Raw genomic sequence first — 51,635 nt, 5'->3', positions numbered from 1 at the left:
TGTTTCTCATAGAAACCTTCGCGTACCAGCGACAGTTCTTCCGCAGTGTGATGGGAGAAATAAGACGACAGGTGGACGCGGTCGTAGGCGATACGCGGTTCTTCACAGAACACGGTAATGTCGAACTGTCCGGCAGGCGCCTTATCGAGAAGCTCTTCGATAAAGCGATGGCCAACCATGCCGTTACCGATAATAGCGATTCTGACTTTGCTCATTTTTGCCTCGATTTCTTTTCTATTACCGCCTACCTTAACGATTCAGCCATCAGGCTTATTGATGCAAATCAATGACAACTTCACCTACCACTTAATGGGTATGCGTTTGATTTGTCAGTATTTTTATAAGTCATGGAAAACGCTGACTTTTCCTTTTTGCTGATTTTGTGTACAAGAATTGGGTAAGCCGCGATTGGGGTTAGACAGAAAACAAGCCGTATTGAATAGAGAGGGTGATATGACAGCAGCGCCGCTTTGGTTGATTCAGAACGTACGCCTGGCAGACCGCGACAGCCTGTGGCAAATAGCCATTGATAAGGGCCGCTTTGGCGCGATCACGCCGATGGGGGAGGCGCACGATGAAAGCTACGAGGTATTGAACGCTCGCGGCGGGCTAGCGATCCCGCCTTTTATCGAGCCGCATATCCATCTGGACACCACCCAGACGGCCGGCGAGCCGAACTGGAATCAGTCCGGTACTCTGTTCGAGGGGATTGAGCGCTGGGCGGAGCGGAAAGCGCTGCTCAGCCATGAGGACGTCAAAGCCCGGGCGTGGAAAACCCTGAAGTGGCAGATCGCCAATGGCGTGCAGTTTGTCCGCACTCATGTCGATGTTTCCGATCCCACGTTAACGGCGCTGAAGGCGATGCTGGAGGTCAAACAGGAGGTGGCGCCATGGGTTGAGTTACAGATTGTCGCTTTTCCACAGGAGGGGATCCTCTCTTACCCCAACGGCGAGGCGCTGCTGGAGGAGGCCCTCAAGCTGGGGGCGGACGTCGTCGGGGCGATCCCGCATTTTGAGTTCACCCGTGAATATGGTGTGGAATCGCTGCATATCGCCTTCCGTCTGGCGCAGCAATATGACCGCCCACTGGATATTCACTGCGATGAAATTGACGATGAGCAGTCGCGCTTTGTTGAAACCGTTGCCGCGCTGGCGCTGAAAGCGGGGATAGGGCCGCGGGTAACGGCCAGCCATACCACCGCTATGCACTCCTATAATGGCGCTTATACCTCGCGTCTGTTCCGCTTGCTTAAGCTCTCCGGCATCAACTTTGTCGCCAATCCGCTGGTGAATATTCATCTGCAGGGCCGGTTTGACGACTACCCGAAGCGACGGGGCATTACCCGGGTGAAGGAGCTGTTGGCGGCGGGGATCAACGTTTGCTTTGGTCATGATGACGTCTTTGACCCGTGGTACCCGCTGGGAACCGGCAATATGCTGCAGGTCCTGCATATGGGGCTCCATGTTTGCCAGCTGATGGGCTACCAGCAGATCAACGACGGCCTGCAGCTTATCACCGACAACAGCGCCCGCACGTTTGGCCTCGAGGATTACGGCATTGTCAGCGGCAATCCGGCTAACCTGATCATTCTCCCGGCGGAGAATGGCTTTGAGGCCGTCCGCTGCCAGGTGCCGGTGCGCTGGTCAATTCGCCAGGGAAGGGTGATCGCGACCACCCAGCCGGCGCAAAGCTGGATCCAAACTGACCGCGGTGGCGAGGAGCTTTCTTTTATGAGGAACAGCCCCCTTGCGGATGCAAAGGGGCCGAAGGCTTAGTGAGACGCCGCCTGAGCGTTGTTCTGGCGATGACGGGAGACGAAGCCGAGGATAAAGCACATTACGAATACCACGGCATAGAGGCCGTTAGCGGTGTGCAGCGCGGCCAGGGGACCGCTGGCCGCCACAATCGGGCCGGTGACCACGAAAGTGAGCATGGTGCCGATGGTGCCGCAGGTGAGGATAAAGTTCACCAGCTTCGGCGAAGCGACCCGCGTCTGCTGCGAACCGAGCGTAATGATTGAGGTGTAAATGGCGCTGGAGAAGAAGCCCAGGGTCAGAATAAACCACGGCATATGCTCCGGCGAACCATTGATAAACAGGTACATCAGCACCGTCGCGAGCCCGGCGAGGACGGTTAAGATACGCTGCAGGTCGAAGAAGCGCAGGATGAAGCTGAATGACCACATGCCGATCATGTAGGACATCCAGAAATCGCTCACCAGTTTACCGGCGTCGCCGAGGCTCATGCCCAGGCTCTTCGCATATTCCGGTACCCAGGAGATAAAGCCCAGCTGACCGAGGATGTAGCACAGCGCCGCAACGGAGAGGAACAGTACGCCAATGCCCCACTTCTCTTTCACCACCGGCTGGCTGTTTTCGCTCTGGGCTTTTTTGCCCAGCACCGGAAAATCACAGCCGAAAGTCAGGACGAAAATGGCGACATACACCAGACCAATACAGGCGTAGACCCAGTACCACTCGATGCTGCGCGCCAGCAGGACGGCGGCGACCATCGGGAAAATCATGCCCGCCATGCTAAAGAAGGAGTCGGTAAACAGCAGACGCGCCCCGCGCTGACGGCCTTCATACATATGGGTGATCAGGAAGGTCCCGATCGACATGGTGATCCCGCTCACCAGGCCAAGAACGAACATTGACGCGGAGAACAGCGCCAGGCTGTGGCTGAGCATCAGGCCGGCCACCGCCAGCACCATCAAAATAAAGCCAAAGCGCAGCTGAGTTTTCAGCGGCACGATTTCCATCAGCCAGGCATTGAGGAAGATGGAGATAAGAATACCGGCGTTCAGAAAGGTAAAGGTGTTGCTCATACTGGAAACGGGCAGATGGAAATAATCCGCAATGTTACCCATCACCATCCCGGTGACGATCACCAACGCGCCGGTCAGGGCGTAGGAGAAGAAGCTGATCCATGTGAGCTTAATACGGTTGCTGTTAGTCATGACTGGCCTGTGAATAGAAAGGTAAAGCGCGTTGACGCTGCGCCGGGCGGACAGATTTTATTCGTTCAGGTGATGTAATTAAATGTTTATTGTGAAATAGGTTATCTTTTGCATGTTTTAATGTGATCTGCATCACGCTTGTTCGCTGCAAAGGAGATCGTTTGCGCGGTTACAATTATTACAGCTAAGTAAAATTTGGTAAAAGGCTGGCCCAGGATGCAAAGGCTCTTTAGAATCAAGGCACTCGCTTTTATTCTGCTCCGTTAAGGAATTTCCATGCTCAAATCAACACTGGCGGCGATGGCTGCCGTTTTCGCTATTTCAGCGTTCTCCCCGGCCATGGCGGCAAAGGGCGATCCGCATGTGCTGCTGACCACTTCGGCAGGTAACATTGAGCTTGAGTTAAACAGCCAGAAAGCCCCGATTTCCGTGGATAACTTCCTGAAGTACGTCAACAGCGGCTTCTACAACAACACCACCTTTCACCGCGTGATCCCGGGATTCATGGTGCAAGGCGGCGGCTTTAACGAACAGATGCAGCAGAAGCAGCCTAACCCGCCGATCAAGAATGAAGCAGACAACGGCCTGCGCAACACCCGCGGCACCATCGCGATGGCGCGCACCGCCGATCAGGATAGCGCCACCAGTCAGTTCTTCATCAACGTGGCGGATAACGCCTTCCTCGACCATGGCCAGCGCGACTTTGGCTATGCGGTATTCGGCAAAGTGGTGAAGGGGATGGATGTTGCGGATAAGATCTCCCAGGTCCAGACCCATAACGTTGGTCCGTACCAGAATGTGCCGACCAAACCGGTCGTTATCCTCTCTGCGAAAGTGCTGCCCTAATCCTCCCGCGGCGCGGTGGTCTATCGCCGCGCCCGGTCGCCTCCCGGCATAACCTGAAATTGCTGCTTATACTTGTGGCACACAGGGGACGATAAGGGGGGCGACGATGCGTCCACTCACCGATAAGCAAAAATCCCGACTCTGGGAACAGACACGCAATACCAATTTTCAGGCCAGCCGTCGCCTTGAAGGCGTGACGGTGCCGCTGGTTACGCTGACTGCCGAAGAGGCGCTGGCGCGTCTGGCGACGTTGCGGAGGGAGTATGAGCGATAAATTCGGCGATGAACGCGATCCTTACCTTTATCCGGCGCTGAACGTGCTGCGCAACCGTCTCGGCATCCGCCAGGCTAAAAATCTGCAGCAGGCCGCCTTTGAGATGACAGCGCTGCGGGCGGCCACTCTGCCGCTGGGCCCGCGGGTGCGCGGCTTACCCTATTTGTGCGCTATTCATCATCAGTTGTATCAGGATCTGTTTGACTGGGCGGGCCGCTTGCGTGAAGTGAACCTCTACCTGGGCGATACGCCGTTCTGCCACTTTGCCCGGATCGAGGAGGAGGGGAATGCCCTGATGCAGGCCCTTGAGCAGGAGGATTATCTCAATGGCCTGCCGCGCGATACCTTCATCGAACGCCTGAGCTGGTTCTATGGTGAAATTAATGTGCTGCACCCTTTTCGTCTTGGCAATGGCCTGACCCAGCGTATTTTCTTTGAACAGCTGGCGATACATGCCGGCTACCTTCTTAACTGGCGTGACGTTGACCCCGCCGGCTGGAGTGCGGCCTGCCAGCAGAGCGCGATGGGCGATCTGGCCCCGCTGGTGGCGATCTTTCGCAAAGTGGTAAGCGAAGCGCGGGAATCTGAGTAGAATAGCCCGGTTTTGATTGTTCCGGAGCCGCTATGATCCTGCTTATCGATAACTATGACTCTTTCACCTGGAATCTGTATCAGTACTTCTGCGAACTGGGGGCGGAAGTGCTGGTCAGGCGCAACGATGCGTTGACGCTAGAGGAGATAGCGGCGCTGGCGCCGGAGAAAATCGTGATCTCGCCAGGCCCCTGCACGCCGGATGAGGCGGGGATTTCCCTCGCGGTTATCCGCCACTATGCGGGGAAAACGCCGCTGCTGGGCGTCTGTCTCGGGCACCAGGCGATCGCCCAGGCGTTTGGCGCGACTATCGTGCGGGCGGCCCAGGTGATGCATGGCAAAACCTCGCTTATCGAGCATAACGGCGAAGGGGTGTTTCAGGGGCTGAATAATCCCCTGACGGTGACCCGCTATCACTCGCTGGTGATTGACCCGCCGACGCTCCCGTCCGAGTTTAACGTCACTGCCCGCAGCGCCAGCGGTGAGATTATGGGGATCCGTCACCGCGAATGGGATCTCGAGGGCGTGCAGTTTCATCCGGAAAGCATCCTCAGCGAGCAGGGCCATCAATTGCTGGCCAACTTTTTGAAACGGTGATTTTCAGTTGCTATTGACTGATTTTTTATGCATATTTTGTGATTAGATTATCATAATCGCATCTGCGTAACGAAGAGGGATGGGTAAGACATGGCAACTGAACAACCGGCAATCACCCGCGCCACATTCGATGAAGTTATTTTGCCAATTTATGCACCGGCAGAATTCATCCCGGTGAAGGGGAAGGGCAGCCGCGTCTGGGATCAGCAGGGGAAAGAGTATATCGATTTCGCCGGCGGTATCGCGGTGACGGCGCTTGGCCATTGCCATCCGGCGCTGGTGGCGGCGCTGCATCAGCAGGGCGAAACGCTGTGGCACACCAGCAACGTCTTTACCAATGAGCCGGCGCTGCGTCTGGGACGTAAACTTGTCGAGGCTACCTTCGCCGAGCGCGTGGTGTTTATGAACTCCGGCACCGAAGCCAATGAAACGGCCTTTAAGCTGGCGCGTCACTATGCGGTGACCCGCCATAGCCCGTATAAAACCAAAATCATCGCCTTCCATAATGCCTTTCATGGCCGCTCCCTGTTTACCGTTTCCGTCGGCGGTCAGCCGAAGTATTCCGATGGTTTCGGCCCAAAACCGGCGGATATTGTCCATGTTCCCTTCAACGATCTGCAGGCGGTAAAAGCGGTGATGGATGACCACACCTGCGCGGTGGTGGTGGAGCCGATTCAGGGCGAAGGCGGCGTGACGGCGGCCACGCCGGCTTTCCTGCAGGGACTGCGCGAGCTGTGCGATCAGCACCAGGCGCTGCTCGTCTTTGATGAAGTACAGTGTGGTATGGGGCGTACCGGATCGCTGTTCGCCTATATGCACTACGGCGTGACCCCGGATATTCTGACCAGCGCCAAAGCGCTGGGCGGCGGCTTCCCGGTCAGCGCCATGCTGACCACCCACGAGATCGCCAGCGCCTTCCATGCGGGCTCCCATGGCTCAACCTACGGCGGCAACCCGCTGGCCTGCGCGGTCGCCAACGCCGCCTTCGATCTGATCAATACCCCGGCGGTGCTGGATGGCGTGAGCGCGAAGCGCGAACTGTTCGTCAAACACCTGCAGCGGCTGGATGCCGAGTTTGATCTGTTCAGTGATATACGCGGGATGGGCCTGCTGATCGGCGCGGAACTCAAGCCGCAGCACAAAGGCCGCGCGCGTGATTTCCTCTATGCCGCGGCCGACGCCGGCGTCATGGTGCTCAACGCCGGGCCGGACGTGATGCGTTTTGTTCCCTCGCTGATCATCGACGAGCAGGATATTACTGAAGGGATGGCGCGCTTTGCCCAGGCGGTGGCAAAGGTGATTAACGGTTGATCTTCCGCAGCCAGATGCCATGGTGCGGCCGCTGACGCCATGCCACTGACGAAATGGTGTGCATGGTGTTCAGATGGCCCAGAATGCGTTGCAGATGCTGCTCCAGGGTGCTTAACGGACCGATCGGCACCTCGCTTTCCGGCGACTCCATAATATTGGCATCCCCTGCGCTGCCGGGACCATCGCTGTCCAGCCGCTGCTGGCAGCGCTGCAGCGCAATCTCACAGGATTCGAGATAGCGCTGGGCAAGATCCGGGGTCAGCATCGTATGCTCCCGGGCCAGGGTGGTCATAGCGTTGATGTGTTCGACGATAAACTGGCTGTGCGTCACCCACAGCTTCATATCTTCCAGATAGTGGGTATTAAACCCGGGTTCCTGCATCGCCTGATTCAGGGAGTTGTAGAGCGCGTTGTGCGCCTGGTTGACGCGCATGCGTTGATAGGCCAGCGCGGGGGCTTTTGGATCGGCGCTGAGGATCAGGCGAATTGCCTGCTGGTCGGCCTCCAGCGCATCGTGGGCGTTTTTTTTCAGCAGGCCGCTTTGCCACTGCGGCCACAGCCAGACCATCCCGCCGAAGGCAATCAGGCAGCCGATAAGGGTGTCGATCAGCCGGGCGATAATAAACTGTTCGCCGTTAAGCGTCAGCAGCTGCAGGGTATATACCGCCGTCACCGTAAACCCAACCATCGCCCAGCCATAGTGTTTGCGAATGATCAGATAGCTGAGCAGGGTAATCAGCAGCATCCCGCTCAGGGTGTAGCTCTCCGGAACGTGAAAATGCAAGGTCAGCCCGGCGATCGTCAGGCCGGCGAGCGTCCCCGCCGCCCGGTGAACAATACGCACCCGGGTGGCGCCATAGCCGTTCTGGGTGACGAAAAGCACCGTCATCAGGATCCAGTAGGGCTTAGGCAAGTGCAGGGCGTTGCCCATCAGGCTGGCGACGCTCAGCATCACGCTGATGCGGGCGGCATTGCGCAGCGCGGGCGATTTTAGCGACAGGTAGTTCTTTAGCGCGGGCAATAGCGGTAAACGACGCTCTTTGTCGGCCATCAGGTCCCGGGCATACAGCGGGCGCTGGGTATGCAGCACCCGGGCGATGCGGCTGAAGTGCCAGGCGCAGAAGTGGCCGACCGGGTTATCCGGATGTTGTCTGGCGATCTTTTCCAGAGCCTCGATCTGTTTATCCATCTGAAAGCGCTTTGGAAAGCGATGATAGAGCATGTCATCCGCCAGCACGCGCAGGCGGGCGGCGACGGTCTGCGCGTTCCAGCGGATCACCGCTTCGGCATGGCTGCGTTCCACCAGCTTTTGCACCTCTTCCGGCTGATGCAGGCTGACCGAAATATGCTCCTGCAGATCCAGCCCCATCTGAAACGCCCGCAGCAGGCGCTTATGATCGTTGCGTTGGTTAGCGGCCAGCATATGCATCTGCTGATAGCACTGGGTAATCAGATCGACCACTTTCTGCTGGCGGGTGAGCAGCGGCGGCAGGGCGGTCGAGGGATCGGTATGCTGGGTCAGCAGGCTGTATTTGGCTTCACAGTAGTCCGCCAGCTCCCGGTAAAGCAGGCTAAGCGACTCCCGTAGCGGCTGTTCGCGCCACAGCCAGAACCAGAACCAGTTAAACACGCCGTACCACAGCGTGCCGAAGGCGTAGATCAGCAGCGGCTCCCAGATGGGCATATTGCCCGCCAGGCTCAGGGTAAAGATGGCGGCGATCAGCGACGCGGGCAGCAGCCGCGCGTGCAGCGAACTGATCTCCGCGGTAACGCCGAGCAAGAGCGCCAGGCCGCTGAGAATAAACGGCAGGGGTATCGCCTGGGCAAGCAGCAACTGCACCACCAGACTGCATCCGGCAAACAGGCAGCCGCCGATAATCAGGCGTTTGAAAAAGCGCTTATGCGGGGTATCAAGACCGGCAATGTTGCAGCAGGCGGGGACTAAGGAAAATAACAGCCCCTGCTGGAGATGGCCGAGCAGAAGACCGATGGCCACGGGCAGACACAGCACCAGCGTTTGCCGCAGTGCATAGTTGACTTCCGGGTGGTAAATCAGCCTGCGCCACATTAGGGAAAAACAAAAACGGCGTACTGCGGGAGCAATACGCCGCTTAGCAACTTAACGGGTGCCGTAGACGACGATGGTTTTACCGTGCGCGGAAATCAGGTTCTGATCTTCCAGCATTTTCAAAATACGACCAACGGTTTCACGAGAGCAGCCGACGATCTGACCAATTTCCTGGCGGGTAATTTTAATTTGCATACCGTCCGGGTGGGTCATGGCATCCGGTTGCTTCGCCAGGTTCAGCAGCGTCTGGGCGATACGGCCCGTCACGTCGAGGAAGGCGAGGTTGCCCACTTTCTCAGACGTGACCTGCAGACGGCGAGCCATTTGCGAAGAGAGACGCATCAGAATGTCCGGGTTCACCTGGATCAGCTGACGGAATTTCTTATAAGAGATTTCGGCCACTTCACATGCGGTTTTCGCCCGTACCCAGGCGCTACGCTCCTGACCCTCTTCAAACAGGCCTAATTCACCGATGAAATCGCCCTGGTTGAGGTAGGAGAGGATCATCTCTTTACCTTCTTCATCCTTGATGAGTACAGCCACGGAGCCTTTAACGATGTAGTACAGCGTTTCTGCTTTTTCACCCTGGTGGATCAGCGTGCTCTTTGATGGGTACTTATGAATGTGGCAATGAGACAAGAACCATTCAAGGGTAGGGTCTGTTTGCGGTTTGCCAAGCACCATGCGCGGTTATCCTCTGTTATAAGCTATCTCCGGGCGCCGACACTACACGGCGTCCGGGCATGCAATCGTATTGTTTCCCTATACCTGGGAAGCTGGCTGATGATTTTTCGACAGCCCGTAATGTGAACTCCTCTGCATACATGCAGTACATCAATGTATTACTGTAGCATCCAGACTGTTTTAGCATAGCTTTCGCCGCATGTCTCCTGGTGTCTCGCTTCAGCATGACGCAGGTCGCCTTCCGTTGCGAGAATTGTTATGTGCGCGTAATCTGACAGGAATATTGCGATACTGGAGTTAAATTTTATGCAAGCGCGTGTGAAATGGGTAGAAGGGTTAACCTTTATCGGGGAGTCCGCATCGGGACACCAGATTCTGATGGATGGCAACTCCGGGGATAAGGCTCCCAGCCCGATGGAGATGGTGCTGATGGCGGCGGGCGGTTGCAGTGCGATCGATGTGGTCTCCATTCTGCAAAAAGGTCGTCACGACGTGACCAATTGCGAAGTGAAGCTGACCTCCGAGCGTCGCGAAGAGGCTCCGCGTCTGTTCACGCATATTAATCTGCATTTTATCGTCACCGGCAAGGCGCTGAAAGATGCCGCGGTCTCCCGGGCGGTGGACCTGTCGGCAGAGAAATACTGCTCGGTGGCGCTGATGCTGGAAAAAGCGGTGAACATCACCCACTCCTATGAAGTGATCGAGGTGTAGTCTTCGCCTGCCGTTGTATCGAATCTCAACCCCGGCCAGGCCGGGGTTTTTTGGTTAGCCTATCTTACGGCCTTCCATCAGGCGCTCGACCAGCGGCGTCATGATAAGCTCCATCGCCAGCCCCATTTTACCGCCCGGCACCACCAGGGTGTTCATGTGCGAGATAAACGAGCCCTGCAGCATCGCCAACAGCCAGGGGAAATCGATATTCTGCAGATTGCGGAAATGGATCACCACAAAGCTCTCGTCCAGCGAGGGGATCGCTTTGGCGGCAAACGGGTTGGAGGTGTCCACCGTCGGCACGCGCTGAAAGTTGATATGGGTGCGGGAAAATTGCGGCGTAATGAAGTTGATGTAATCTTCCATCGAGCGGACGACCGAGTCCATCACCGCCTCCCGGGAGTGGCCGCGTTCGCTGGTGTCGCGAATAAGCTTTTGGATCCACTCGAGGTTAACGATAGGCACCACCCCGACCAGCAGGTCGACATGGCTGGCGACATCATGTTGCGGCGTTACAACCCCGCCGTGCAGCCCCTCATAGAACAGCACGTCTGTCGGCTCCGGCAGCGGCTGCCAGGGGGTAAAGGTCCCCGGCACCTGATTCCACGGCACGGCTTCGTCATAGGTGTGGAGGTATTTCCGCGACTGACCTTTGCCGTGGCGACCATAGTCGACAAAGGTCTGCTCCAGCAGGCCGAAGTCGTTCGCCTCCGGGCCAAAGTAGCTGATATGTTTACCCTGATCCCGCGCCTTACGGATCGCCATGTCCATTTCCGGGCGGGTGTAGCGATGAAAGCTATCGCCTTCCACCTCCGCGGCGTGCAGGTTTAGCTGCGCGAAGATTTTGCGAAAGGCAAGGCTGGTGGTGGTAGTGCCCGCGCCGCTGGAGCCCGTGACGGCGATCACCGGATGTTTGGCAGACATAACAACTCCCTGGTTAAACGATGTAGTGGCGTCGCCTTAGCCGTTAAACAGCGCGCGCGGCATAATATTGACCGTCTCATGCAGTTCCGACCACACAAGGACCGCCTCTCCGCGTTTCAGCTGCTGTTTTACATCGGCGACTTTATCGGCAAGTGAACGTTCATGTTCACCATAATCGGTGCCTTCACGTAACACAAAGCTTTCAATCAGGTTATCCAGCGTTTCGGGATCCAGATCCTGCCAGGGAATAATCATACGGGAACCTCCAGCCAGCGGTTTAACCAGTCGGGAATGCGTCTTTCCAGCCACATCTCCGGTTTACGCAGAGTGCCGCTGACAAAGCCAACGTGGCCGCCTTGCTCGGTCAATTGATACTCTACGTTCGCGGGCAGTTGCTCCTGCGGCGGAATCGAGTGGTGATCCATAAACGGATCGTCTTTCGCGTGAATGATGAGCGTCGGCTTAGTGATATCGCTGAGCCGCGGCATGGCGCTGCATTGCCGGTAATAATCCAGCGCATCGGCAAAGCCATGGATTTTGGCGGTGATCATATCGTCAAATTCCCGGATGCGGCGCATCCCTTTGAGCTGGCGTAAATCGACGGGCAGCGAGCCCGGGTACGCTTTCAGCTTGCGTGAAGCGTTGGCTTTTAACAGATTGAGCAGATAGCGCTGATAAACCCGCGAGAAGCCCTTATCCATATGATAGCTGCAGGCTTCGAGCATGAAAGGCGCGGAGACGATCACCGCCGCATCCAGCGGGCAGCGGTCGCCTTCCTCTGCCAGCAGGCAGCCCAGCATATTGCCGCCCAGCGAATAGCCGACGGCCGCGGTCGGCGCGGGACCAAACTCGCGCTTCAGCCAGTGCAAAAACCAGGTGCCATCTTCCGTTTCGCCGGAGTGATAGATGCGGTGATTGCGGTTAGGTTCGCCGCTGCAGCCGCGGAAATGCATCACCACGCCCAGCCAGCCGCGCTGCATCGCCGCGTGGATCAGACCATGGGCGTACGGGCTGTGCAGACTGCCTTCCAGGCCGTGAAAAACGACGAGGCGCGGCTTATGGCGCGCCTGGTGCGGGTCTTCGCTCCAGGCCAGATCGACAAAATCGCCGTCCGGCAGCTCAAGGCGCTGCCAGTGCGGGGTAAAGCGCAATTTACGGCGAATCAGCCGCGGCAGCATGGTTTGCAGATGACGATTGCCCACGCCGCGCATCGGATGGAACTCACGCGAATCGTTTTCGGGGGACGTCATGTCTGTGGGGATGATTTCAACCATAGCACCAGAACAATTAATAAACGTGATGATGACTATACCGCGCAGGGCATGCAGGGGGTTAGCCAATATGTGGTCTTGCGGCCAGTGACGCCAGCTTACAGCAAAAACAAATCATTGATGTCGCTGATGGCCAGGCCATGAAGAGGGCAGAAACCCACCCTGCCGGCGGCAGCGTACGCGCAGGCAGGATGAAGAGGAAGAGTTTAGCCTTCCTGAAGCATGCGCTCCAGCTGCTCCTGGGCCTCCAGCCAGGCCATCTCGCACTCCTCCAGCCCGGACTTCGCGCTGGCCTGCTGCTGCAGGCATTCGGTCAGCTCGGCTTTACGTGAGGCGTCATAAAGCTCACTGTCGCCAAGTTTTTCTTCCGCACTGGCCAACTGCGCGTTGAGCTTGTCCATCTCTTTTTCCAGACGGGCGATCTCTTTGCGCAGCGGTTGGGTCTGGCTGCGCAGCTCCGCTTCCCGACGCTTCTGGTCTTTGCGCGCCTGGGCGCTATTGCCGCTCTCTTTTGGCGCCTCGCCGCTCTGGGACTCCTGTTTTTGCGAGTCGCTGAGCCACTGCTGATAATCTTCCAGATCGCCGTCGAACGGCTCGACTTTACCATCGTGGACGAGGTACAGATCGTCAGTGGTGGAACGGATCAGGTGCCGATCGTGCGATACGACCACCAGCGCCCCTTCAAAGTCGATCAGCGCTTCGGTTAAGGCCTGACGCATATCGAGGTCAAGGTGGTTGGTCGGTTCATCGAGCAGCAGCAGGTTAGGGCGCTGCCAGACGATCAGGGCCAGTACCAGGCGCGCCTTTTCTCCACCGGAGAAGCGGCGGGTTTCTTCGCTCACCTTATCGCCCTGGAAACCAAAGCCGCCGAGATAATCACGCAGCTTCTGCTCCAGCTCCTGCGGCGCCAGACGCGCCAGGTGCTGCAGCGGCGACTCATCGGCGCGCAGGAATTCCAGCTGATGCTGGGCGAAGTAGCCGAGCTTGATGCCTTTCGCGAGGCCGATCTCGCCGCTTACGGGCTGGAGCTCGCCTGCCAGCAGCTTAATCAGCGTCGACTTCCCGGCGCCGTTGCGGCCCAGCAGGCCGATACGCGAGCCCGGCACCAGGTTAAGCTTGATGGAGTCGAGAATAATACGCTCGCCGTAGCCGGCGCTGACTTTCTCCATCTTCAGCAGCGGGTTAGGCAAGCTCTCCGGCTGGCGGAAGCTGAAGTGGAACGGGTTATCCACGTGCGCCGGAGCGATAAGCTCCATCCGCTCCAGCATTTTGATCCGGCTTTGCGCCTGCTTGGCCTTGGTGGCTTTGGCACGGAAGCGATCGATATAGCTTTGCAGGTGCGCGACGCGCTGCTGCTGGCTTTCGTACATCGCCTGCTGCTGAGCGAGGCGGGTGGCGCGCTGCACTTCAAACGAACTGTAGTTGCCGGTGTACTCAAACATTGTCTGCTGTTCGATATGGATAATTTTGTCGACGATAGGATCGAGAAAATCGCGATCGTGGGAGATGAGGATCAGCGTTCCCGTATAGCCCTTCAGCCACTTCTCCAGCCAAATCACCGCATCGAGATCGAGGTGGTTAGTCGGTTCATCGAGCAGCAGCAGATCGGAGCGGCAGATCAGCGCCTGGGCGAGGTTAAGGCGCATACGCCAGCCGCCGGAAAAATCGCTGACCGGCCGCTCAAGCTGTTCATTGCTGAAACCCAGACCGTGCAGCAGGCTGGCGGCGCGCGAACGGATCGTCCAGGCGTCGATGGCGTCCAGCTTACCGTGGACGGTGGCGATAGCATGACCGTCGTTGCGTTCGTTAGCCTGCTGGAGCGCGGCCTCCAGCTGGCGATACTCTCGATCGCCGTCAATGACATAATCGATTGCCGGCTGCGGTAGCGCCGGGGTTTCCTGATTCACCCAGGCCAGCTGCCAGTTGCCGGGAAAGGTCATACTGCCGCCGTCAGCGCTTATCTCGTTTTTCAAAAGCGATAGCAGCGTCGATTTCCCGCAGCCGTTTTTCCCCACCAGACCGACCTTTTGGCCAGGATTGATGGTAGCGGTGGCGTTGTCCAGCAGGACGCGTACGCCGCGACGAATTTGTAACGAGGAGAAAACAATCATAAGGCGCCGTATGTTCAGACTATGTTAATTTGTCATTATGATAATGTAGTGTGGAAGCGAATCGCTTCACCGGGCCGCCATGGTAGCCCAAAACGAAGACGATACACAAAGTCATTCTGGCTGTGTCAAAACGCCGGGGCTGTGCAGGCCGCCAGAAGACCTACGGGAGGGGAATGATGTCTCAGACAGCGAAAGTGTTGCTGCTGTATGCCCACCCAGAATCTCAGGATTCCGTGGCCAACCGGGTTTTATTAGAGCCGGCCTTACAGTTGCCGAACGTCACCGTGCACGATCTCTACGCGCACTATCCGGATTTTTTTATCGATATTGCTTACGAACAGGACCTGCTGCGCCAGCATGAGGTGATTGTTTTCCAGCACCCTTTATATACCTGGAGCTGTCCGGCGCTGCTTAAGGAGTGGCTGGATCGTGTGTTAAGCCGCGGCTTCGCCAGCGGCGCCGGAGGGAACGAACTGGCGGGAAAGTACTGGCGCAGCGTGATCACCACCGGCGAGCCTGAGAGCGCCTACCGTCGCGATGCTAATCGCTATCCGATGAACGATATTTTACGTCCTTTTGAACTGACCGCCGGCATGTGCCGTATGCACTGGATGAGCCCCATTATCGTCTACTGGGCCCGGAGGCAGCAGCCAGAGGAGCTGCGCAGCCGCGCCCTGGCCTACCGGGACTGGTTGGCCAACCCCATCGCCGCCGGAGGTGTCCATGGCGGGATCTGATTTGCTGCTGGCGGGGGTGTTGTTTTTGTTCGCGGCCGTCATCGCCGTCCCTCTGGCTTCAAGACTGGGGATTGGCGCGGTGCTGGGCTATCTGCTGGCCGGGATCGCCATTGGTCCGTGGGGGCTCGCGTTTATCAGCGATGTGGATGAAATTCTCCATTTCTCTGAGCTCGGCGTAGTGTTTCTGATGTTTATCATCGGCCTGGAGCTCAATCCCGCCAAGCTATGGCGACTGCGGAGCTCCATCTTCGGCGTTGGCGCGGCGCAGGTGATGCTCAGCGCGGCGATCCTCGGTGGGTTGCTGATGACGACCGGGTTTTCATGGCAGGCGGCGGTGGTCGGCGGGATCGGCCTGGCGATGTCTTCCACCGCCATGGCGCTGCAGCTGATGCGTGAGAAGGGAATGAGCCGCAGCGAAGCGGGACAGCTAGGCTTTTCGGTGCTGCTGTTTCAGGATCTGGCGGTGATCCCGGCGCTGGCGCTGGTGCCCCTGCTGGCCGGTTCAGCGGATGAGCATGTGAACTGGTTGACGGTCGGCATGAAGGTCCTGGCCTTTGCCGGGATGCTGATTGGCGGACGCTATCTGCTGCGGCCGGTGTTCCGTTTTATCGCCAGCTCGGGGGTCAGGGAGGTGTTCACTGCCGCCACGCTGCTGTTGGTCCTCGGATCTGCCCTGTTTATGGAGGCGCTGGGGCTGTCGATGGCGCTGGGCACCTTTATTGCCGGCGTGCTGCTGGCGGAAAGTGAGTATCGCCACGAACTGGAGATCGCTATCGATCCGTTCAAGGGGCTGCTGCTCGGGTTGTTCTTTATTTCCGTCGGCATGGCGCTGAACCTTGGCGTACTGTATACCCATCTGCTGTGGGTGGCGGTGAGCGTGGCGGTGCTGGTGGCGGTAAAAATGCTGGTGCTCTATCTGCTGGCCCGTCTCTATGGCCTGCGAAGTTCCGAGCGGATGCAGTTCGCGGGCGTATTAAGCCAGGGCGGCGAGTTCGCGTTTGTCCTCTTTTCGCTGCCCGCCTCTCAGCGGTTGTTTCAGCACGACCAGATGGCGCTGCTGCTGGTGGCGGTAACGTTGTCGATGATGACGACGCCGCTGCTGATGAAGGGGATAGATAAGCTATTGTCGCGACGGCTGAACCCGGCGGACGATACCGGTGAGGCGCCGTGGGTGGAGGATGACAAGCCGCAGGTGATTATTGTCGGGTTTGGTCGCTTTGGTCAGGTCATTGGTCGCCTGCTGATGGCCAATAAGATGCGTATTACGGTACTGGAGCGGGACATCAGCGCGGTAAATCTGATGCGCAACTATGGCTATAAAGTCTATTTTGGCGATGCCACCCAGCTGGAGCTGCTGCGCTCGGCGGGAGCGGAAGAGGCGCAGTCGATCGTCATCACCTGTAATGAGCCAGAAGATACCATGCGGCTGGTGGAAATGTGTCAACAACACTTTCCACATCTGCATATTCTGGCCCGCGCTCGCGGGCGCGTTGAGGCGCATGAGCTGCTGCAGGCCGGCGTGACGCAGTTTTCTCGCGAAACTTTCTCCAGTGCGTTGGAGCTGGGGCGCAAAGCGCTCATCACCCTCGGGATGCATCCTCACCAGGCCCAGCGCGCGCAGCTGCACTTCCGACGCCTCGATATGCGAATGCTGCGCGAGCTAATGCCAGTGCATACTGATACGGTACAGATATCACGCGTGCGGGAGGCCCGGCGCGAACTGGAAGAGATTTTCCAGCGCGAAATGCAGAAAGAGAGCCGGCAGCTGGACGGCTGGGACGAGTTTGAATAAAGGTAAATCTTATGGCAGTGCGTAAACGTTTTATTGCCGGGGCGAAATGTCCGGCGTGCCAGGCGCAGGATTCGCTGGCAATGTGGCGTGAGAATAATGTCGATGTTGTTGAGTGCGTTAAGTGCGGTCATCAGATGCGTGAGGCAGATAAAGAGGCCCGTGAGCATGTACGCAAAGAGGAGCAGGTGATTGGCATTTTTCATCCCGACTAGCGTTATCCGTCGGCTTTTTTTAAGCTAAAGGGTACACGGCAGCAGAATTCCGCTACAATCTGCGCCACTATTCTTCCCATCTCAGGAGATATCATGAAAGTAGCAAAAGACCTGGTGGTCAGCCTGGCCTATCAGGTACGTACAGAAGACGGTGTGTTGGTTGATGAGTCTCCGGTAAGCGCGCCGCTGGATTACCTGCACGGTCACGGCTCCCTGATTTCCGGCCTGGAAAACGCGCTGGATGGCCACGAAGTGGGCGACAAATTTGACGTTGCCGTCGGCGCTAACGACGCTTACGGTCAGTATGACGAAAACCTGGTGCAGCGTGTACCGAAAGACGTCTTCATGGGCGTTGATGAACTGCAGGTTGGCATGCGCTTCCTGGCGGAAACCGATCAGGGTCCGGTACCAGTAGAAATCACTGAAGTTGAAGACGACCACGTTGTGGTTGATGGCAACCACATGCTGGCTGGCCAGAACCTGAAGTTTAATGTGGAAGTCGTCGCCATCCGCGAAGCGACTGCGGAAGAGCTGGAGCACGGTCACGTGCACGGCGCGCATGGCCACGATCACGATCATGACCATGGTCATGACGGTTGCTGCGGCGGCCACGGCCACGATCATGGTCACGACCATGGTAAAGGCGGCTGCGGCGGCCACGGTGGCTGCGGCTGCCACTAATCTTTGCGCTTCGGCACGAAGACGACAAAAAAGCGGGGAAACCCGCTTTTTTTACGCCTCAATAGTGCGGCGGTGGCGTCTCTTCCGCCTGGGAGGCGATATGGGAGGGGAGGGTCGCCTTCAGCTTCTCGATCATCAGACGCATATGCTCCCGCATCTTCGCCATCTCGATCTCGTGGGCGGTCACGGTTTTGTTGAGGTCTTCGATGGTGATTTCCTGAAACGCCAGCCGGCTTTCCAGCTCCGCAAGGCGCGTTTCTAATGTGCTATCGTGCATGGGTAACCTCTTTAGTCTGATCCTGCGGGCGGATTCTACTTAAGTTTCCCCTGGCGCGCAGCATCGCTGCGCCGTACAGGAAACTTATTCATACAAAAATAGTCCTAAAAGAGGCGATATTCAGGAACGTCCGTATGTAGATTTTAACGGCAACGTTCTATAGTACGTTTTTTGCTTTTTACGATAACCCTGGGGCGAGAGGCCCCGGCCCTGGAGAAATGGATGAAATCACTGTTTAAAGTAACGCTGCTGGCGACCACAATGGCCGTAGCCCTGAATGCACCGCTGACCTTCGCTGCAGATACGGCAACGAAGGCAGCCCCGGCGGCTGAGAGTAAATCGGCATTTAAAAATGACGATCAGAAATCGGCCTATGCGCTGGGCGCGTCCCTGGGGCGTTACATGGAAAACTCCCTGAAAGAACAAGAGAAGCTGGGCATTAAGCTGGATAAAGCCCAGCTGATCGCCGGCGTACAGGACGCGTTTGCCGATAAGAGCAAACTGTCCGACCAGGAGATCGAACAGACTCTGCAGGCCTTTGAAACGCGCGTGAAGACCGCGGCTCAGCAGAAAATGGAAAAAGACGCCACTGAGAACGAAGCCAAAGGCAAAGCGTTCCGTGACAACTTTGCCAAAGAGAAGGGCGTGAAAACCTCAAAAACTGGCCTGCTGTATAAAGTCGAGAAAGAAGGCGCTGGCGATGCGCCGAAAGACAGCGATACCGTGGTGGTAAACTACAAAGGTACCCTGATCGACGGTAAAGAGTTTGATAACTCTTATACTCGCGGCGAGCCGCTCTCTTTCCGTCTCGACGGCGTGATCCCGGGCTGGACTGAAGGCCTGAAGAACATCAAGAAAGGCGGCAAAATCAAGCTGGTTATTCCGCCGGACCTGGCCTACGGTAAAACTGGCGTCCCGGGCATCCCGGCCAACTCTACGCTGGTCTTTGATGTAGAACTGCTGGATATCAAACCGGCGCCGAAGGCAGATGCACAGCCGGAAGCCGCAGGCGATGCGAAAGCCGCGGACGCGAAAGCTGACGCTAAGAAGTAATCAGGTTCAGGCCGCCGTCTCGTCAGAGGCGGCGGCTTTTTTATTGAGCGCAGATATAATTAAAACTGGAAAGATCCTCAGGCGCTGTATTACTTTAGATAGCTTAATAATGATGATGAGCCTGCCCTGACAATAACGACAGGCTCCTGAAAAGGAGTGCTTTTTTTCATGTCCAGGTCGCTTTTAACCAATGAAACCAGCGAGCTTGACCTGCTGGATCAACGTCCCTTTGACCAGACCGATTTCGATATTCTCAAATCTTATGAAGCGGTAGTGGACGGGTTGGCGATGCTCATCGGTTCGCACTGTGAAATCGTGCTGCATTCTTTGCAGGATCTGAAATGCTCTGCCATCCGTATCGCCAATGGTGAACATACCGGCCGCCAAATTGGTTCACCGATTACCGATCTTGCGCTGCGCATGCTGCACGATATGACGGGCGCCGATAGCAGCGTTTCCAAATGCTACTTTACCCGTGCTAAAAGCGGCGTACTGATGAAGTCGGTGACGATTGCCATTCGCAACCGCGATCACCGGGTGATTGGTCTGCTGTGTATCAACATGAATCTGGATGTGCCGTTTTCCCAGATCATGAGCACCTTTATTCCGCCAGAAACGCCTGAAGTGAACTCGCCGGTGAACTTTGCTTCTTCGGTAGACGATCTGGTCGCCCAGACGCTGGAGTTCACCATTGAAGAGGTGAATGCCGATCGCAGCGTGTCTAACAATGCGAAAAACCGTCAAATCGTGCTGAATCTCTACGAGAAAGGGATCTTCGATATTAAAGACGCTATTAACCAGGTAGCCGATCGTCTGAACATCTCCAAGCACACCGTCTACCTCTATATTCGCCAGTTCAAAAGCGGCGATTTCCAGGGGCTGGATAAGTAATGCGTTTTGCCCTCACGGTGACCGGCCCAGCCTATGGCACGCAGCAGGCGAGCAGCGCCTGGCAATTTGCCCAGGCCGTGCTGCAGGAAGGCCATGAGCTGGCGTGCGTTTTTTTCTATCGCGAAGGCGTGCTTAACGCTAACCAGTTGACGGCGCCCGCCAGCGATGAGTTCGATCTGGTGCGCGGGTGGCAATCCCTCCACGATGAGCACGGCGTCGCGCTGCATATCTGCGTGGCGGCCGCCCTGCGTCGTGGCGTAACGGACGAACGCGAAGCGCAACAGCTCGCTCTGCCTGGCCACAATTTGCAGCCGGGTTTTACCTTGAGCGGGCTCGGCGCGCTAGCGGAAGCGGCGCTTACTTGCGATCGGATGGTGCAGTTCTGATGAAACGTGTGGCTTTTGTATTTTCCTCTGCGCCGCACGGCAGCGCCGCTGGCAGGGAAGGCCTCGATGCCTTATTAGCAACCTCCGCGCTCACCGACGATATTGGCGTGTTTTTTGTGGGCGACGGCGTGTTTCAGCTGTTACCCGAACAGCGGCCTGGCGCTGTGCTGGCCCGCGACTACATCGCTACCTTTAAATTGCTGTCGCTATATGATATCGACCAGTGCTGGCTGTGCGCCGACTCAGCGCGAGAGCGCGGCCTGGATCCCACGACCCCGTGGGTGGTGGATGTCGAATGCCTGGCGCCGGATGCCCTGCGCGCCCGTCTGCATGAATTTGATGTGATTTTGCGTTTCTGAGGCCCCCATGCTCCATACGCTCAGTGTTTCCCCCTGGCATGCCGACATCGCAGCGATGCTTCGTTTGATGGAGCACGGCGACGATCTGGTACTACTGTCTGACGGCGTCACCGCGGCCATCGCCGATGGTCGCTTCCTTGAGATCCTGCAATCCGCCCCCATAACCTTATACGTGCTGCAAGACGACGTTGACGCCCGCGGGCTGGCTGGTCAAATTGCGGACAGTGTCGGCAGGGTTAGCTATACTGATTTCGTCAGACTCACAGTCAAACATGCCGGTCAGTTGGCCTGGTGATGGCGGGATCGTTGTATATTTCTTGACACCTTTTCGGCACCGCCCTAAAATTCTGCGTCCTCATAATATATGAGGCGATTTATTACGTGTTTACGAAGCAAAAGCTAAAACCAGGAGCTATTTAATGGCAACAATTAACCAGCTGGTACGCAAACCACGCGCGCGCAAAGTTGCAAAGAGCAACGTGCCAGCGCTGGAAGCCTGCCCGCAGAAACGTGGCGTATGTACTCGCGTATATACCACCACTCCTAAGAAACCGAACTCCGCACTGCGTAAAGTTTGCCGTGTGCGTCTGACTAACGGTTTCGAAGTCACCTCCTACATCGGTGGTGAAGGTCACAACCTGCAGGAGCACTCCGTGATCCTGATCCGTGGCGGTCGTGTTAAAGACCTTCCGGGTGTTCGTTACCACACCGTTCGTGGTGCGCTTGACTGCTCCGGCGTTAAAGACCGTAAGCAGGCTCGCTCCAAGTACGGCGTGAAGCGTCCTAAGGCTTAATGGTTCTCCGTTAAGTAAGGCCAAACTGATTTATCTTAATGTCATACTAAACTCTTAGAGTTTTGGACAATCCTGAATTAACAACGGAGTATTTCCATGCCACGTCGTCGCGTCATTGGTCAGCGTAAAATTCTGCCGGATCCGAAGTTCGGATCAGAACTGCTGGCTAAATTTGTCAATATCCTGATGGTAGATGGTAAAAAATCTACTGCAGAAACTATCGTATACAGCGCGCTGGAGACCCTGGCTCAGCGTTCTGGTAAATCTGAACTGGAAGCCTTCGAAGTTGCGCTCGAAAACGTGCGCCCGACTGTCGAAGTTAAGTCCCGCCGCGTAGGTGGTTCTACTTATCAGGTTCCAGTTGAAGTTCGTCCGGTCCGTCGTAATGCCCTGGCAATGCGTTGGATCGTTGAAGCTGCTCGTAAACGCGGTGATAAATCCATGGCTCTGCGCCTGGCGAACGAACTCACTGATGCTGCAGACAACAAAGGTACTGCAGTTAAGAAACGTGAAGACGTTCACCGTATGGCCGAAGCCAACAAGGCGTTCGCTCACTACCGTTGGTAATCCCTTCGGAGTCATAGTCACCAGGCGGGCGCTTCAGATGAGTCGCCCGCTCTGGATAACTTAACTGAACGCCTAAAGAAATAAACGAGGAATCAAATGGCTCGTACAACACCCATCGCACGCTACCGTAACATCGGTATCAGTGCGCACATCGACGCCGGTAAAACCACTACTACCGAACGTATTCTGTTCTACACCGGTGTAAACCACAAAATCGGTGAAGTTCATGACGGCGCCGCTACCATGGACTGGATGGAGCAGGAGCAGGAACGTGGTATCACCATCACTTCCGCTGCGACTACTGCATTCTGGTCTGGTATGGCCAAACAGTATGAACCGCACCGCGTAAACATCATCGACACCCCGGGGCACGTTGACTTCACTATCGAAGTAGAACGTTCCATGCGTGTTCTTGATGGTGCGGTAATGGTTTACTGCGCAGTTGGTGGTGTTCAGCCGCAGTCTGAAACCGTATGGCGTCAGGCAAACAAATATAAAGTTCCGCGCATCGCGTTCGTTAACAAAATGGACCGCATGGGCGCTAACTTCCTGAAAGTTGTTGGTCAGATCAAAACCCGTCTGGGCGCGAACCCGGTTCCGCTGCAGCTGGCAATTGGTGCTGAAGAAGGTTTCACCGGCGTTGTTGACCTGGTGAAAATGAAAGCCATCAACTGGAACGATGCAGACCAGGGCGTAACCTTCGAATACGAAGATATCCCGGCTGACATGCAGGACCTGGCTGATGAATGGCACCAGAACCTGATCGAATCCGCAGCTGAAGCTTCTGAAGAGCTGATGGAAAAATACCTGGGTGGTGAAGAACTGACTGAAGAAGAGATCAAAAAAGCTCTGCGTCAGCGCGTTCTGAACAACGAAATCATCCTGGTAACCTGTGGTTCTGCGTTCAAGAACAAAGGCGTTCAGGCGATGCTGGATGCGGTAATTGATTACCTGCCATCCCCGGTTGACGTACCTGCGATCAACGGTATCCTGGACGACGGTAAAGATACCCCGGCTGAGCGTCACGCAAGCGACGACGAGCCGTTCTCTGCACTGGCGTTCAAAATCGCTACCGACCCGTTCGTGGGTAACCTGACCTTCTTCCGCGTGTACTCCGGTGTGGTTAACTCTGGTGATACCGTACTGAACTCCGTGAAAGCTGCACGTGAGCGTTTCGGTCGTATCGTTCAGATGCACGCTAACAAACGTGAAGAGATCAAAGAAGTTCGCGCGGGCGACATCGCTGCTGCTATCGGTCTGAAAGACGTAACCACTGGTGACACCCTGTGTGACCCGGATGCGCCGATCATTCTGGAGCGTATGGAATTCCCTGAGCCGGTAATCTCCATCGCCGTTGAGCCGAAAACCAAAGCTGACCAGGAAAAAATGGGTCTGGCTCTGGGTCGTCTGGCTAAAGAAGACCCGTCTTTCCGCGTATGGACTGACGAAGAGTCTAACCAGACCATTATCGCCGGTATGGGTGAGCTGCACCTCGACATCATCGTTGACCGTATGAAGCGTGAATTCAACGTTGAAGCGAACGTCGGTAAACCTCAGGTTGCTTACCGTGAAGCGATTCGCGCGAAAGTTACCGATATCGAAGGTAAACACGCCAAGCAGTCTGGTGGTCGTGGTCAGTACGGTCACGTTGTGATCGACATGTACCCGCTGGAGCCGGGCTCTAACCCGAAAGGTTACGAGTTCATCAACGACATCAAAGGTGGTGTAATTCCTGGCGAATACATCCCGGCCGTTGATAAAGGCATCCAGGAACAGCTGAAAGCTGGTCCGCTGGCAGGTTACCCGGTAGTTGATATGGGTATCCGTCTGCACTTCGGTTCTTACCACGACGTTGACTCCTCTGAGCTGGCGTTTAAACTGGCTGCGTCTATTGCCTTTAAAGAAGGCTTTAAGAAAGCAAAACCAGTTCTGCTTGAGCCGATCATGAAGGTTGAAGTAGAAACTCCGGAAGAGAACACTGGTGACGTTATCGGTGACTTGAGCCGTCGTCGCGGTATGCTGCGCGGTCAGGAATCCGAAGTAACCGGCGTTAAGATCCACGCTGAAGTACCGCTGTCCGAAATGTTCGGTTATGCAACTCAGCTGCGTTCTCTGACCAAAGGTCGTGCATCATACACCATGGAATTCCTGAAGTATGATGATGCGCCGAACAACGTTGCTCAGGCCGTTATTGAAGCCCGTGGTAAATAATCCACAGGATTAAAACCTAAGTCCCGTGCTCTCTCCGAAGGGGAGAGCACTATAGTAAGGAATATAGCCGTGTCTAAAGAAAAATTTGAACGTACAAAACCGCACGTCAACGTTGGTACTATCGGCCACGTTGACCATGGTAAAACTACCCTGACTGCTGCCATCACTACCGTTCTGGCTAAAACCTACGGTGGTTCCGCTCGCGCATTCGACCAGATCGATAACGCGCCGGAAGAAAAAGCTCGTGGTATCACCATCAACACCTCTCACGTTGAATATGACACCCCGACTCGCCACTACGCGCACGTAGACTGCCCGGGCCACGCCGACTATGTTAAAAACATGATCACCGGTGCTGCGCAGATGGACGGCGCGATCCTGGTTGTTGCTGCGACTGACGGCCCGATGCCGCAGACTCGTGAGCACATCCTGCTGGGTCGTCAGGTAGGCGTTCCGTACATCATCGTGTTCCTGAACAAATGCGACATGGTTGATGACGAAGAGCTGCTGGAACTGGTTGAGATGGAAGTTCGTGAACTGCTGTCTCAGTACGATTTCCCGGGCGACGACACTCCGATCGTTCGTGGTTCTGCTCTGAAAGCGCTGGAAGGCGACGCAGAGTGGGAAGCGAAAATCATCGAACTGGCTGGCCACCTGGATACCTATATCCCGGAACCAGAGCGTGCGATTGACAAGCCGTTCCTGCTGCCGATCGAAGACGTATTCTCCATCTCTGGTCGTGGTACCGTTGTTACCGGTCGTGTAGAGCGCGGTATCATCAAAGTAGGTGAAGAAGTTGAAATCGTTGGTATCAAAGAAACCGCGAAAACCACCTGTACTGGCGTTGAAATGTTCCGCAAACTGCTGGACGAAGGCCGTGCTGGTGAGAACGTAGGTGTTCTGCTGCGTGGTATCAAACGTGAAGAAATCGAACGTGGTCAGGTACTGGCTAAGCCGGGCACCATCAACCCGCACACCAAGTTCGAATCTGAAGTGTACATCCTGTCCAAAGACGAAGGCGGCCGTCACACTCCGTTCTTCAAAGGCTACCGTCCGCAGTTCTACTTCCGTACTACTGACGTGACTGGCACCATCGAACTGCCGGAAGGCGTAGAGATGGTAATGCCGGGCGACAACATCAAAATGGTTGTTACCCTGATCCACCCGATCGCGATGGACGACGGTCTGCGTTTCGCAATCCGTGAAGGCGGCCGTACCGTTGGCGCGGGCGTTGTAGCTAAAGTTCTGGGCTAATTCGTTAGCTTTGAATTAAAAAGGGCGCTTCGGCGCCCTTTTTGCTGTCTGTCATTCAGCGAAAAACGGATTTTTGCTGGCTATTCATATCGTGCGTTGCGGCGGATAATGAGCAAATGGTCTATTGTAATCATAACCATTCTCATTTAATATTTGTGCATAAATTGAACGGGAGTTTCTATGTACGTTTGTTTGTGCAATGGCGTCAGCGATAAAAAAATTCGTCAGGTTGTGCGCCAGTTTCAACCGCAATCTTTTCAGCAATTACGTAAGTTTGTTCCCGTGGGAAATCAATGCGGTAAGTGTGTTCGTGCCGCGCGTGAAGTGATGGAAGATGAATTAACCACCATGCCGGAATTCAAAGAAATCGCCTGAAGTCCACGCTTCTCTTTTGACATCCCTATAGGCCGGACTACGCTTCAATGAGTGGAAGCGGAGGGACTATATAATGAAAGGTGATGTCAAAATCATAAGTTATCTCAATAAATTATTGGGAAATGAGCTAGTCGCAATTAATCAGTACTTTCTTCATGCGAGAATGTTTAAAAATTGGGGCCTGATGCGCCTCAACGATATTGAGTACCACGAATCCATCGACGAAATGAAGCACGCCGATAAGTATATCGAGCGTATTCTTTTTCTCGAAGGTATCCCTAATCTGCAGGATCTCGGCAAACTTGGCATCGGTGAAGATGTGGAAGAGATGCTGCGGTCCGATTTGAGGCTGGAGCTGGAAGGGGCGCAAAATTTGCGTGAGGCTATTGCCTATGCCGACAGCGTCCATGACTACGTCAGCCGCGATATGATGATTGAGATCCTGGCGGATGAAGAAGGCCATATCGACTGGCTGGAAACCGAACTCGATTTGATTGGCAAAATCGGTCTGCAAAATTACCTGCAGTCGCAGATCAAAGTGTCAGACTAGCCAGCGTCTGCCACCCGCACCAAAAACCCGCGGCCGCCAGGAATGGCCCAAACGGCAGCGGGTTGCTTCTTCCCCATTTGCTCTTCCTGCCGCAACTGGCGTATAAACCTGCTCCTGCCCACGCTATGCCGGCGAGTAGCGAGGCAACCAGGACTAACTGCGGCAGCAATCGCCAGCCATGCCAGGCGCCGAGGGCGGCAAGATATTTTATATCTCCATAACCCAACCCTTCATAGCCGCGGATACCGCGGTATAGCCAGTAAATCGCAGCCAAAGAGAGATAGCCCGCTATCGCCCCCCAGACGGCATCATGCAGCTGGTGCGGCGCCAGACAGAGATAAAAAAGTAAACCACTCCACAGCAGGGGACAGGTGTAACGGTCGGGCAACAGACCGTGGCGCAGATCCTGGTGGCATAATGCCACGGTCAAACCGCTATAGCACAGCAAGAAGGGGAGGGCGGCGAGCATAGTTGACCCCGCAATGATCGATGAACATTGCGTCACTATGCTCATCCTCTCCCGTTCAGCACAAAAGGCATTTTCCGGGAATGGAGCCCACAATCCGCACTCTTACTCCGCATTGCAGCCCCGTACAGTGCGCTAATGCGAAGGCGCGCAAATCCTGGTGATGATTTTCTAAACAGCACTTGCGTCGCGCCAGAATTTGCGTATAATGCGCGGGCCTGTCAAAGTTGACGGCCGGTTCAATATGAACCCTGGTAATCGCATTTGGGTTATCAAACAATGTCCCCAATCGGGGGACTATGTAAGAACGGTTACACTCTCCCATCAATCGTAATGGGTATGAGGAGTAATCATTTCGTCTATAAAATAATTGGAGCTCTGGTCTCATGCAGAACCAAAGAATCCGTATCCGCCTGAAAGCGTTTGATCATCGTCTGATCGATCAATCAACCGCGGAAATCGTCGAGACTGCTAAGCGCACTGGTGCGCAAGTCCGTGGTCCGATCCCGCTGCCGACCCGCAAAGAGCGCTTTACCGTTCTGATCTCCCCGCACGTCAACAAAGACGCGCGTGACCAGTACGAAATTCGCACTCACAAGCGTCTGGTTGACATCGTTGAGCCAACTGAAAAAACCGTTGATGCTCTGATGCGTCTGGATCTGGCTGCCGGTGTAGACGTGCAGATCAGCCTGGGTTAATCAGGTCATCGAGCGATTGAGAGGTTGAAACAATGATTGGTTTAGTCGGTAAAAAAGTGGGCATGACCCGCATCTTCACTGAAGATGGCGTTTCTATCCCAGTAACCGTAATCGAAGTTGAAGCAAACCGTGTTACTCAGGTTAAAGACCTGGCTAACGATGGCTACCGCGCAATCCAGGTTACCACCGGTGCTAAAAAAGCTAACCGTGTAACCAAGCCGGAAGCGGGTCACTTCGCTAAAGCTGGCGTTGAAGCTGGCCGTGGTCTGTGGGAATTCCGTCTGGCTGACGGCGAAGAATTCACCGTAGGTCAGAACATTAGCGTTGAACTGTTTGCTGACGTTAAAAAAGTTGACGTAACCGGTACCTCTAAAGGTAAAGGTTTTGCTGGTACCGTTAAGCGCTGGAACTTCCGTACCCAGGACGCTACTCACGGTAACTCCTTGTCCCACCGCGTTCCGGGTTCTATCGGTCAGAACCAGACTCCGGGCAAAGTGTTCAAAGGCAAGAAAATGGCAGGTCAGCTGGGTAATGAGCGTGTAACCGTTCAGAGCCTGGACGTAGTACGTGTTGACGCTGAGCGCAACCTGCTGCTGGTTAAAGGTGCTGTCCCGGGTGCGACCGGTAGCGACCTGATCGTTAAACCAGCTGTGAAGGCGTGAGGAGATAGCAATGGAATTAGTATTGAAAGACGCGCAGAGCGCGCTGACTGTTTCCGAAACTACCTTCGGTCGTGATTTCAACGAAGCGCTGGTTCACCAGGTTGTTGTTGCTTATGCAGCCGGTGCGCGTCAGGGCACTCGTGCTCAGAAGACTCGTGCTGAAATCACTGGCTCCGGTAAAAAACCGTGGCGCCAGAAAGGTACCGGCCGTGCGCGTTCTGGTTCTATCAAGAGCCCGATCTGGCGTTCCGGTGGCGTGACCTTCGCTGCTCGTCCGCAGGACCACAGTCAAAAAGTTAACAAGAAGATGTACCGCGGCGCGCTGAAAAGCATTCTGTCCGAACTGGTACGTCAGGATCGTCTGATCGTTGTCGAGAAGTTCTCTGTTGAAGCGCCGAAAACTAAGCTGCTGGCACAGAAACTGAAAGACATGGCTCTGGAAGATGTGCTGATCATCACCGGTGAGCTGGACGAGAACCTGTTCCTGGCCGCACGTAACCTGCATAAGGTTGACGTACGTGATGCGAACGGTATCGACCCGGTTAGCCTGATCGCCTTCGACAAAGTCGTAATGACTGCTGATGCTGTTAAGCAAGTTGAGGAGATGCTGGCATGATTCGTGAAGAACGTCTGCTGAAGGTGCTGCGCGCACCGCACGTTTCTGAAAAAGCGTCTACTGCGATGGAAAAAACAAACACCATCGTTCTCAAAGTTGCTAAAGACGCGACCAAAGCAGAAATCAAAGCTGCTGTGCAGAAACTGTTTGAAGTCGAAGTCGAAGTCGTTAACACCCTGGTTGTTAAAGGGAAAGTTAAACGTCACGGACAGCGTATCGGTCGTCGTAGCGACTGGAAAAAAGCTTACGTCACCCTGAAAGAAGGCCAGAATCTGGACTTCGTTGGCGGCGCTGAGTAAGTCGGAGGAGTAATACAATGGCAGTTGTTAAATGTAAACCGACATCTCCGGGTCGTCGCCACGTCGTTAAAGTGGTTAACCCAGAGCTGCACAAGGGCAAACCTTTTGCTCCGTTGCTGGAAAAAAACAGCAAATCCGGTGGTCGTAACAACAATGGCCGTATCACCACCCGTCATATCGGTGGTGGCCACAAGCAGGCTTACCGTATTGTTGACTTCAAACGCAACAAAGATGGTATCCCGGCAGTTGTTGAACGTCTTGAGTACGATCCGAACCGCTCCGCGAACATCGCGCTGGTTCTGTACAAAGACGGCGAGCGCCGTTACATCCTGGCCCCGAAAGGCCTGAAAGCTGGCGACCAGATTCAGTCTGGCGTTGATGCTGCAATCAAAGCAGGCAACACCCTGCCGATGCGCAATATCCCGGTTGGTTCTACCGTTCATAACGTAGAAATGAAACCAGGTAAAGGCGGTCAGCTGGCTCGTTCCGCTGGTACTTACGTTCAGATCGTTGCTCGTGACGGTGCTTATGTCACCCTGCGTCTGCGTTCTGGTGAAATGCGTAAAGTCGAAGCAGACTGCCGCGCGACTCTGGGCGAAGTTGGCAATGCTGAGCATATGCTGCGCGTTCTGGGTAAAGCAGGTGCTGCACGCTGGCGTGGTGTTCGTCCTACCGTTCGCGGTACTGCGATGAACCCAGTAGACCACCCACATGGTGGTGGTGAAGGTCGTAACTTTGGTAAGCACCCGGTATCCCCGTGGGGCCTGCAGACCAAAGGTAAGAAGACCCGCAGCAACAAGCGTACTGATAAATTCATCGTACGTCGCCGTAGCAAATAATTTTAGAGGATAAGCCATGCCACGTTCTCTCAAGAAAGGTCCTTTTATTGACCTGCACTTGCTGAAGAAGGTAGAGAAAGCGGTGGAAAGCGGAGACAAGAAGCCCCTGCGCACTTGGTCCCGTCGTTCAACGATCTTTCCTAACATGATCGGTTTGACCATCGCTGTCCATAATGGTCGTCAGCACGTTCCAGTATTTGTTTCCGACGAAATGGTCGGTCACAAACTGGGTGAATTCGCACCGACTCGTACTTATCGCGGCCACGCTGCTGATAAAAAAGCGAAGAAGAAATAAGGTAGGAGGAAGAGATGGAAACTTTAGCTCAACATCGCCATGCTCGTTCTTCTGCTCAGAAGGTTCGCCTTGTAGCTGACCTGATTCGCGGTAAGAAAGTGTCGCAGGCCCTGGATATTCTGACCTACACCAACAAAAAAGCTGCTGTACTGGTCAAGAAGGTACTGGAATCTGCCATTGCTAACGCTGAACACAACGATGGCGCTGACATTGATGATCTGAAAGTTGCGAAAATTTTCGTAGACGAAGGCCCGAGCATGAAGCGCATTATGCCGCGTGCTAAAGGTCGTGCAGATCGCATCCTGAAGCGCACCAGCCACATCACTGTGGTTGTGTCCGATCGCTGAGACTCTGGAGACTAGCAATGGGTCAGAAAGTACATCCTAATGGTATTCGCCTGGGTATTGTCAAACCATGGAACTCTACCTGGTTCGCGAACACCAAAGAATTCGCTGACAACCTGGACAGCGATTTTAAAGTACGTCAGTTCCTGACTAAAGAACTGGCTAAAGCGTCTGTATCTCGCATCGTTATCGAGCGTCCGGCTAAGAGCATCCGTGTGACCATTCACACCGCTCGCCCGGGTATCGTTATCGGTAAGAAAGGCGAAGACGTAGAAAAACTGCGCAAGGTCGTAGCGGATATCGCTGGCGTACCTGCACAGATCAATATCGCCGAAGTTCGTAAACCTGAACTGGACGCAAAACTGGTTGCTGACAGCATCACTTCTCAGCTGGAACGTCGCGTTATGTTCCGTCGTGCGATGAAGCGTGCTGTACAGAACGCAATGCGTCTGGGCGCTAAAGGTATCAAAGTTGAAGTTAGCGGCCGTCTGGGCGGCGCGGAAATCGCACGTACCGAATGGTACCGTGAAGGTCGCGTACCGCTGCACACTCTGCGTGCTGACATCGACTACAACACCTCTGAAGCGCACACCACTTACGGTGTAATCGGCGTTAAGGTATGGATCTTCAAAGGTGAGATCCTGGGTGGTATGGCTGCTGTTGAACAACCGGAACCGGCTGCTCAACCTAAAAAGCAGCAGCGTAAAGGCCGTAAATAAGGAGCGTCGCTGATGTTACAACCAAAGCGTACAAAATTCCGTAAAGTGCACAAAGGCCGCAACCGTGGTCTGGCGCAGGGTACGGATGTTAGCTTCGGCACTTTCGGTCTGAAAGCTGTTGGCCGTGGTCGTCTGACTGCACGTCAGATCGAAGCAGCACGTCGTGCTATGACCCGTGCAGTTAAGCGTCAAGGTAAGATCTGGATCCGTGTATTCCCGGACAAACCGATCACCGAGAAGCCGCTGGAAGTTCGTATGGGTAAAGGTAAAGGTAACGTGGAGTACTGGGTTGCCTTGATTCAGCCGGGTAAAGTCCTGTATGAAATGGACGGTGTACCGGAAGAGCTGGCCCGTGAAGCATTCGGCCTGGCAGCAGCGAAACTGCCGATCAAAACCACCTTTGTAACTAAGACGGTGATGTAATGAAAGCAAAAGAGCTGCGTGAAAAAAGCGTTGAAGAGCTGAACGCTGAGCTGCTGAACCTGCTGCGTGAGCAGTTCAACCTGCGCATGCAGGCTGCAAGTGGCCAGCTGCAACAGACTCATCTGCTGAAGCAAGTGCGTCGTGATGTTGCACGCGTTAAGACTTTACTGACTCAGAAGGCGGGTGCGTAATGACCGATAAAATCCGTACTCTGCAAGGTCGCGTAGTTAGCGACAAAATGGAGAAATCCATTGTTGTTGCTATCGAACGTATGGTGAAACACCCGGTTTACGGTAAATTCATCAAACGTACGACCAAACTGCACGTACATGACGAGAACAACGAATGCGGTATCGGCGACAAGGTTGAAATCCGCGAATGCCGTCCGCTGTCCAAGACTAAGTCCTGGACGCTGGTTCGCGTTGTAGAGAAAGCGGTTCTGTAATAGAGTACGCATTCTCGATACGGATAAACGGCTCAGCGATGAGCCGTTTATTTTTTCTACCCATATCTGGTTTGTGGTGTTATAATGCCGCGCCCTCGATATGGGGCTTTTTAACGACCCTAATTTTCGGGTCTCAGTAGTAGTTGACATTAGCGGAGCACTAAAATGATCCAAGAACAGACTATGCTGAACGTCGCCGACAACTCCGGTGCACGTCGCGTAATGTGTATCAAGGTTCTGGGTGGCTCGCACCGTCGCTACGCAGGCGTAGGCGACATCATCAAGATCACCATCAAAGAAGCAATTCCGCGTGGTAAGGTCAAAAAAGGTGATGTGCTGAAGGCGGTAGTGGTGCGCACCAAGAAGGGTGTTCGTCGCCCGGACGGTTCTGTCATTCGCTTCGATGGTAATGCATGCGTTATTCTGAACAATAACAGCGAGCAGCCTATCGGTACGCGTATTTTTGGGCCGGTAACTCGTGAACTTCGTACCGAGAAGTTCATGAAAATTATCTCTCTGGCACCAGAAGTACTCTAAGGAGCGAATCATGGCAGCGAAAATCCGTCGTGATGACGAAGTTATCGTGTTAACCGGTAAAGATAAAGGTAAGCGCGGTAAAGTTAAGAATGTCCTGTCTTCCGGCAAGGTCATTGTTGAAGGTATCAACCTGGTTAAGAAACACCAGAAGCCGGTTCCGGCTCTGAACCAACCAGGCGGCATCGTTGAAAAAGAAGCTGCAATTCAGGTTTCTAACGTTGCAATCTTCAATGCGGCAACCGGCAAGGCTGACCGTGTAGGCTTTAGATTCGAAGACGGTAAAAAAGTCCGTTTCTTCAAGTCTAACAGCGAAACTATCAAGTAATTTGGAGTAGTACGATGGCGAAACTGCATGATTACTACAAAGACGAAGTAGTTAAGAAACTCATGACTGAGTTTAACTACAATTCTGTCATGCAAGTCCCTCGGGTCGAGAAGATCACCCTGAACATGGGTGTTGGTGAAGCGATCGCTGACAAGAAACTGCTGGATAACGCAGCAGCTGACCTGGCAGCAATCTCCGGTCAAAAACCGCTGATCACCAAAGCACGCAAATCAGTTGCAGGCTTCAAAATCCGTCAGGGCTATCCGATCGGCTGTAAAGTAACTCTGCGTGGCGAACGCATGTGGGAGTTCTTTGAGCGCCTGATCACTATTGCTGTACCGCGTATTCGTGACTTCCGCGGCCTGTCCGCTAAGTCTTTCGACGGTCGTGGCAACTACAGCATGGGTGTCCGTGAGCAGATCATCTTCCCAGAAATCGACTACGATAAAGTCGACCGCGTTCGTGGTTTGGATATTACCATTACCACTACTGCGAAATCTGACGAAGAAGGCCGTGCTCTGCTGGCTGCCTTTGACTTCCCGTTCCGCAAGTAAGGTAGGGTTACTTAATGGCTAAGCAATCAATGAAAGCACGCGAAGTAAAGCGCGTGGCTTTAGCTGATAAATTCTTCGCTAAACGCGCTGAACTGAAAGCTATCATCTCTGATGTGAACGCAACCGACGAAGATCGTTGGAATGCCGTTCTCAAGCTGCAGACTCTGCCGCGTGATTCCAGCCCGTCTCGTCAGCGTAACCGCTGCCGTCAAACAGGTCGTCCGCATGGTTTCCTGCGGAAGTTCGGGTTGAGCCGTATTAAGGTCCGTGAAGCCGCTATGCGCGGTGAAATCCCGGGTCTGAAAAAGGCTAGCTGGTAATTGTCACCAATTGAATCACGGGAGTAAAGACAGATGAGCATGCAAGATCCGATCGCGGATATGCTGACCCGTATCCGTAACGGTCAGGCCGCGAACAAAGCTGCGGTCACCATGCCTTCCTCCAAGCTGAAAGTGGCAATCGCCAACGTGCTGAAGGAAGAAGGTTTTATCGAAGATTTTAAAGTTGAAGGCGACACCAAGCCTGAACTGGAACTTACTCTCAAGTATTTCCAGGGCAAAGCTGTTGTAGAAAGCATTCAGCGTGTCAGCCGCCCAGGTCTGCGCATCTATAAGAAAAAAGATGAGCTGCCGAAAGTTATGGCCGGTCTGGGTATCGCAGTTGTTTCTACCTCTAAAGGTGTTATGACTGATCGTGCAGCGCGCCAGGCTGGTCTTGGTGGCGAAATTATCTGCTACGTAGCCTAATCGGAGGAAAAAATGTCTCGTGTTGCTAAAGCACCGGTCGTTGTTCCTGCCGGCGTTGATGTAAAAATCAACGGTCAGGTTATTACGATCAAAGGTAAAAACGGCGAGCTGACTCGTACTCTCAACGATGCTGTTGAAGTTAAACATGCAGATAATGCACTGACCTTCGGTCCGCGTGATGGTTACGCAGACGGTTGGGCTCAGGCTGGTACCGCGCGTGCCCTGCTGAACTCAATGGTTATCGGTGTTACCGAAGGCTTCACTAAGAAGCTGCAGCTGGTTGGTGTAGGTTATCGTGCAGCGGTCAAAGGGAATGTAGTAAACCTGGCTTTAGGTTTCTCTCACCCGGTTGATCATCAGCTGCCTGCGGGTATCACTGCAGAATGTCCGACTCAGACTGAAATCGTGCTGAAAGGCGCTGATAAGCAGGTGATCGGCCAGGTTGCAGCAGATCTGCGCGCCTACCGTCGTCCTGAGCCTTACAAAGGCAAGGGTGTTCGTTACGCCGACGAAGTCGTGCGTACCAAAGAGGCTAAGAAGAAGTAAGGTAACACTATGGATAAGAAATCTGCTCGTATCCGTCGTGCGACCCGCGCACGCCGCAAGCTCCAGGAGCTGGGCGCAACTCGCCTGGTGGTACATCGTACCCCGCGTCACATTTACGCACAGGTAATTGCACCGAATGGTTCTGAAGTTCTGGTAGCTGCTTCTACTGTAGAAAAAGCTATCGCTGAACAACTGAAGTACACCGGTAACAAAGACGCTGCAGCAGCTGTGGGTAAAGCTGTCGCTGAACGCGCTCTGGAAAAAGGCATCAAAGATGTTTCCTTTGACCGTTCCGGGTTCCAATATCATGGTCGTGTCCAGGCACTGGCAGATGCTGCCCGTGAAGCTGGCCTTCAGTTCTAAGGTAGAGGTGTAAGATGGCTCACATCGAAAAACAAGCTGGCGAACTGCAGGAAAAGCTGATCGCGGTAAACCGCGTATCTAAAACCGTTAAAGGTGGTCGTATTTTCTCCTTCACAGCTCTGACTGTAGTAGGCGATGGTAACGGTCGCGTTGGTTTTGGTTACGGTAAAGCGCGTGAAGTTCCAGCAGCGATCCAGAAAGCGATGGAAAAAGCCCGTCGCAATATGATTAACGTCGCGCTGAACCACGGCACCCTGCAGCACCCGGTTAAGGGTACTCACACGGGTTCTCGTGTATTCATGCAGCCGGCTTCCGAAGGTACCGGTATCATCGCCGGTGGTGCAATGCGCGCCGTTCTGGAAGTCGCTGGGGTTCGTAACGTTCTGGCTAAAGCGTATGGTTCCACTAACCCGATTAACGTGGTTCGTGCAACTATCGACGGTCTGGAAAACATGAAGTCCCCGGATATGGTCGCTGCCAAGCGTGGTAAATCCGTTGAAGAAATTCTGGGGAAATAAACCATGGCAAAGACTATTAAAATTACTCAAACCCGCAGTGCAATCGGTCGTCTGCCGAAACACAAGGCAACGCTGCTTGGCCTGGGTCTGCGTCGTATTGGTCACACCGTAGAGCGCGAGGATACTCCTGCTGTTCGTGGTATGGTCAACGCGGTTTCCTTCATGGTTAAAGTTGAGGAGTAAGAGATGCGTTTAAATACTCTGTCTCCGGCCGAAGGCTCCAAAAAGGCGGGTAAACGCCTGGGTCGTGGTATCGGTTCTGGCCTCGGTAAAACCGGTGGTCGTGGTCACAAAGGTCAGAAATCTCGTTCTGGCGGTGGCGTACGTCGCGGTTTCGAGGGTGGTCAGATGCCTCTGTACCGTCGTCTGCCGAAATTCGGCTTCACTTCTCGTAAAGCGATGATCACCGCAGAGATCCGTCTCTCCGATCTGGCTCACGTAGAAGGCGATGTAGTAGACCTGAACGCGCTGAAAGCGGCTAACATTATCGGTGTCCAGATCGAGTTCGCGAAAGTGATCCTGTCTGGTGAGGTAACTCGTCCGGTAACTGTTCGTGGCCTGCGTGTGACTAAAGGTGCTCGTGCTGCTATCGAAGCTGCTGGCGGTAAAATTGAGGAATAAGTAGCAGATGGCTAAACAACCGGGATTAGATTTTCAAAGTGCCAAAGGTGGCCTTGGCGAACTGAAACGCAGACTTCTGTTTGTGGTCGGTGCGCTGATAGTGTTCCGTATTGGCTCTTTTATTCCGATCCCTGGTATTGATGCCGCTGTACTTGCCAAACTGCTTGAGCAACAGCGAGGCACCATCATTGAAATGTTCAACATGTTCTCTGGTGGTGCTCTCAGCCGTGCTTCTATCTTTGCGCTGGGGATTATGCCGTACATTTCGGCATCGATCATCGTGCAGCTGCTGACGGTGGTTTATCAACCGCTGGCGGAACTGAAGAAAGAAGGGGAGTCTGGTCGTCGTAAGATCAGCCAGTACACCCGCTACGGTACTCTGGTGCTGGCGATATTCCAGTCGATCGGTATTGCTACCGGTCTGCCGAATATGCCTGGTATGCAAGGCCTGGTGATTAATCCAGGCTTTGCATTCTATTTCACCGCTGTTGTCAGTCTGGTCACAGGGACTATGTTCCTGATGTGGCTCGGCGAACAGATCACTGAACGTGGTATCGGTAACGGTATCTCGATCATTATCTTCGCCGGTATCGTTGCGGGACTCCCGCCGGCCATCGCCCATACTATCGAGCAAGCGCGTCAAGGCGACCTGCACTTCCTCCTGTTGCTGTTGGTTGCAGTATTAGTATTTGCAGTGACCTTCTTTGTTGTATTCGTTGAGCGTGGTCAACGCCGCATTGTGGTAAACTACGCGAAACGTCAACAGGGTCGTCGTGTCTATGCTGCACAGAGCACACATTTACCGCTGAAAGTGAATATGGCGGGGGTAATCCCGGCAATCTTCGCTTCCAGTATTATACTGTTCCCGGCAACCATCACGTCATGGTTCGGGGGTGGTACTGGTTGGAACTGGCTGACAACAATTTCGCTGTATTTGCAGCCTGGGCAACCGCTTTATGTGTTACTCTATGCGTCTGCAATCATCTTCTTCTGTTTCTTCTACACGGCGTTGGTTTTCAACCCGCGTGAAACAGCAGATAACCTGAAGAAGTCCGGTGCATTTGTACCAGGAATTCGTCCGGGAGAGCAAACGGCGAAGTATATCGATAAAGTGATGACTCGCCTGACTCTGGTTGGTGCGTTGTACATTACTTTTATCTGCCTGATCCCGGAGTTCATGCGTGACGCGATGAAAGTGCCGTTCTACTTCGGTGGGACCTCGCTGCTTATCGTTGTTGTCGTGATTATGGACTTTATGGCTCAAGTGCAAACTCTGATGATGTCCAGTCAGTATGAGTCTGCATTGAAGAAGGCGAACCTGAAAGGCTACGGCCGTTAAAACTGGTCGCCCGAGAAGTTACGGAGAGTAAAAATGAAAGTTCGTGCTTCCGTCAAGAAATTATGCCGTAACTGCAAAATCGTTAAGCGTGATGGTGTCATCCGTGTGATTTGCAGTGCCGAGCCGAAGCATAAACAGCGCCAAGGCTGATTTTTTCGCATATTTTTCTTGCAAAGTTGGATTGAGCTGGCTAGATTAGCCAGCCAATCTTTTGTATGTCTGTACGTTTCCATTTGAGTATCCTGAAAACGGGCTTTTCAGCATGGTGCGTACATATTAAATAGTAGGAGTGCATAGTGGCCCGTATAGCAGGCATTAACATTCCTGATCACAAACATACCGTTATCGCTTTAACCGCTATTTTCGGTATCGGCAAAACCCGTTCTAAAGCCATCTGCGCTGAAACGGGCATCGCTGAAAATGTTAAGATCAGTGAGCTGTCTGAAGAACAAATTGATATTCTGCGTGAAGCAGTAGGTAAATTTGTCGTTGAAGGTGATCTGCGCCGTGAAATCACCCTGAGCATCAAGCGTCTGATGGACCTTGGTTGCTACCGTGGTTTGCGTCATCGTCGTGGTCTCCCGGTTCGCGGTCAGCGTACCAAGACCAACGCACGTACCCGTAAGGGTCCGCGTAAACCGATCAAGAAATAATCGGGGTGATTGAATAATGGCAAAGGCACCAATTCGTGCACGTAAGCGTGTAAGAAAACAAGTCTCTGACGGCGTGGCTCATATCCATGCTTCTTTTAACAACACCATCGTTACCATCACTGATCGTCAGGGTAACGCACTGGGTTGGGCAACAGCCGGTGGTTCCGGTTTCCGTGGTTCTCGCAAATCCACTCCGTTCGCAGCTCAGGTTGCAGCAGAGCGTTGCGCAGAAGCCGTAAAAGAATACGGCATCAAGAATCTGGAAGTTATGGTCAAAGGTCCGGGTCCGGGTCGCGAATCTACCATTCGTGCACTGAACGCCGCTGGTTTCCGCATCACTAATATTACTGATGTGACTCCGATCCCTCATAACGGTTGTCGTCCGCCGAAAAAACGTCGCGTATAACGCTGCGTTTTCCAGGTTAGTTGGAGAAAGAAAATGGCAAGATATTTGGGTCCTAAGCTCAAGCTGAGCCGTCGTGAGGGCACCGACTTATTCCTTAAGTCTGGCGTTCGCGCGATCGATACCAAGTGTAAAATTGAACAAGCTCCTGGCCAGCACGGTGCGCGTAAGCCGCGTCTGTCTGACTATGGTGTGCAGTTGCGTGAAAAGCAAAAAGTTCGCCGTATGTACGGTGTGCTGGAGCGTCAGTTCCGTAACTACTATAAAGAAGCAGCACGTCTGAAAGGCAACACCGGTGAAAACCTGTTGGCTCTGCTGGAAGGTCGTCTGGACAACGTTGTATACCGTATGGGCTTCGGCGCCACTCGTGCTGAAGCACGCCAGCTGGTTAGCCACAAAGCGATTATGGTAAACGGTCGTGTTGTTAACATCGCTTCTTATCAGGTTAAAGCGAATGACGTTGTCAGCATTCGTGAGAAAGCGAAAAAGCAATCTCGCGTGAAAGCCGCTCTGGAGCTGGCTGAGCAGCGTGAAAAGCCAACCTGGCTGGAAGTTGATGCTGGCAAGATGGAAGGTACGTTCAAGCGTCAGCCGGAGCGTTCTGATCTGTCTGCGGACATTAACGAACACCTGATCGTCGAGCTTTACTCCAAGTAAAGCTTAGTACCAAAGAGAGGACACAATGCAGGGTTCTGTGACAGAGTTTCTAAAACCGCGCCTGGTCGATATCGAGCAAGTGAGTTCGACGCACGCCAAGGTGACCCTTGAGCCTTTAGAGCGTGGCTTCGGCCATACTCTGGGTAACGCACTGCGCCGTATTCTGCTCTCATCGATGCCGGGTTGCGCGGTGACCGAGGTTGAGATTGATGGTGTACTGCACGAGTACAGCACCAAAGAAGGCGTTCAGGAAGACATCCTTGAAATCCTGCTCAACCTGAAAGGGCTGGCGGTGAGAGTTCAGGGTAAAGATGAAGTCATCCTTACTTTGAATAAATCTGGCATTGGCCCTGTGACCGCAGCCGACATTACCCACGACGGTGATGTCGAAATCGTCAAGCCGCAGCACGTGATTTGCCACCTGACTGATGAGAACGCTGCTATTAGCATGCGTATCAAAGTTCAGCGCGGTCGCGGTTATGTGCCGGCTTCTGCCCGAATTCATTCGGAAGAAGATGAGCGCCCAATCGGCCGTCTGCTGGTCGACGCCTGCTACAGCCCTGTAGAGCGTATTGCCTACAATGTTGAAGCTGCGCGTGTAGAACAGCGTACCGACCTGGACAAGCTGGTCATCGAAATGGAAACCAACGGCACAATCGATCCTGAAGAGGCGATTCGTCGTGCGGCAACCATCCTGGCTGAACAACTGGAAGCTTTTGTTGACCTACGTGATGTACGTCAGCCAGAAGTGAAAGAAGAGAAACCAGAATTCGATCCGATCCTGCTGCGCCCTGTTGACGATCTGGAATTGACTGTCCGCTCTGCTAACTGCCTCAAGGCAGAAGCTATCCACTATATCGGTGATCTGGTACAGCGTACCGAGGTTGAGTTGCTGAAAACGCCGAACCTGGGTAAAAAATCTCTTACTGAGATTAAAGACGTGCTGGCTTCCCGTGGACTGTCTCTGGGCATGCGCCTGGAAAACTGGCCACCAGCAAGCATTGCTGACGAGTAACCGGATCACAGGTTAAGGTTTTACTGAGAAGGATAAGGTCATGCGCCATCGTAAGAGTGGTCGTCAACTGAACCGCAACAGCAGCCATCGCCAGGCTATGTTCCGTAACATGGCAGGTTCGCTGGTTCGTCATGAAATCATCAAGACGACCCTGCCGAAAGCGAAAGAACTGCGTCGCGTAGTTGAGCCGCTGATTACTCTTGCCAAGACTGATAGCGTTGCTAATCGTCGTCTGGCATTCGCCCGCACTCGTGATAACGAGATCGTGGCAAAACTGTTTAACGAGCTGGGCCCGCGTTTCGCGAGCCGCGCCGGTGGTTACACTCGCATTCTGAAGTGTGGCTTCCGTGCAGGCGACAACGCGCCGATGGCATACATCGAGCTGGTTGATCGTGCTGAGCCGAAAGCAGAAGCTGCTGCAGAGTAATCTGTAGTAACGTAAAAAAACCCGCCCTGGCGGGTTTTTTTATATCTACCCCATCCCCATTTCACTACACTATCTGTACTCTTTTTGTTCATCCCCTGGAGCCGTAGAATGTGGTTGCTGGATCAGTGGGCGGAACGTCATATCCTCGATGCCCAAACCAAAGGTGAGTTCGATAATTTACCCGGCAGCGGAGAACCGCTGACTCTCGATGACGATTCACATGTGCCGGCGGAGTTGCGGGCAGGCTATCGCCTTCTGAAAAATGCAGGATGTCTTCCTCCGGAACTGGAGCAACGCAAAGAAGCGTTGGCTCTGGCAGACTTACTGAACGGCGTCCGTCAGGACGATCCGCGTCATGCCGAACTTAGCAAACGCCTTGCCCTGCTCGAGCTGAAGTTACGTCAGGCAGGTCTGAACACCGACTTTTTACGCGGTGAGTACGCCGATGCGTTGCTGCAAAAAATAAATCAGGAGTAAATATGTATCGTATTGGTGAATTGGCAAAACTGGCTGACGTGACGCCTGATACCATCCGCTACTATGAAAAGCAGCAGATGATGGATCATGACATACGCACCGAGGGAGGATTTCGTCTGTACTCGGATAACGATCTTCAACGGCTGCGCTTTATTCGTTATGCCCGACAACTGGGTTTCACCCTGGAAGCGATCCGCGAATTATTGTCGATCCGCATCGATCCGGAGCATCATACCTGTCAGGAGTCGAAAGGGATCGTTCAGGCGCGATTAAGTGAAGTCGAGGCGCGGATTAAAGAGCTACAGACGATGCGCCGCTCTCTGCAGCGGCTCAACGATGCCTGTTGCGGCACTGCCCACAGCAGCGTTTACTGTTCTATCCTTGAGGCCCTTGAACAAGGGGCCAGCAACGGCAATGGCGGACGTTGATTTTTTAAACGCGCGGATCTACACTCGCGTCGAGTTTATACATATACCGGAGTAACTATGAGTCGCTATCAGCATACTAAAGGACAAATTAAAGATAACGCCATTGAGGCACTTCTCCACGATCCGTTATTTAGGCAGCGCGTAGAGAAAAACAAGAAAGGGAAAGGAAGCTATCAACGTAAAGATAAACATGCAGGAAGGGTTGATCGGGAGGCCAGTGGCAAGCAAGCGAATCGCTTTTTTACCACTGGCCTTCTGCTTTCTCTGCTGATTAAGAACGGTTGTTTTGTTCTTTCAGCAGATCGCGAATTTCGCTCAGCAGAACTTCTTCTTTAGAGGGAGCTGGCGGTGCCGCCGGAGCCTCTTCTTTCTTACGATTTAACTTATTCATCAATTTAATCGCCATGAAGATGGCAAACGCGACGATGATGAAATCGAAAACGTTCTGAATGAATACCCCATAATGCATCACCACAGCCGGGACATCGCCCTGGGCATCACGTAGCGTGACGGCAAACTGTTTAAAATCGATCCCGCCAATCAACAGGCCGAGTGGCGGCATAATAATATCCGCGACCAGTGATGAAACAATTTTACCGAATGCTGCACCGATGATCACACCTACTGCCAAATCGACAACGTTCCCGCGCATCGCGAATTCGCGAAACTCTTTTAAAAAACTCATTTTATTCTCCTTGTGCCAGCTGACGTTGTAAGTTTAACAAATGTATTTTCATTTGCCATTCCCAGCAGATAGTTACTGCAAAATATTAACCTTTGAATAATAAGGGATAATAAAAAGGCGCCTGTTCGGCGCCCTGGGAATTACAGGAAGAAAGGACTTGGCTGGAACAGCCTTTCGACATCGGAAATAAACTTCTTATCGGTCAAAAACATGATCACATGGTCGCCCTGCTCGATCCGTAGATTATTATTGGCGATCATCACGTCATTGCCCCGCACGACGGCGCCGATGATCGTGCCCGGTGGAAGTTTGATCTCATCGATCGAACGCCCGACTACCCGGGAGGTGCTCTCATCGCCGTGCGCGACTGCCTCGATCGCTTCTGCAACGCCGCGGCGCAAGGAGGAGACGCCGACAATATCGGCTTTACGGACATGACTGAGGAGTGCGGAAATTGTGGCCTGCTGAGGCGAAATCGCAATATCGATGACGCTACCCTGGACCAGATCCACGTAGGCTCTGCGCTGGATTAGCACCATCACTTTTTTCGCGCCCATTCGCTTGGCCAACATAGCCGACATAATATTGGCTTCGTCGTCGTTAGTGACGGCAATAAACAGGTCCACCTGGTCAATATGCTCTTCAGCCAACAGCTCCTGGTCCGATGCATCCCCGTAGAAGACGATAGTATGCTGCAGCTTTTCCGCCAGCTCAGCGGCTCGCTGCTGATTACGTTCGATAAGCTTAACGCTGTAATCTTTTTCCAGCTTATGGGCCAGACCCGCGCCAATATTGCCCCCGCCGACCAGCATAATACGCTTATACGGCTTTTCCAGTCGCTGCAGTTCGCTCATGACCGCGCGAATATGCTGCGAGGCGGCAATAAAGAAGACTTCATCTCCGGCCTCGACAATCGTCGAGCCCTGCGGGCGGATGGGGCGATCGTGGCGGAAAATGGCGGCCACGCGCGTATCGATATGCGGCATATGCTCCCGCATAGTGGATAAGGCATTCCCCACCAGCGGGCCACCATAATAGGCTTTTACTACCGCGAGACTGACTTTTCCTTCTGCGAAGTTCACGACCTGCAGCGCGCCGGGATATTCGATCAGACGGTGGATGTTGTCGATGACCAGTTGTTCCGGAGCGATTAAGTGATCGATGGGTACCGCTTCAGAGTTGAAGAGCTTTTCCGCATCACGAACGTAATCAGGCGCACGAATACGCGCTATGCGGTTTGGCGTATTGAACAATGAATAAGCGACCTGGCAGGCCACCATGTTGGTTTCGTCCGAACTAGTGACCGCTACCAGCATATCGGCATCATCGGCCCCCGCCTCACGCAGTACGCGAGGGTGAGAGCCATGCCCCTGGACGACACGCAGGTCGAACTTATCCTGCAGGCTGCGCAGACGGTCGCCATTGGTATCAACCAGCGTAATATCATTGTTCTCGCCGACGAGGTTTTCCGCCAGCGTGCCGCCGACCTGGCCGGCGCCCAGAATAATAATCTTCATCTGCAGTAACCCATTAGTTCCGACGTTTGATTAGCTTAGCGTAAAAGAAGCCATCACCTTCTTCCACGCCCGGCAGATTTTGCTGCCCGGGGCTCGCCGGCGTGCCGGTTGCGTGAAGTTCTGCATCCGGAGTTCGCGCGAGGAAGGCGGCAATTTGCTGACTGTTCTCTTCCGGCAGAATAGAACAGGTTGCGTAAACCAGCGTGCCGCCTGGCTTCAGGTGCCCCCAGATGGCATTGAGGATCTCGGCCTGCAGTTGGGCTAACTCGGCGATATCCCGATCCCGGCGCAGCCATTTGATATCCGGATGGCGGCGAATAACGCCGGTTGCGGAGCAGGGGGCATCCAGCAGAATACGATCGAACTGCTCATTGCCACACCACTGCTCAGGGAAGCGGCCATCGCCCTGCTTGACTTCGGCTTTCATGCCCAGCCGTTTCAGGTTGTCATAGACGCGGGACAGACGCTGTTCATCAATATCCACTGCCATAACCTGAGCCTGGGGAGCGACTTCCAGAATATGCGTCGTCTTCCCGCCCGGTGCGGCGCAGAGATCGAGAATGCGTTCGCCGTTTTCCGGCTGCAGATAACGTATACAGCCCTGGGCCGAGGCGTCCTGGACGGTCACCCAGCCTTCGGCAAAGCCTGGTAACGCGTGGACCGGGGCAGGGGTGGCCAGGCGTACGGCGTCCGGATAATCAGGGTGGGTAAAGCCCTCTAAACCGGCCTCGTTAAGCAGGGCAAGCCACTCATCCCGGGAATGATGGTTGCGGTTAACGCGCAGCCACATCGGCGGACGCTGGTTGTTCGCCTCGACGATCTCCTGCCACTGCTCCGGCCAGGCCTGCTGCAGGCGTTTCAGCAGCCATTTGGGATGAAGATAGCGGTTTTCATGCTCAGCAAATTCGGCTAACAACGCTTCCTGCTGGCGCTGGAACTGGCGTAGCACGCCGTTGATTAGCCCTTTAAGCTGCGGGCGTTTAATGGCCACCGCGCCTTCTACCGTTTCCGCCAGCGCGGCGTGTGGTGGAATGCGGGTGTAGAGTAACTGATAGAGACCAACCATGATCAGAAAGTGCACGGTGCGCTGTTTGCCGGTCATCGGACGCGCCATTAGCTTGCTGATAAGCCACTCCAGCTGGCTTAGAGTACGTAGTACACCAAAGCACAACTCCTGCAGTAGCGCTTTATCTTTATCGCTGACTTTCTGCTGTAGAGGGGGCAGTACGTTGCTTAAAGACTGCCCTTTTTCAACAACTTGCTCGATAGCCTGGGCGGCCAGGCTGCGTAAATTTATATTCTTTTTCATAAGCGCAAAAATAAAAATGCCCGGCGAACCCGGGCTTCAGAAGAGACGACCGTCAGGCGAGACGGGTGCCAGGGATAAACCACTCCCGGCGGGAATTGAGTAAGTCCTGGGCGCTCATCGCTTTTTTACCCGCAGGCTGTAGCGACTCCAGGCTGAGGATCCCATCCCCCGTGGCGACCTGAATACCCTGTTTGGTTGCTGCCACGATAGTACCCGGTTCGGCGTGAGCGGCTTCGGCGATGACCGATGCTCGCCACACTTTTACCGGTTGTCCGTCAATTTCCAGCCAGCTCATTGGCCACGGATTAAACGCGCGGATGCAGCGTTCCAACTGCGCAGCGGAAAGCGACCAATCGATACGAGCCTCTTCTTTACTCAGTTTTTCGGCATGGCACACCAGCGATTCATCTTGTACTTCAGGCCGTGCGGTGCCGTTGGCCAGCTGGGCTAACGTTGCCAGCAGCCCCTGAGGGCCGAGCTCGGCCAGCTTATCGTACAGGCTGCCGCTGGTATCCTCTGCGGTAATGGGACAGGAAAGCTTATACAGCATATCCCCCGTATCAAGGCCGACGTCCATCTGCATGATGGTTACGCCAGTTTCGCTATCCCCCGCCCACAGTGAACGCTGAATAGGCGCTGCGCCACGCCAGCGCGGTAGCAGCGAGCCGTGAACGTTGATACAGCCCAGACGGGGCATCTCCAGCACCGCTTTAGGCAGAATCAGACCGTACGCCACTACCACCATAATATCGGCGCCGAGATCGGCGACTAACCGCTGGTTATCCTGCGGACGCAGGGAGGATGGCTGGAACACAGGTAAGTTATGGGCTTCTGCCAGTACTTTTACCGGGCTTGGCATCAATTTTTTGCCGCGACCAGCAGGGCGATCAGGCTGAGTGAATACGCCAACAACCTGATGTTCAGACGACAGCAGCGCATCAAGATGACGCGCTGCAAAATCAGGGGTGCCGGCGAAAATGATACGTAGTGATTGTGACACGGTATTCCTTGTTATCAGGCACGGGAACGTAAACGATCCAGTTTCTCTACCTTCTGACGAATGCGCTGTTGTTTGAGTGGTGACAGATAGTCAATAAACAGTTTGCCGACCAGGTGATCCATTTCATGCTGGATACAGATAGCCAGCAGGCCATCGGCCTCCAGTTCAAACGGCTTACCATCGCGATCCAGTGCGCGGATCTTCACTTTTTCCGCACGCGGCACCAGGGCGCGCTGTTCAGGAATGGACAAGCAGCCTTCTTCAATACCGGTTTCGCCATCTTTCTCCAGCATTTCCGGGTTAATTAATACCAGCTGCTCTTCACGATTTTCCGACACATCAATAACGATAATGCGCTGATGGATATCGACCTGGGTTGCGGCCAGACCAATGCCTTCCTCGGCGTACATGGTGTCGAACATATCATCGACGATACGCTGAATTTCCGCATTCACTTCTTTGACCGGCTCGGCGACTTTGCGAAGGCGCTCGTCCGGAATATGTAACACTTGCAAAACTGCCATAAAGTTCCAGAGTCGTATTCAGGAGTTGATAAGATTATTAGCTCTATTCTAGACAAAACCCCCTGCAATTGACAGTCTCACTGTCCAATCGCAAAGATTGTCAATACCGCTTATGGCAGGGGGTAAGGATGACGCCCGACGAGATTTGGCTGCGGCTGATGAAGGTCAGTAGCTTGTATGGCGACAGGATGGTAGAGATCGCTCAGCGCTTATGCGCAGCCGCCAGCGTTGATCGTGAAGCGCTGCATGCCGTCGGGATGACCGCGGCGCAGGCAAAGTTATTTTTCCGGCTTGACGAGCATGAGCTTGACGAGACGCGGCGCTGGCTGGAACAACCGGATCATCATTTGTTACGGGGTGACGATCCGCGCTATCCATTGCGGTTAAAGGCTATCGCTGATTACCCCGGCGCGTTGCTGGTCAGCGGCGGCCTCGCCCTGCTTCACAGCGCGCAGCTTGCCGTTATTGGCAGTCGCTCGCACTCCTGGTATGGCGCCTGCTGGGGAAACTGTTTAGCGAAACGCTGGCGCATAAAGGGATTACCATCACCAGTGGGCTGGCGTTAGGCATTGACGGGGTCGCGCACCGCGGCGCGCTGGCGGCGGAGGGTAAAACTATCGCGGTACTGGGCAATGGGCTGAGTCAGGTTTATCCGCGGCGCCATGCAACTCTCGCCCGGCAGATCATCGACAATGGCGGTACGCTGGTATCTGAATTTCCACTTGTTACGCCGCCGCTTCCCGCACATTTCCCCAGGCGCAACCGGATTATCAGCGGCTTAAGCCTGGGCGTGCTGGTGATTGAGGCGGCGTTGCGAAGCGGATCGCTGGTCACCGTCCGCTGCGCCCTGGAGCAGGGAAGGGATGTGTTCGCCCTGCCTGGCCCGATAGGCAATCCGGGATCGGAAGGCCCGCACTGGTTAATTAAGCAAGGCGCGGTGCCAGTGACCTCGCCAGAGGATATTGTGGAATACTGGCATAACGAGCTGGCCTGGCTGACTGATACGTCTGATTCGATAAATATTTGCGTCGATCAGCCGTCTGTAGCATTGCCATTTCCGGAGCTCCTGGCTAACGTAGGAGATGAGGTAACACCTGTTGACGTTGTCGCTGAACGTGCCGGCCAATCTGTGCCAGTAACCGTAGCTCAGCTACTTGAACTGGAGTTAGCAGGCTGGATCGCAGCTGTACCCGGCGGCTATGTCCGATTAAGGAGGGCAAGCCATGTTCGACGTACTCATGTATTTGTTTGAAACTTACATCCATAGCGAAGCAGAAATGCGCGTGGATCAGGACAAACTGACGCGGGATCTTACCGATGCGGGTTTTGAGCGGGAAGACATCTATAACGCGTTAATGTGGCTCGAGAAACTGGCTGATTATCAGGAAGGTCTCGTTGAACCCATGCAGCTCGCTTCCGACCCGCTCTCTCTTCGGGTATATACCGAAGAGGAGTGCCAGCGTCTGGATGCCAGTTGCCGGGGGTTTTTACTCTTCCTCGAGCAGATTCAGGTGTTGAACCTCGAAACGCGAGAAATGGTGATAGAGCGCGTACTGGCGCTGGATACGGCGGAATTTGAGCTGGAAGACCTGAAATGGGTCATCCTGATGGTACTGTTCAATATTCCGGGCTGTGAAAACGCCTATCAGCAAATGGAAGAATTACTCTTCGAAGTAAATGAAGGTATGCTGCATTAATCTTTTTGCAGCAACATCGAGTTGTTATGACCAAATCAGCACTGTTTTCGGTGCGTAAAAATGAGCCCTGCCCGCAGTGCGGGGCCGAACTGGTGATCCGTTCCGGGAAACATGGCCCGTTTCTCGGCTGTTCGCATTATCCGGACTGTGACTATATTCGTCCCCTGAAAAGCCAGGCGGACGGGCATATCGTTAAGGTGCTGGAGGGGCAAGAGTGCCCATCGTGCGGTGCGGTTATGGTGTTACGCCAGGGGCGTTTTGGGATGTTCATTGGCTGTAGCCGCTATCCGGAATGTGAACATACCGAGCTGATTGATAAACCCGATGAGACGGCTATCGCTTGCCCGCAGTGCGGACAAGGCCATCTGGTCCAGCGTCGTTCCCGTTTCGGTAAAACCTTTCACTCCTGCGATCGCTATCCTGATTGCCAGTTCGTTATCAATTTTAAACCGGTGGCGGGCGAATGCCCTGAATGCCATTACCCGCTGTTAATAGAAAAGAAGACGGCGCAGGGGCTCAGACGCTTCTGTGCCAGTAAACAATGTGGAAAGCCGATCCCGGCGGAATAAATCAGTGAACAATAACCTGCCCTCAGAAGCCGTCGCCCATGCCGTGGCGGTCCTGAAAAATGAACATGTCATCGCCTATCCCACCGAAGCCGTGTTTGGCGTCGGCTGCGACCCTGACAGCGAAACGGCCGTTATGCGCCTGCTGGAGCTGAAGCAGCGTCCTGTTGAGAAAGGATTGATCCTTATCGCCGCCAGCTTTGAGCAACTGAAGCCCTATATTGATGATTCACGGTTAAGTGACTCACAGCGGGAAGCCATCTTCTCTTGCTGGCCGGGACCGGTGACGTTTGTATTCCCGGCGCGTCCTGAAACGCCGCGCTGGCTGACTGGACGTTTTGATTCACTGGCCGTACGCGTGACTAACCATCCGCTGGTAATCGAATTGTGCGAAACCTACGGAAAACCACTGGTTTCGACCAGCGCCAATCTCACCGGGCAACCACCGTGCCGTACTACCGCAGAGGTCCATGCTCAGTTTGGCGACAGCTTCCCGGTGGTGGATGGCGCCACGGGCGGCCGGCAAAACCCATCTGAAATCCGTGATGCCCTGACGGGTGAACTGTTCCGCCAGGGGTGAACCATGGAAACCTATGCCGTTTTTGGTAATCCGATCGCGCACAGTAAGTCGCCTGCTATTCATCAGCTGTTTGCCCGCCAGTTAGGAATTACTCATCCTTATGGACGTGTACTGGCGCCGCTGGATGATTTTGTCTCTTCTCTGAATCAGTTCTTTGCAGAAGGAGGAAAGGGGGCCAACGTCACCGTTCCTTTTAAAGAGGAAGCCTTTGCGCGTGCCGACGAACTGACAGAACGCGCAGCGCTGGCGGGAGCAGTAAACACCCTGAAACGCCTGGAAGATGGCCGTTTACTGGGGGACAACACCGACGGTATTGGTCTTCTGAGCGATCTTGAACGCCTGGGATTCATTAAGCCGCGCCAACGGATCCTGCTTGTTGGTGCTGGTGGGGCATCTCGCGGGGTTCTTTTGCCGCTTCTGTCGCTGGGATGCGCCGTCACGATCGTGAATCGCACCTATTCTCGTGCCCGTGAGTTAGCCACTCTCTTCGCCCATACCGGGAGCGTTAGCGCAAGGGAGATGGATACCTTATCCGGGGAAACATTCGATCTGATCGTCAATGCGACGTCCAGTGGAATAGACGGTGATGTACCAGCTATCCCGGCATCTATTGTCAACGCTGACGTATATTGCTATGACATGTTTTACCAGAAAGGGCCGACACCGTTTCTTCACTGGTGCCAGCAATATGGCGCAGTCCACTGTGCCGATGGGCTGGGAATGCTGGTGGCGCAAGCCGCCCATGCTGTTCTGCTATGGCACGGCGTTCTGCCGGCTATCGCTCCGGTCATTGAAACGCTGCAGCAGGAACTGAATGCATGAATCAGGCGATTCAGTTTCCTGACCGGGAATCATGGGATGCCGAACGGCAGGGCGTGGTTTTTCCCGCGCTGGTGAATGGGATGCAATTAACCTGCGCAATTTCAGGGCAAATCATGCAGCAGCGTTTCGGCGCAGAGGGGCCAGCGCAGTGGCTGGCCGCCTTCCAGGAACATCGTTGGGATCTAGAGGAAGAGGCAGAAGCATTGATCCGCGATGGTCAGGAAGATGCTCAGGGCTGGATCTGGTTATCCTGATCCAGGTACTCATTTTTCCATTTCACATAGTTATTTGCTGAATACTTGAGTCCTTCCCGTTCCGCCTCTGTCAGGGGGCGGATCTGTTTGACCGGATTGCCAAAGTAAAGGTAGCCGCTTTCCAGCTGTTTGTTCTGCGGAACCAGACTGCCCGCACCAATCATGACGTCATCGCCAACGACGACACCATCTAATAAGATCGAACCCATACCAACCAGTACGCGGTTGCCGATAGTGCAGCCGTGCAGCATCACTTTATGACCAACAGTTACATCCTCACCAATGATCAGCGGATTTCCCTCCGGCTTATAAGAGGACTTATGGGTCACATGGAGAACGCTACCGTCCTGAATATTGCTGCGTTGACCTATCGATACATAGTTGACGTCGCCGCGAATGGCCACCAGAGGCCAGACGCTGACGTCATCGGCAATTCTGACATCGCCGATGACAACGCTGGATGCGTCAATCATGACGCGAAGACCGATTTGTGGGAAAAATGCTTTGTAGGGGCGCAGCTGAGCAGACATATAGACCTCAAAATACGGGAACGTAAGAAGACTTTGGTGGCTTTTATCTCCCTGTGCAACCCCTGAAAACGGTGAAAATTGAGCAAATCGTGCAATTACACGGCGAAAAGGGTGAAAAATCACCATTCAGAAAAAAAGATCGAAAAAAGGCTTGTGCAAAAAAATGGGATCCCTATAATGCGCACCCACTGACACGGCAGATGTGAATCACTTCACACAAACAGTCGGTTCGGTTGCAGAGAAAAATCC

General features: G+C 54.3%; 74 protein-coding genes and 1 pseudogene (1 of these 75 running past the window's edge). 59 read left to right on the top strand and 16 right to left on the bottom strand.

From position 1 onward, the window contains the following. Positions 1–215, bottom strand: partial view of a nitrite reductase large subunit NirB gene (nirB, locus tag KHQ26_RS06205; protein ID WP_211777867.1) — the start only. The gene continues 2,329 nt to the left of window position 1, outside the view; the window shows 215 of its 2,544 coding nt (coding positions 1–215); its start codon is at positions 213–215; the stop codon falls past the left edge of the window. 238 nt (positions 216–453) lie between these two features. On the opposite strand from nirB, the gene KHQ26_RS06200 reads away from it, so the two are divergent. After that, positions 454–1,776, top strand: a complete 1,323-nt coding sequence (locus KHQ26_RS06200) for a cytosine deaminase (protein ID WP_020804864.1) — start codon at positions 454–456, stop codon at positions 1,774–1,776. Here the strand turns inward: KHQ26_RS06200 and tsgA are convergent. Then, entirely contained in the window at positions 1,773–2,960 is a 1,188-nt protein-coding gene (tsgA, locus tag KHQ26_RS06195; RefSeq protein ID WP_002920240.1) for an MFS transporter TsgA, read from the bottom strand. The genes KHQ26_RS06200 and tsgA overlap by 4 nt on opposite strands. A 276-nt stretch (positions 2,961–3,236) precedes the next feature. Between tsgA and ppiA the strand changes: the two genes are divergently transcribed. The 5 genes from ppiA (at position 3,237) to argD (ending at position 6,579) form a co-directional block, all read left to right on the top strand. Then, positions 3,237–3,806 (top strand): peptidylprolyl isomerase A, encoded by a 570-nt coding sequence (ppiA, locus tag KHQ26_RS06190; protein WP_002920238.1) that lies wholly within the window; start codon positions 3,237–3,239, stop codon positions 3,804–3,806. Between the two features lie 106 nt (positions 3,807–3,912). Continuing rightward, on the top strand, positions 3,913–4,080 hold the full coding sequence (locus tag KHQ26_RS06185; RefSeq protein ID WP_002920231.1) for a YhfG family protein: 168 nt from the start codon (positions 3,913–3,915) through the stop codon (positions 4,078–4,080). Further along, a complete protein-coding gene (locus tag KHQ26_RS06180; RefSeq protein WP_004181446.1) occupies positions 4,070–4,672 on the top strand; it encodes a putative adenosine monophosphate-protein transferase Fic in 603 nt (200 codons plus the stop codon). The genes KHQ26_RS06185 and KHQ26_RS06180 overlap by 11 nt, the downstream gene beginning before the upstream one ends. Positions 4,673–4,704: 32 nt before the next feature. Next, entirely contained in the window at positions 4,705–5,268 is a 564-nt protein-coding gene (gene pabA / locus KHQ26_RS06175) for an aminodeoxychorismate synthase component 2 (RefSeq protein ID WP_002920229.1), read from the top strand. A gap of 90 nt (positions 5,269–5,358) precedes the next feature. Further along, positions 5,359–6,579, top strand: coding sequence for a bifunctional acetylornithine/succinyldiaminopimelate transaminase (argD, locus tag KHQ26_RS06170; RefSeq protein ID WP_004174049.1), 1,221 nt, complete (start codon positions 5,359–5,361; stop codon positions 6,577–6,579). Here the strand turns inward: argD and KHQ26_RS06165 are convergent. Together KHQ26_RS06165 and crp are read right to left on the bottom strand one after the other, a co-directional pair. Beyond that, complete coding sequence (locus KHQ26_RS06165) at positions 6,569–8,647, bottom strand: YccS/YhfK family putative transporter (RefSeq protein ID WP_004213494.1); 2,079 nt, start codon at positions 8,645–8,647, stop codon at positions 6,569–6,571. The two genes, argD and KHQ26_RS06165, sit on opposite strands and share 11 nt — an antisense overlap. 51 nt (positions 8,648–8,698) lie before the next feature. After that, a complete protein-coding gene (gene crp / locus KHQ26_RS06160) occupies positions 8,699–9,331 on the bottom strand; it encodes a cAMP-activated global transcriptional regulator CRP (protein ID WP_000242758.1) in 633 nt (210 codons plus the stop codon). A 306-nt stretch (positions 9,332–9,637) separates the two neighbouring features. Here crp and KHQ26_RS06155 point away from each other — a divergent pair, with 306 nt between their 5' ends. Then, positions 9,638–10,042 (top strand): OsmC family protein, encoded by a 405-nt coding sequence (locus tag KHQ26_RS06155; protein WP_049124848.1) that lies wholly within the window; start codon positions 9,638–9,640, stop codon positions 10,040–10,042. 54 nt (positions 10,043–10,096) lie between these two features. On the opposite strand, the gene KHQ26_RS06150 is transcribed toward KHQ26_RS06155, so the two are convergent. From KHQ26_RS06150 to KHQ26_RS06135, 4 genes are all read right to left on the bottom strand, one after another. Beyond that, on the bottom strand, positions 10,097–10,966 hold the full coding sequence (locus KHQ26_RS06150; protein ID WP_002920153.1) for a phosphoribulokinase: 870 nt from the start codon (positions 10,964–10,966) through the stop codon (positions 10,097–10,099). 36 nt (positions 10,967–11,002) lie between these two features. Then, on the bottom strand, positions 11,003–11,221 hold the full coding sequence (locus KHQ26_RS06145; protein ID WP_002920151.1) for a YheU family protein: 219 nt from the start codon (positions 11,219–11,221) through the stop codon (positions 11,003–11,005). Beyond that, positions 11,218–12,216, bottom strand: coding sequence for a hydrolase (locus KHQ26_RS06140; protein ID WP_075204414.1), 999 nt, complete (start codon positions 12,214–12,216; stop codon positions 11,218–11,220). Before KHQ26_RS06140 ends, KHQ26_RS06145 begins: the two co-directional genes overlap by 4 nt. 227 nt (positions 12,217–12,443) lie before the next feature. Beyond that, positions 12,444–14,348 (bottom strand): ABC transporter ATP-binding protein, encoded by a 1,905-nt coding sequence (locus tag KHQ26_RS06135; protein WP_004185926.1) that lies wholly within the window; start codon positions 14,346–14,348, stop codon positions 12,444–12,446. Between the two features lie 173 nt (positions 14,349–14,521). On the opposite strand from KHQ26_RS06135, the gene kefG reads away from it, so the two are divergent. From kefG to slyD, 4 genes are all read left to right on the top strand, one after another. Next, a complete protein-coding gene (gene kefG / locus KHQ26_RS06130) occupies positions 14,522–15,085 on the top strand; it encodes a glutathione-regulated potassium-efflux system ancillary protein KefG (protein WP_004151401.1) in 564 nt (187 codons plus the stop codon). Continuing rightward, entirely contained in the window at positions 15,072–16,877 is a 1,806-nt protein-coding gene (kefB, locus tag KHQ26_RS06125) for a glutathione-regulated potassium-efflux system protein KefB (RefSeq protein ID WP_020804870.1), read from the top strand. The genes kefG and kefB overlap by 14 nt, the downstream gene beginning before the upstream one ends. A gap of 11 nt (positions 16,878–16,888) precedes the next feature. Beyond that, a complete protein-coding gene (locus tag KHQ26_RS06120; protein ID WP_002920143.1) occupies positions 16,889–17,089 on the top strand; it encodes a YheV family putative zinc ribbon protein in 201 nt (66 codons plus the stop codon). Between the two features lie 93 nt (positions 17,090–17,182). Then, positions 17,183–17,770, top strand: coding sequence for a peptidylprolyl isomerase (gene slyD / locus KHQ26_RS06115; protein WP_002920140.1), 588 nt, complete (start codon positions 17,183–17,185; stop codon positions 17,768–17,770). Between the two features lie 58 nt (positions 17,771–17,828). Here the strand turns inward: slyD and KHQ26_RS06110 are convergent, their stop codons facing one another. After that, positions 17,829–18,047 carry a protein SlyX gene (locus KHQ26_RS06110; RefSeq protein ID WP_020804863.1) on the bottom strand — a complete coding sequence of 73 codons (219 nt, stop codon included), beginning with the start codon at positions 18,045–18,047 and terminating at the stop codon, positions 17,829–17,831. A 222-nt stretch (positions 18,048–18,269) separates the two neighbouring features. Between KHQ26_RS06110 and fkpA the strand changes: the two genes are divergently transcribed. The 11 genes from fkpA to bfr all read left to right on the top strand — a co-directional run bounded on the left by fkpA (position 18,270) and on the right by bfr (position 26,487). Further along, positions 18,270–19,100 (top strand): FKBP-type peptidyl-prolyl cis-trans isomerase, encoded by an 831-nt coding sequence (fkpA, locus tag KHQ26_RS06105; protein WP_004174060.1) that lies wholly within the window; start codon positions 18,270–18,272, stop codon positions 19,098–19,100. A gap of 168 nt (positions 19,101–19,268) precedes the next feature. Further along, positions 19,269–19,991, top strand: a complete 723-nt coding sequence (locus tag KHQ26_RS06100) for a helix-turn-helix transcriptional regulator (protein WP_002920130.1) — start codon at positions 19,269–19,271, stop codon at positions 19,989–19,991. Next, positions 19,991–20,377, top strand: coding sequence for a sulfurtransferase complex subunit TusD (tusD, locus tag KHQ26_RS06095; protein WP_002920128.1), 387 nt, complete (start codon positions 19,991–19,993; stop codon positions 20,375–20,377). Before KHQ26_RS06100 ends, tusD begins: the two co-directional genes overlap by 1 nt. Further along, positions 20,377–20,736 (top strand): sulfurtransferase complex subunit TusC, encoded by a 360-nt coding sequence (gene tusC, locus KHQ26_RS06090; RefSeq protein ID WP_004185917.1) that lies wholly within the window; start codon positions 20,377–20,379, stop codon positions 20,734–20,736. The genes tusD and tusC overlap by 1 nt, the downstream gene beginning before the upstream one ends. Positions 20,737–20,743: 7 nt before the next feature. After that, the gene (tusB, locus tag KHQ26_RS06085; RefSeq protein WP_002920119.1) at positions 20,744–21,031 is read left to right on the top strand and encodes a sulfurtransferase complex subunit TusB; all 288 of its coding nucleotides are present in this window, start codon (positions 20,744–20,746) and stop codon (positions 21,029–21,031) included. A 124-nt stretch (positions 21,032–21,155) separates the two neighbouring features. Next, on the top strand, positions 21,156–21,530 hold the full coding sequence (gene rpsL, locus KHQ26_RS06080; RefSeq protein ID WP_002920115.1) for a 30S ribosomal protein S12: 375 nt from the start codon (positions 21,156–21,158) through the stop codon (positions 21,528–21,530). 96 nt (positions 21,531–21,626) lie between these two features. Beyond that, the gene (rpsG, locus tag KHQ26_RS06075) at positions 21,627–22,097 is read left to right on the top strand and encodes a 30S ribosomal protein S7 (RefSeq protein ID WP_002920113.1); all 471 of its coding nucleotides are present in this window, start codon (positions 21,627–21,629) and stop codon (positions 22,095–22,097) included. A gap of 96 nt (positions 22,098–22,193) precedes the next feature. Continuing rightward, a complete protein-coding gene (gene fusA, locus KHQ26_RS06070; protein WP_002920103.1) occupies positions 22,194–24,308 on the top strand; it encodes an elongation factor G in 2,115 nt (704 codons plus the stop codon). Between the two features lie 69 nt (positions 24,309–24,377). After that, on the top strand, positions 24,378–25,562 hold the full coding sequence (gene tuf, locus KHQ26_RS06065) for an elongation factor Tu (RefSeq protein WP_004174069.1): 1,185 nt from the start codon (positions 24,378–24,380) through the stop codon (positions 25,560–25,562). Between the two features lie 180 nt (positions 25,563–25,742). Next, on the top strand, positions 25,743–25,937 hold the full coding sequence (gene bfd / locus KHQ26_RS06060; RefSeq protein WP_004152415.1) for a bacterioferritin-associated ferredoxin: 195 nt from the start codon (positions 25,743–25,745) through the stop codon (positions 25,935–25,937). 73 nt (positions 25,938–26,010) lie between these two features. Next, positions 26,011–26,487, top strand: a complete 477-nt coding sequence (bfr, locus tag KHQ26_RS06055; RefSeq protein WP_002919971.1) for a bacterioferritin — start codon at positions 26,011–26,013, stop codon at positions 26,485–26,487. Here the strand turns inward: bfr and KHQ26_RS06050 are convergent. After that, positions 26,471–26,956, bottom strand: a complete 486-nt coding sequence (locus tag KHQ26_RS06050) for a prepilin peptidase (RefSeq protein WP_004212528.1) — start codon at positions 26,954–26,956, stop codon at positions 26,471–26,473. The genes bfr and KHQ26_RS06050 overlap by 17 nt on opposite strands. A 383-nt stretch (positions 26,957–27,339) precedes the next feature. Between KHQ26_RS06050 and rpsJ the strand changes: the two genes are divergently transcribed. From rpsJ to KHQ26_RS05895, 31 genes are all read left to right on the top strand, one after another. Then, entirely contained in the window at positions 27,340–27,651 is a 312-nt protein-coding gene (gene rpsJ, locus KHQ26_RS06045; RefSeq protein WP_001181005.1) for a 30S ribosomal protein S10, read from the top strand. A 32-nt stretch (positions 27,652–27,683) separates the two neighbouring features. Continuing rightward, positions 27,684–28,313 (top strand): 50S ribosomal protein L3, encoded by a 630-nt coding sequence (rplC, locus tag KHQ26_RS06040; protein ID WP_002919796.1) that lies wholly within the window; start codon positions 27,684–27,686, stop codon positions 28,311–28,313. Between the two features lie 10 nt (positions 28,314–28,323). After that, positions 28,324–28,929, top strand: a complete 606-nt coding sequence (rplD, locus tag KHQ26_RS06035) for a 50S ribosomal protein L4 (protein ID WP_002919794.1) — start codon at positions 28,324–28,326, stop codon at positions 28,927–28,929. Continuing rightward, the gene (gene rplW / locus KHQ26_RS06030; protein WP_000617546.1) at positions 28,926–29,228 is read left to right on the top strand and encodes a 50S ribosomal protein L23; all 303 of its coding nucleotides are present in this window, start codon (positions 28,926–28,928) and stop codon (positions 29,226–29,228) included. The genes rplD and rplW overlap by 4 nt, the downstream gene beginning before the upstream one ends. Positions 29,229–29,245: 17 nt before the next feature. Beyond that, positions 29,246–30,067 (top strand): 50S ribosomal protein L2, encoded by an 822-nt coding sequence (gene rplB, locus KHQ26_RS06025; protein ID WP_002919786.1) that lies wholly within the window; start codon positions 29,246–29,248, stop codon positions 30,065–30,067. Positions 30,068–30,083: 16 nt separating this feature from the next. Continuing rightward, on the top strand, positions 30,084–30,362 hold the full coding sequence (rpsS, locus tag KHQ26_RS06020) for a 30S ribosomal protein S19 (RefSeq protein ID WP_001138115.1): 279 nt from the start codon (positions 30,084–30,086) through the stop codon (positions 30,360–30,362). A 14-nt stretch (positions 30,363–30,376) separates the two neighbouring features. Next, positions 30,377–30,709: a 50S ribosomal protein L22 gene (gene rplV / locus KHQ26_RS06015; RefSeq protein ID WP_002919773.1), complete on the top strand. Its 333-nt coding sequence runs from the start codon at positions 30,377–30,379 to the stop codon at positions 30,707–30,709. Positions 30,710–30,726: 17 nt separating this feature from the next. Beyond that, on the top strand, positions 30,727–31,425 hold the full coding sequence (rpsC, locus tag KHQ26_RS06010) for a 30S ribosomal protein S3 (RefSeq protein ID WP_002919766.1): 699 nt from the start codon (positions 30,727–30,729) through the stop codon (positions 31,423–31,425). Between the two features lie 12 nt (positions 31,426–31,437). Then, positions 31,438–31,848 (top strand): 50S ribosomal protein L16, encoded by a 411-nt coding sequence (gene rplP, locus KHQ26_RS06005; protein ID WP_002919759.1) that lies wholly within the window; start codon positions 31,438–31,440, stop codon positions 31,846–31,848. Then, positions 31,848–32,039 carry a 50S ribosomal protein L29 gene (gene rpmC, locus KHQ26_RS06000; protein WP_002919754.1) on the top strand — a complete coding sequence of 64 codons (192 nt, stop codon included), beginning with the start codon at positions 31,848–31,850 and terminating at the stop codon, positions 32,037–32,039. Before rplP ends, rpmC begins: the two co-directional genes overlap by 1 nt. Further along, positions 32,039–32,293, top strand: a complete 255-nt coding sequence (rpsQ, locus tag KHQ26_RS05995) for a 30S ribosomal protein S17 (protein WP_002919751.1) — start codon at positions 32,039–32,041, stop codon at positions 32,291–32,293. Before rpmC ends, rpsQ begins: the two co-directional genes overlap by 1 nt. A gap of 165 nt (positions 32,294–32,458) precedes the next feature. Next, positions 32,459–32,830: a 50S ribosomal protein L14 gene (gene rplN, locus KHQ26_RS05990; RefSeq protein WP_002919748.1), complete on the top strand. Its 372-nt coding sequence runs from the start codon at positions 32,459–32,461 to the stop codon at positions 32,828–32,830. 10 nt (positions 32,831–32,840) lie between these two features. After that, complete coding sequence (rplX, locus tag KHQ26_RS05985; RefSeq protein ID WP_000729185.1) at positions 32,841–33,155, top strand: 50S ribosomal protein L24; 315 nt, start codon at positions 32,841–32,843, stop codon at positions 33,153–33,155. 14 nt (positions 33,156–33,169) lie between these two features. Further along, a complete protein-coding gene (rplE, locus tag KHQ26_RS05980; RefSeq protein WP_001096200.1) occupies positions 33,170–33,709 on the top strand; it encodes a 50S ribosomal protein L5 in 540 nt (179 codons plus the stop codon). A 14-nt stretch (positions 33,710–33,723) separates the two neighbouring features. Further along, positions 33,724–34,029, top strand: coding sequence for a 30S ribosomal protein S14 (gene rpsN, locus KHQ26_RS05975; RefSeq protein WP_002919667.1), 306 nt, complete (start codon positions 33,724–33,726; stop codon positions 34,027–34,029). A gap of 33 nt (positions 34,030–34,062) precedes the next feature. Continuing rightward, a complete protein-coding gene (rpsH, locus tag KHQ26_RS05970) occupies positions 34,063–34,455 on the top strand; it encodes a 30S ribosomal protein S8 (protein ID WP_002919665.1) in 393 nt (130 codons plus the stop codon). Positions 34,456–34,467: 12 nt separating this feature from the next. Then, complete coding sequence (rplF, locus tag KHQ26_RS05965; RefSeq protein ID WP_002919662.1) at positions 34,468–35,001, top strand: 50S ribosomal protein L6; 534 nt, start codon at positions 34,468–34,470, stop codon at positions 34,999–35,001. A 9-nt stretch (positions 35,002–35,010) separates the two neighbouring features. Then, positions 35,011–35,364 (top strand): 50S ribosomal protein L18, encoded by a 354-nt coding sequence (rplR, locus tag KHQ26_RS05960; protein ID WP_000358960.1) that lies wholly within the window; start codon positions 35,011–35,013, stop codon positions 35,362–35,364. A 14-nt stretch (positions 35,365–35,378) separates the two neighbouring features. Next, complete coding sequence (gene rpsE, locus KHQ26_RS05955; RefSeq protein WP_002919545.1) at positions 35,379–35,882, top strand: 30S ribosomal protein S5; 504 nt, start codon at positions 35,379–35,381, stop codon at positions 35,880–35,882. 3 nt (positions 35,883–35,885) lie between these two features. Further along, positions 35,886–36,065, top strand: a complete 180-nt coding sequence (gene rpmD / locus KHQ26_RS05950; RefSeq protein ID WP_001140434.1) for a 50S ribosomal protein L30 — start codon at positions 35,886–35,888, stop codon at positions 36,063–36,065. A gap of 3 nt (positions 36,066–36,068) precedes the next feature. Beyond that, on the top strand, positions 36,069–36,503 hold the full coding sequence (gene rplO / locus KHQ26_RS05945) for a 50S ribosomal protein L15 (protein ID WP_002919516.1): 435 nt from the start codon (positions 36,069–36,071) through the stop codon (positions 36,501–36,503). Positions 36,504–36,510: 7 nt separating this feature from the next. After that, positions 36,511–37,842 carry a preprotein translocase subunit SecY gene (secY, locus tag KHQ26_RS05940; protein WP_002919515.1) on the top strand — a complete coding sequence of 444 codons (1,332 nt, stop codon included), beginning with the start codon at positions 36,511–36,513 and terminating at the stop codon, positions 37,840–37,842. 33 nt (positions 37,843–37,875) lie between these two features. Beyond that, on the top strand, positions 37,876–37,992 hold the full coding sequence (rpmJ, locus tag KHQ26_RS05935; RefSeq protein ID WP_000868187.1) for a 50S ribosomal protein L36: 117 nt from the start codon (positions 37,876–37,878) through the stop codon (positions 37,990–37,992). A 146-nt stretch (positions 37,993–38,138) separates the two neighbouring features. After that, complete coding sequence (gene rpsM / locus KHQ26_RS05930) at positions 38,139–38,495, top strand: 30S ribosomal protein S13 (protein ID WP_002919259.1); 357 nt, start codon at positions 38,139–38,141, stop codon at positions 38,493–38,495. Positions 38,496–38,511: 16 nt separating this feature from the next. Beyond that, on the top strand, positions 38,512–38,901 hold the full coding sequence (gene rpsK, locus KHQ26_RS05925) for a 30S ribosomal protein S11 (protein ID WP_002919257.1): 390 nt from the start codon (positions 38,512–38,514) through the stop codon (positions 38,899–38,901). Between the two features lie 33 nt (positions 38,902–38,934). Then, positions 38,935–39,555 (top strand): 30S ribosomal protein S4, encoded by a 621-nt coding sequence (rpsD, locus tag KHQ26_RS05920; protein ID WP_002919224.1) that lies wholly within the window; start codon positions 38,935–38,937, stop codon positions 39,553–39,555. Between the two features lie 25 nt (positions 39,556–39,580). Next, positions 39,581–40,570, top strand: a complete 990-nt coding sequence (locus tag KHQ26_RS05915) for a DNA-directed RNA polymerase subunit alpha (protein WP_002919219.1) — start codon at positions 39,581–39,583, stop codon at positions 40,568–40,570. A gap of 40 nt (positions 40,571–40,610) precedes the next feature. After that, positions 40,611–40,997: a 50S ribosomal protein L17 gene (gene rplQ, locus KHQ26_RS05910; protein ID WP_002919206.1), complete on the top strand. Its 387-nt coding sequence runs from the start codon at positions 40,611–40,613 to the stop codon at positions 40,995–40,997. Positions 40,998–41,105: 108 nt separating this feature from the next. After that, a complete protein-coding gene (locus KHQ26_RS05905) occupies positions 41,106–41,474 on the top strand; it encodes a DUF1992 domain-containing protein (protein WP_002919204.1) in 369 nt (122 codons plus the stop codon). A 2-nt stretch (positions 41,475–41,476) separates the two neighbouring features. Continuing rightward, positions 41,477–41,902, top strand: a complete 426-nt coding sequence (gene zntR / locus KHQ26_RS05900) for a Zn(2+)-responsive transcriptional regulator (protein ID WP_004185894.1) — start codon at positions 41,477–41,479, stop codon at positions 41,900–41,902. 57 nt (positions 41,903–41,959) lie between these two features. Beyond that, positions 41,960–42,238 (top strand): alternative ribosome-rescue factor A, encoded by a 279-nt coding sequence (locus KHQ26_RS05895; RefSeq protein ID WP_004188380.1) that lies wholly within the window; start codon positions 41,960–41,962, stop codon positions 42,236–42,238. Here the strand turns inward: KHQ26_RS05895 and mscL are convergent. The 5 genes from mscL to def form a co-directional block, all read right to left on the bottom strand. Further along, positions 42,174–42,587, bottom strand: a complete 414-nt coding sequence (mscL, locus tag KHQ26_RS05890; protein ID WP_004145325.1) for a large-conductance mechanosensitive channel protein MscL — start codon at positions 42,585–42,587, stop codon at positions 42,174–42,176. The genes KHQ26_RS05895 and mscL overlap by 65 nt on opposite strands. Positions 42,588–42,727: 140 nt before the next feature. Continuing rightward, positions 42,728–44,104, bottom strand: a complete 1,377-nt coding sequence (trkA, locus tag KHQ26_RS05885) for a Trk system potassium transporter TrkA (RefSeq protein WP_002919153.1) — start codon at positions 44,102–44,104, stop codon at positions 42,728–42,730. Between the two features lie 13 nt (positions 44,105–44,117). Continuing rightward, positions 44,118–45,413 carry a 16S rRNA (cytosine(967)-C(5))-methyltransferase RsmB gene (gene rsmB, locus KHQ26_RS05880; RefSeq protein ID WP_020804222.1) on the bottom strand — a complete coding sequence of 432 codons (1,296 nt, stop codon included), beginning with the start codon at positions 45,411–45,413 and terminating at the stop codon, positions 44,118–44,120. Between the two features lie 52 nt (positions 45,414–45,465). After that, a complete protein-coding gene (gene fmt, locus KHQ26_RS05875) occupies positions 45,466–46,413 on the bottom strand; it encodes a methionyl-tRNA formyltransferase (RefSeq protein WP_004150007.1) in 948 nt (315 codons plus the stop codon). A gap of 14 nt (positions 46,414–46,427) precedes the next feature. After that, positions 46,428–46,937: a peptide deformylase gene (gene def / locus KHQ26_RS05870; RefSeq protein WP_004174081.1), complete on the bottom strand. Its 510-nt coding sequence runs from the start codon at positions 46,935–46,937 to the stop codon at positions 46,428–46,430. 128 nt (positions 46,938–47,065) lie between these two features. Between def and dprA the strand changes: the two are divergent. The 6 genes and pseudogenes from dprA to KHQ26_RS05840 all read left to right on the top strand — a co-directional run bounded on the left by dprA (position 47,066) and on the right by KHQ26_RS05840 (position 50,856). Next, a pseudogene (gene dprA, locus KHQ26_RS05865) lies at positions 47,066–48,189 on the top strand (DNA-protecting protein DprA). Next, a complete protein-coding gene (smg, locus tag KHQ26_RS05860; RefSeq protein ID WP_002919137.1) occupies positions 48,161–48,634 on the top strand; it encodes a DUF494 family protein Smg in 474 nt (157 codons plus the stop codon). The pseudogene dprA and the gene smg overlap by 29 nt, the downstream one beginning before the upstream one ends. Positions 48,635–48,660: 26 nt before the next feature. Further along, a complete protein-coding gene (locus KHQ26_RS05855) occupies positions 48,661–49,203 on the top strand; it encodes a type I DNA topoisomerase (protein ID WP_004145330.1) in 543 nt (180 codons plus the stop codon). 4 nt (positions 49,204–49,207) lie between these two features. After that, positions 49,208–49,780 (top strand): L-threonylcarbamoyladenylate synthase type 1 TsaC, encoded by a 573-nt coding sequence (gene tsaC, locus KHQ26_RS05850; RefSeq protein WP_020804221.1) that lies wholly within the window; start codon positions 49,208–49,210, stop codon positions 49,778–49,780. 3 nt (positions 49,781–49,783) lie between these two features. Next, a complete protein-coding gene (aroE, locus tag KHQ26_RS05845) occupies positions 49,784–50,602 on the top strand; it encodes a shikimate dehydrogenase (protein ID WP_002919126.1) in 819 nt (272 codons plus the stop codon). Next, positions 50,599–50,856 carry a DUF1488 domain-containing protein gene (locus KHQ26_RS05840; RefSeq protein ID WP_020804218.1) on the top strand — a complete coding sequence of 86 codons (258 nt, stop codon included), beginning with the start codon at positions 50,599–50,601 and terminating at the stop codon, positions 50,854–50,856. The genes aroE and KHQ26_RS05840 overlap by 4 nt, the downstream gene beginning before the upstream one ends. On the opposite strand, the gene KHQ26_RS05835 is transcribed toward KHQ26_RS05840, so the two are convergent. After that, positions 50,832–51,386 carry a gamma carbonic anhydrase family protein gene (locus KHQ26_RS05835; RefSeq protein ID WP_002919123.1) on the bottom strand — a complete coding sequence of 185 codons (555 nt, stop codon included), beginning with the start codon at positions 51,384–51,386 and terminating at the stop codon, positions 50,832–50,834. The genes KHQ26_RS05840 and KHQ26_RS05835 overlap by 25 nt on opposite strands. Between the last annotated feature and the right edge of the window lie 249 nt (positions 51,387–51,635).

It is taken from the genome of Klebsiella sp. 10, from assembly GCF_018223925.1.
In the GTDB taxonomy this organism is placed as follows: domain Bacteria; phylum Pseudomonadota; class Gammaproteobacteria; order Enterobacterales; family Enterobacteriaceae; genus Klebsiella; species Klebsiella pneumoniae.
Note: the sequence above shows the minus strand (reverse complement) of the source record. Positions and strands in the feature narration are given on the sequence as shown.

What these genes read in the sequence shown, in the direction of transcription:
- KHQ26_RS06200 (WP_020804864.1), top strand. Translation starts at nt 454, where the DNA reads ATGACAGCAGCGCCGCTTTGGTTGATTCAGAACGTACGCCTGGCAGAC.
- tsgA (WP_002920240.1), bottom strand. Translation starts at nt 2,960, where the DNA reads ATGACTAACAGCAACCGTATTAAGCTCACATGGATCAGCTTCTTCTCC.
- ppiA (WP_002920238.1), top strand. Translation starts at nt 3,237, where the DNA reads ATGCTCAAATCAACACTGGCGGCGATGGCTGCCGTTTTCGCTATTTCA.
- KHQ26_RS06185 (WP_002920231.1), top strand. Translation starts at nt 3,913, where the DNA reads ATGCGTCCACTCACCGATAAGCAAAAATCCCGACTCTGGGAACAGACA.
- KHQ26_RS06180 (WP_004181446.1), top strand. Translation starts at nt 4,070, where the DNA reads ATGAGCGATAAATTCGGCGATGAACGCGATCCTTACCTTTATCCGGCG.
- pabA (WP_002920229.1), top strand. Translation starts at nt 4,705, where the DNA reads ATGATCCTGCTTATCGATAACTATGACTCTTTCACCTGGAATCTGTAT.
- argD (WP_004174049.1), top strand. Translation starts at nt 5,359, where the DNA reads ATGGCAACTGAACAACCGGCAATCACCCGCGCCACATTCGATGAAGTT.
- KHQ26_RS06165 (WP_004213494.1), bottom strand. Translation starts at nt 8,647, where the DNA reads ATGTGGCGCAGGCTGATTTACCACCCGGAAGTCAACTATGCACTGCGG.
- crp (WP_000242758.1), bottom strand. Translation starts at nt 9,331, where the DNA reads ATGGTGCTTGGCAAACCGCAAACAGACCCTACCCTTGAATGGTTCTTG.
- KHQ26_RS06155 (WP_049124848.1), top strand. Translation starts at nt 9,638, where the DNA reads ATGCAAGCGCGTGTGAAATGGGTAGAAGGGTTAACCTTTATCGGGGAG.
- KHQ26_RS06150 (WP_002920153.1), bottom strand. Translation starts at nt 10,966, where the DNA reads ATGTCTGCCAAACATCCGGTGATCGCCGTCACGGGCTCCAGCGGCGCG.
- KHQ26_RS06145 (WP_002920151.1), bottom strand. Translation starts at nt 11,221, where the DNA reads ATGATTATTCCCTGGCAGGATCTGGATCCCGAAACGCTGGATAACCTG.
- KHQ26_RS06140 (WP_075204414.1), bottom strand. Translation starts at nt 12,216, where the DNA reads ATGACGTCCCCCGAAAACGATTCGCGTGAGTTCCATCCGATGCGCGGC.
- KHQ26_RS06135 (WP_004185926.1), bottom strand. Translation starts at nt 14,348, where the DNA reads ATGATTGTTTTCTCCTCGTTACAAATTCGTCGCGGCGTACGCGTCCTG.
- kefG (WP_004151401.1), top strand. Translation starts at nt 14,522, where the DNA reads ATGATGTCTCAGACAGCGAAAGTGTTGCTGCTGTATGCCCACCCAGAA.
- kefB (WP_020804870.1), top strand. Translation starts at nt 15,072, where the DNA reads ATGGCGGGATCTGATTTGCTGCTGGCGGGGGTGTTGTTTTTGTTCGCG.
- KHQ26_RS06120 (WP_002920143.1), top strand. Translation starts at nt 16,889, where the DNA reads ATGGCAGTGCGTAAACGTTTTATTGCCGGGGCGAAATGTCCGGCGTGC.
- slyD (WP_002920140.1), top strand. Translation starts at nt 17,183, where the DNA reads ATGAAAGTAGCAAAAGACCTGGTGGTCAGCCTGGCCTATCAGGTACGT.
- KHQ26_RS06110 (WP_020804863.1), bottom strand. Translation starts at nt 18,047, where the DNA reads ATGCACGATAGCACATTAGAAACGCGCCTTGCGGAGCTGGAAAGCCGG.
- fkpA (WP_004174060.1), top strand. Translation starts at nt 18,270, where the DNA reads ATGAAATCACTGTTTAAAGTAACGCTGCTGGCGACCACAATGGCCGTA.
- KHQ26_RS06100 (WP_002920130.1), top strand. Translation starts at nt 19,269, where the DNA reads ATGTCCAGGTCGCTTTTAACCAATGAAACCAGCGAGCTTGACCTGCTG.
- tusD (WP_002920128.1), top strand. Translation starts at nt 19,991, where the DNA reads ATGCGTTTTGCCCTCACGGTGACCGGCCCAGCCTATGGCACGCAGCAG.
- tusC (WP_004185917.1), top strand. Translation starts at nt 20,377, where the DNA reads ATGAAACGTGTGGCTTTTGTATTTTCCTCTGCGCCGCACGGCAGCGCC.
- tusB (WP_002920119.1), top strand. Translation starts at nt 20,744, where the DNA reads ATGCTCCATACGCTCAGTGTTTCCCCCTGGCATGCCGACATCGCAGCG.
- rpsL (WP_002920115.1), top strand. Translation starts at nt 21,156, where the DNA reads ATGGCAACAATTAACCAGCTGGTACGCAAACCACGCGCGCGCAAAGTT.
- rpsG (WP_002920113.1), top strand. Translation starts at nt 21,627, where the DNA reads ATGCCACGTCGTCGCGTCATTGGTCAGCGTAAAATTCTGCCGGATCCG.
- fusA (WP_002920103.1), top strand. Translation starts at nt 22,194, where the DNA reads ATGGCTCGTACAACACCCATCGCACGCTACCGTAACATCGGTATCAGT.
- bfd (WP_004152415.1), top strand. Translation starts at nt 25,743, where the DNA reads ATGTACGTTTGTTTGTGCAATGGCGTCAGCGATAAAAAAATTCGTCAG.
- bfr (WP_002919971.1), top strand. Translation starts at nt 26,011, where the DNA reads ATGAAAGGTGATGTCAAAATCATAAGTTATCTCAATAAATTATTGGGA.
- KHQ26_RS06050 (WP_004212528.1), bottom strand. Translation starts at nt 26,956, where the DNA reads ATGCTCGCCGCCCTCCCCTTCTTGCTGTGCTATAGCGGTTTGACCGTG.
- rpsJ (WP_001181005.1), top strand. Translation starts at nt 27,340, where the DNA reads ATGCAGAACCAAAGAATCCGTATCCGCCTGAAAGCGTTTGATCATCGT.
- rplC (WP_002919796.1), top strand. Translation starts at nt 27,684, where the DNA reads ATGATTGGTTTAGTCGGTAAAAAAGTGGGCATGACCCGCATCTTCACT.
- rplD (WP_002919794.1), top strand. Translation starts at nt 28,324, where the DNA reads ATGGAATTAGTATTGAAAGACGCGCAGAGCGCGCTGACTGTTTCCGAA.
- rplW (WP_000617546.1), top strand. Translation starts at nt 28,926, where the DNA reads ATGATTCGTGAAGAACGTCTGCTGAAGGTGCTGCGCGCACCGCACGTT.
- rplB (WP_002919786.1), top strand. Translation starts at nt 29,246, where the DNA reads ATGGCAGTTGTTAAATGTAAACCGACATCTCCGGGTCGTCGCCACGTC.
- rpsS (WP_001138115.1), top strand. Translation starts at nt 30,084, where the DNA reads ATGCCACGTTCTCTCAAGAAAGGTCCTTTTATTGACCTGCACTTGCTG.
- rplV (WP_002919773.1), top strand. Translation starts at nt 30,377, where the DNA reads ATGGAAACTTTAGCTCAACATCGCCATGCTCGTTCTTCTGCTCAGAAG.
- rpsC (WP_002919766.1), top strand. Translation starts at nt 30,727, where the DNA reads ATGGGTCAGAAAGTACATCCTAATGGTATTCGCCTGGGTATTGTCAAA.
- rplP (WP_002919759.1), top strand. Translation starts at nt 31,438, where the DNA reads ATGTTACAACCAAAGCGTACAAAATTCCGTAAAGTGCACAAAGGCCGC.
- rpmC (WP_002919754.1), top strand. Translation starts at nt 31,848, where the DNA reads ATGAAAGCAAAAGAGCTGCGTGAAAAAAGCGTTGAAGAGCTGAACGCT.
- rpsQ (WP_002919751.1), top strand. Translation starts at nt 32,039, where the DNA reads ATGACCGATAAAATCCGTACTCTGCAAGGTCGCGTAGTTAGCGACAAA.
- rplN (WP_002919748.1), top strand. Translation starts at nt 32,459, where the DNA reads ATGATCCAAGAACAGACTATGCTGAACGTCGCCGACAACTCCGGTGCA.
- rplX (WP_000729185.1), top strand. Translation starts at nt 32,841, where the DNA reads ATGGCAGCGAAAATCCGTCGTGATGACGAAGTTATCGTGTTAACCGGT.
- rplE (WP_001096200.1), top strand. Translation starts at nt 33,170, where the DNA reads ATGGCGAAACTGCATGATTACTACAAAGACGAAGTAGTTAAGAAACTC.
- rpsN (WP_002919667.1), top strand. Translation starts at nt 33,724, where the DNA reads ATGGCTAAGCAATCAATGAAAGCACGCGAAGTAAAGCGCGTGGCTTTA.
- rpsH (WP_002919665.1), top strand. Translation starts at nt 34,063, where the DNA reads ATGAGCATGCAAGATCCGATCGCGGATATGCTGACCCGTATCCGTAAC.
- rplF (WP_002919662.1), top strand. Translation starts at nt 34,468, where the DNA reads ATGTCTCGTGTTGCTAAAGCACCGGTCGTTGTTCCTGCCGGCGTTGAT.
- rplR (WP_000358960.1), top strand. Translation starts at nt 35,011, where the DNA reads ATGGATAAGAAATCTGCTCGTATCCGTCGTGCGACCCGCGCACGCCGC.
- rpsE (WP_002919545.1), top strand. Translation starts at nt 35,379, where the DNA reads ATGGCTCACATCGAAAAACAAGCTGGCGAACTGCAGGAAAAGCTGATC.
- rpmD (WP_001140434.1), top strand. Translation starts at nt 35,886, where the DNA reads ATGGCAAAGACTATTAAAATTACTCAAACCCGCAGTGCAATCGGTCGT.
- rplO (WP_002919516.1), top strand. Translation starts at nt 36,069, where the DNA reads ATGCGTTTAAATACTCTGTCTCCGGCCGAAGGCTCCAAAAAGGCGGGT.
- secY (WP_002919515.1), top strand. Translation starts at nt 36,511, where the DNA reads ATGGCTAAACAACCGGGATTAGATTTTCAAAGTGCCAAAGGTGGCCTT.
- rpmJ (WP_000868187.1), top strand. Translation starts at nt 37,876, where the DNA reads ATGAAAGTTCGTGCTTCCGTCAAGAAATTATGCCGTAACTGCAAAATC.
- rpsK (WP_002919257.1), top strand. Translation starts at nt 38,512, where the DNA reads ATGGCAAAGGCACCAATTCGTGCACGTAAGCGTGTAAGAAAACAAGTC.
- rpsD (WP_002919224.1), top strand. Translation starts at nt 38,935, where the DNA reads ATGGCAAGATATTTGGGTCCTAAGCTCAAGCTGAGCCGTCGTGAGGGC.
- KHQ26_RS05915 (WP_002919219.1), top strand. Translation starts at nt 39,581, where the DNA reads ATGCAGGGTTCTGTGACAGAGTTTCTAAAACCGCGCCTGGTCGATATC.
- rplQ (WP_002919206.1), top strand. Translation starts at nt 40,611, where the DNA reads ATGCGCCATCGTAAGAGTGGTCGTCAACTGAACCGCAACAGCAGCCAT.
- KHQ26_RS05905 (WP_002919204.1), top strand. Translation starts at nt 41,106, where the DNA reads ATGTGGTTGCTGGATCAGTGGGCGGAACGTCATATCCTCGATGCCCAA.
- zntR (WP_004185894.1), top strand. Translation starts at nt 41,477, where the DNA reads ATGTATCGTATTGGTGAATTGGCAAAACTGGCTGACGTGACGCCTGAT.
- KHQ26_RS05895 (WP_004188380.1), top strand. Translation starts at nt 41,960, where the DNA reads ATGAGTCGCTATCAGCATACTAAAGGACAAATTAAAGATAACGCCATT.
- mscL (WP_004145325.1), bottom strand. Translation starts at nt 42,587, where the DNA reads ATGAGTTTTTTAAAAGAGTTTCGCGAATTCGCGATGCGCGGGAACGTT.
- trkA (WP_002919153.1), bottom strand. Translation starts at nt 44,104, where the DNA reads ATGAAGATTATTATTCTGGGCGCCGGCCAGGTCGGCGGCACGCTGGCG.
- rsmB (WP_020804222.1), bottom strand. Translation starts at nt 45,413, where the DNA reads ATGAAAAAGAATATAAATTTACGCAGCCTGGCCGCCCAGGCTATCGAG.
- def (WP_004174081.1), bottom strand. Translation starts at nt 46,937, where the DNA reads ATGGCAGTTTTGCAAGTGTTACATATTCCGGACGAGCGCCTTCGCAAA.
- smg (WP_002919137.1), top strand. Translation starts at nt 48,161, where the DNA reads ATGTTCGACGTACTCATGTATTTGTTTGAAACTTACATCCATAGCGAA.
- KHQ26_RS05855 (WP_004145330.1), top strand. Translation starts at nt 48,661, where the DNA reads ATGACCAAATCAGCACTGTTTTCGGTGCGTAAAAATGAGCCCTGCCCG.
- aroE (WP_002919126.1), top strand. Translation starts at nt 49,784, where the DNA reads ATGGAAACCTATGCCGTTTTTGGTAATCCGATCGCGCACAGTAAGTCG.
- KHQ26_RS05840 (WP_020804218.1), top strand. Translation starts at nt 50,599, where the DNA reads ATGAATCAGGCGATTCAGTTTCCTGACCGGGAATCATGGGATGCCGAA.
- KHQ26_RS05835 (WP_002919123.1), bottom strand. Translation starts at nt 51,386, where the DNA reads ATGTCTGCTCAGCTGCGCCCCTACAAAGCATTTTTCCCACAAATCGGT.